This is a genomic window from Iodobacter violaceini (assembly GCF_011601265.1).
GTDB lineage: Bacteria > Pseudomonadota > Gammaproteobacteria > Burkholderiales > Chitinibacteraceae > Iodobacter > Iodobacter violaceini.
The window spans coordinates 461,372-502,872 of the sequence record NZ_JAAOLX010000003.1 but is presented as its reverse complement, the minus strand read 5'-3'; the positions used below and the strand labels follow the sequence as shown (position 1 = coordinate 502,872).

Sequence of the window (41,501 nt, the reverse complement as noted above, 5' to 3'; positions counted from 1 at the left end):
TTAAAGTCTGGCGACCATAGCGAGGTGGTCCCACTCCTTCCCATCCCGAACAGGACAGTGAAACACCTTAGCGCCGATGATAGTGCAGATTACCTGTGTGAAAGTAGGTCATTGCCAGACACCCTAAAGCAGTAAACAAGACCCCCGTACTCGAAAGAGGCGGGGGTTTTGCTTTGCGCGGAAGAAATGGAGCAGCAACTGGCAGTGGGGTTGCTTGTTGGGTTACGCGATAAAGCAGCTAACCCAACCTGCGTTTATCTTAAGCCGGCTTGTTTGGCTTTTTCCCAGTCTATAGCTTGCTCCAGGGCATCGCTCAGGCGGTCTATTTCTTGCTCCAGCAGCTGTTGGTGGTTGACGACTTCTGCGACCTGGTGGCCTGCCCACGCAAGTAATGATTTTAATGCTGCGCTGGAATCAAATAAGCCGTGCAGGTAGCAGCCAAGTACTTGATCTGTGATGATCCCGTCGTGTTTATGGGCGTATTTAATCAGCGGAATGGCGGCTGAATCGAGGATTTGGGTTTCGCCATGATGGATTTCGTAGCCTGTTACGGCTTCACTGCTCGCAATGAGTTGCCCGGATAAATTGCACAGCTGTTTGTCTTGTTCCAGTGATGTGGCAATAGGCAGCCAGCCTAGTCCTTTAGAATCTCCTGCCTCGCCTTCCAGCCCGAGTGGATCGGCGATGGTTTGGCCTAGCATTTGATAGCCACCACAAATACCGATGACTTTGCCGCCAAAGCGCAGGTGTTTTTCGATTTGCTTATCCCAACCTTGCTGGCGCAGCCATGCCAGATCGCCACGAGTGTTTTTGCTGCCGGGGATGATGAGCAGATCGGCCGCGGGCAAGGGCCGATTGGGCGTGGCGTAGCTGCAATCAACGCCCGAAATACGGCGCAGCGGGTCGAAATCGGTGTGATTGGAAATATGCGGCAGGGTGGCGATGACGATTTTGAATTCGCCGCCATTGCCTGGGCTGCGGGGCACTGCATCTTCAGCTGCGATATCGAGGCTATGCAAATAGGGTACGACTGCGATAACAGGCTTGCCGGTTTTTTCTTCCAGCCAGTCGATTCCGCCTTGTAACAGACTTAAGTCTCCGCGAAAACGGTTGATGATAAAGCCGGTAATTCTGGCTTGCTCTGATGCTGACAGACAAGCAAGTGTGCCAACAAAGTGAGCAAATACACCGCCCCGGTCGATATCGGCAACCAGCCATACCGGGCAATCGGCTTCTTCGGCAAAGCCCATATTGGCAATATCGCCTGCGCGTAAATTGACCTCGGCAGGGCTGCCCGCACCTTCAACAATCACCCATTCGTACTGCTCTTTTAAGCGCCCCCATGATTCAAACACGGCTTTTTTGGCTGTTTGCTTATAGGCGTGGTAATCCACCGCATCTAAGTTGCCGATGCTTTTACCTTGAATAATGACTTGGGCACGGCAATCGCTGGAAGGCTTGAGGAGTACGGGGTTGAAATCGGTATGCGGGGCGATGCCTGCGGCAACGGCTTGCATGGCTTGAGCACGGCCAATTTCGCCTGCATCGCTGGTGACTGCGCTATTGAGCGCCATATTTTGTGGTTTAAACGGTGCAACTTTAATGCCCCGGCGCAAGAGAATGCGGCAGAGCGCGGCAACGATGGTGGTCTTGCCTGCATCAGAGGTGCAGCCTTGAATCATAAGAGTGGGCATGGTTTTGCCTTGTGCAAGATTGGGAGTTAGAAATGCTCAAACCAAAGATCTGTAGACACAGAGAACAGGGAGATTAAAAGCTGAATACGGAGAAAACCTTGGAGGCCAATTGTTTTTCTCCGTGAAACTCCGTGTTTTCAGTGGTTCAATATTGGGGTTTAACGGGGCAGAGGGATAAACCACTCTTGCCCTTCGATGCTGGCGCTGCGTATTTCGGTGCGGTAGAGCGAGCTGAGGTTATGGCTATTCATGATCTCTGCAGTTGGCCCTGCCAGCCATAGCCCATCACCAAACATTAGCAGCACATGGCTGGCCCATTGCCGGGCGTGGTTTGGGTCGTGGCTGATCATCAGCAAGGTTCGGCCCATTTGGTTTTCTTCGCGCAGTACCGAAAGGGCTTGTTGCTGGTGGCGCAGGTCGAGCTGGGAGAGCGGCTCATCGAGTAAAATAAGCGGCGCTTGCTGGGCCAGCGTTGCTGCAAGGCTGGCCCGGCGGCGCTCGCCGCCTGATAGCGTGGCAAGATCCCGGTGTTTCAGATGACTCAGATCAAGCCTGGCTAATTGCTCATCGGCAAGGCGCAGATCATCCTGGCTTTCCCAATCCCATGGCCCTTGGTGCGGATGGCGGCCGCTGAGTACTTTTTCAATAACGGAGAGTGGAAAAGGGCAGTCATCCTGCTGGCTAAGCCAAGCGATCTCTTTGGCCCGCTCATGGCCCGCCCATTCTTTTAATGGCCGCTGATTGAGCAGGATCTTGCCTGCCGCAGGCTTGAGCCATGAGGCTAATGTGGCGAGTAAAGTGCTTTTGCCGCAGCCGTTTTCTCCCAGAATAAGCCAGCTCTCACCCTTGCTGATTTCAAGATTTAAGTCTTTGCAGAGCAGGCGCTCACCCTGTTGAACAGCTATGGAGCGAAGAGATAAATGGCTCATCGTGCGGCTCCCCGGTGTTGCAACAGCCATAAAAATACCGGCACACCGGCCAGCGCGGTAATTACCCCGATGGGGAGTTGTTGTGGGGCAAGGATAATGCGCGAAGCGATATCGGCGGCGAGCAAGACTGTGCCTCCAGTGAGCGCCACGGCGGGCAAGAGCAGGCGTTGATCGTGGCCTAAAACCAGCCGCAAGGCGTGCGGAACGATCAGGCCGATAAAACCGATCATCCCTGCTGTGGTCACCGCAATGGCGGTTGCAGCGGCAGCAACAAAGTAAAGCAGCCATTGCAATTTACGTGTATTGGCCCCCAGTGCATGGGCGGTTTGTGCGCCCTGGCTAAGCACATTCAGCTGCCGTGCCAGTGGCCAGACGAGTAAAAGCAGCACTACCAGCAGCGGCAAAGCGAGCTGCCAGCGTGCTCCGGCCAAATCACCCAACATCCAGAACACCATGCCGCGCAAGAGGCCATCGGGAGCAAGGCTGAGTAATAAGCTGGAAAGAGCCCCACAGAAAGAAGCAATCGCCACCCCGGTTAAGAGCAATCGTGCCTGGCTGCTGGATTGATCTTTGCGCGCTAAGATAAACACCAGCGTAATACTGAGCAGGGCTCCGCAGCAGGCTGAGAAGTTGACGGTGCCGGCTCCCGCGCCCAAGAGCAGCGCCAGCAAGGCCCCGACGCTGGCCCCACCTGAGGTGCCGAGGATATAAGGATCAGCAAGCGGGTTTCTGAGTAAAACCTGCTGCAATGCACCGGCCAGCGCAAGTAAACCACCCACGGCGATGGCCGCCAAAGTGCGTGGCAGGCGCAGCTCAAGCACCACATCGCGAGCCAGCGCAGCATCTGGCCCGTTGCCCAGTAATTGCCAAGGGCGATAGCTGGTACTGCCAAAGCAGAGGCTAAGGATAACGGTGGTCAATAACAGGCCGCTTAGCACAAGCAGCGTAAGGATGAGTCTGGCCGGGGTAAGGCGGGAATGCTTCATTATAAGTAACTCTGGCAGGGGGTTAGCCCTTTAAAAAAGGTTTGCAGACACAGAGATGAATTGAGATCACAGAGCATAAACCAGGGAAATAAATTAGGAACGGCGTTAGCCGCGAGTTCCCTGTAGATCAGTGCAATATTCGCGAGTTTACATTTAGGAATATTTCCAATATTAAGCGGTGTAATCCAACGTGCACTGGTGCAAAAAACGTTGGGTTACGCGATATCGCTGAGCGAGATAAATCTCGCACGCAGACCGGCTAACCCAATCTGCAAAAACGCGTAATTCGGGAAGTCATTTGTTATGTCTCTTAGCTTCTTCCCTGTGTGCTCTGTGTTCTTTCTGTTTTCTGTGTCTGCAGGCTTTGTTTCAATGTTTTAACGCGCTTTATCGATCGCTTCGCAGAGTTTCTCTGTGCCTTCTACTAGTCTTGGTCCCATGCGGCTGAGCAGGTCTTTGGGCAGTATGTAGAGGTGTTTATTGGCTTTCAGATTGGGCCAGCGTTTCCAGCGATTCAGCCCGCTGTCTTTTTTGCCCGGCTCGCCGCTGGTGATGATCACATCCGGATTGGCGGCGAGTACCGCTTCATCATCGATGGTGGGCACCAGTGCAGGCAGGCCGGCAAAGACATTGACGCCGCCACAAAGGCGCATGGCATCAGTAGTAATTTGCTCGCGGTTAATTGTCATCAAGGGCCTGTCCCATACCTGATAAAAAACTCGCACTGGCTTTCTGCCCGCGTATTTTTTCTCAAGTGCGGCAAGGCTGTTGCGGTATTTGCTGGCGGCTGCCTGAGCTTCGCCCTCTTTGGCGGTTAATACGCCTAAACGTTCCATCACCGTGGGTACGTCTTCCAGTTTTTTAGAAAAGGTATAAAAAACCGGCAAACCCAGCGTTTCGATTTGTGTCAGCTGCTTGGCGGGGTTGCCACTTTGCCATGCCACGATCAGATCCGGCTTTAAGGCGCGGATGCGTTCCAGATCAAAGCCGTTATAGCCGCCGATACGCTCGATTTTATTGGCTTCTGGCGGGTAGTCGCTGTAACTCACCGCGCCAACAATCAGCTTGCCTGCGCCGATGGCAAACAAGTCTTCGGTGGCGTGCGGGGCAAGGCTGATGATGCGTTGCGCGGGTTTGGCTAAGGTAATTTCCTGGCCTCGATCGTCTTTTACACTGACGCTGGCGATGGCGGCATGGGCCAGTAGTAAGCTTGCAAAGGCTGCATAGCGGATGTGTTTCATGCTGTAGTTCCAAAAAGAGCCGCGCTGGCAGCGGGGTTACTCATCATCCAGGCATGCACATAGCTGGCGGTGAGGCTGCCCTGGCGATAGATTGCTTCACCCTGACTGCCAAGGCGACAAGGCGTGGCATGGGCCAGCGGCTGCTGCGTGCTTTCTAATGTTGAGAAGTGAAAAGTATGGCCGCGTAATTCGCCCGCGCCTAAGTCGAAGGCTTGCATGCCAAGGGCCGAAAGGCGTTTTTGCATGGTCGCTGTGGCGTCTAAAATCCCCCACATTTTATGCGAGGTGCCATCGCTGAGTTTTAACGATGAGCAAAGCGCCAGCATGCCGCCGCATTCTGCAAAAACCGGTTTATCTGTGGCGAGCCAGTGGCGTAAATCGGCGGTGATGCTGGGATGAGCCGCGAGTGTGGCCGCGTGTAGTTCCGGATACCCGCCGGGTAAGTAGAGTGCGTCGGCATCCGGCAGGGCTTCATGGGCGAGCGGTGAGAAAAACACCAGCTCCGCGCCCATTTCGCTCAGGCAAGTTAAATTGGCCGGGTAAATAAAACAAAATGCCGAATCGCGGGCGATGGCGATGCGTTTGCCTGCAAGCAGCGGTGCTAATGCAGGGCGTGCAGAGCTGCTGTAATCGATGACTGGCGGCAAAGCTGCAACGGGCTGGCTGGCTAAGGCATCGGCCAGTGCGTCGAGTTTTTGCGCCAGATCGGGGATTTCATTGGGCAGCACCAGGCCCAAATGTCGCTCTGGCAGGGCTCCATGTTTACCCAGCCAGCCTTGCCAATGCTCAGTTTTAGCCGATTCTTGCAACATTTGTGCGTGGCGATCGCCTGCTACTTTATTCGCCAGCACGCCATAAAATGGCAGATCGCTTTTATAGTGCGCCAGCCCGAAAGCCAGTGCGCCAAAGGTTTGCGCCATAGCGCTGGCGTCGATAATGGCCAGTACCGGCAGACCTAAGCGGGTGGCCAGCCCGGCAGCGGAAGGCTCACCATCAAAGAGGCCCATCACCGCTTCGATCAGGATGACATCGGCGTCTTGTGCCGCATCGGCCAGCATCTGACGGCATAAATCCTCGCCTACCATCCATAAATCCAGATTATCTACTGGAGCGCCGCTGGCGTAGCTGAGTATGAGCGGGTCGAGAAAATCCGGCCCACATTTAAACACCCGCACCTTTCGGCCCAGGCGGCGATGATGCCAGGCAAGGGCTGCCGTGATAGTGGTTTTGCCGCTGCCCGAAGAAGGCGCTGCAATCAGCAGGGTGGCGGCGCTTACCATTCCAAACCCTTTTGCGCCCTGATGCCTGCTTTATATGCGTGTTTTTCGTCGGCCAGTACCGTTACGGTATCGGCGATCTCGTGTAATTCTTTGACAGCGGCGCGGCCGGTGACCACTACGTGCTGCATTTCCGGGCGGGATTCGATGTCTTTAATGATGATGTCTTTATCCAGATAGTTGTAGCTGAGGCAGTAGGTCAGCTCATCCAGGACTACCACGTCGTAGCTGGCGTCGTTCAGCATGCGCGCGGCGATGGCCCAGGCTTGTTCGGATTTAAGTTTATCGGCTTCAAAATTTTGCGTTTCCCAAGTAAAGCCATCGCCCATCACATGCCATTCGCAATGCTTGCCAAGCAGGGCTTCTTCGCCGGTATCGGTACGGTTTTTAATAAATTGCACCACGCCCACTTTTAGCCCGTGGCCGACGGCGCGCGCCACCATGCCAAAGGCAGAAGATGATTTACCTTTGCCATTGCCGGTGAGCAAAATCATGATGCCGGTGTCGATATTGGCTTCGGCGATATGCGCGTCGATGACGGCTTTTTTGCGTGCCATACGGGCGGCGTGGCGGGCATTGCGTTCGGTGTTGATAGTCATGTGAGGCTCCAGTTTTGGGGCTTGTTATGTTTATTTATGTGCCTGCGGCACGGTGTTTTGGTGCGGGATCCCCCGCGTGGGCCTTCCTTTCTTGCTTCGCCAAGAAACGAAGCCAAAGAAGGCGCCCCCTAAAACACGAAATCCCCTCGCTGTGGACAATCGAGGTGGCGTCAATTCAACTCGCTTCGCTCAAACACGAATTGACGACGGCCCCACCCCGCTTGTTCCTCGCTCGGCGTGTTTTCAGGAGGGGTAAAAGCCCCGTGCTAAGAGCGCAGAACTTACATCTTCTCTTGGTGTGCTACGCAAAAAGCAAATTACTTAGTACCGCTGAAGTCTTAAAGGATTACTTAATATCGGTTCTTTCCGTGAAACTCCGTGTTCTCCGTGTTTCAAGAAGTGGGTTTTATATGCAACTGCCAATCCGCAATCATTTTCTGAATTTGCCCTAAGCCATCCCGAATCGCGGCGATGCCGGGGACGAGGAGGTCGTGGCTGGCTATTTCGAATAGCTGCTTATTGGCAACAGCGGGGATGGACTGCCAGTTTGGTCTGGCCCGCACAGCATCGGCATCGAAAGCTTGGCCGCACCAGCTGCCGATGATGATATCCGGCTGTGCTGCAATGATTTGCTCAGGGCTAACGGTGCGATCTTTGGCGCGTGTTGCGTGAGATAGCGCGCTAAAAATATCGTCGCCACCGGCAATCTCGATGAGCTCAGAAACCCAGCGGATGCCGGTGTAGAGCGGGTCGTGCCATTCTTCAAAATAGACTTTAGGCCGCGATTTATAGCAGGCGGCTTGGGTGCGGGCGGTGTCGATCTGGGCTTGCAGATCCGCAATCAGCGCCGTGGCGGCGGGCTGGCAATCGAGCAGGCGGCCCAGCGTGTCTATCATATTGAAAATGCCAGCCAGGCTTTTTTGGTTAAAAAAGTGCACTTCCAAACCGGCCAAAACGCATTCTTTGACCATCTCGCCTTGCAGGCTGGAATACGCCAGCACCAGATCAGGCTCTACCGCGAGGATTTTCTCGACTTTGGCGCTGGAAAAGCCACAAATAATAGGGTGCTGTTTGGTTACGCCTTCCGGGTGACGCGAAAAAGCGCTGATGCCCGCGATGCGATGCTGCTGGCCGAGGGCGTATAAAACATCAACGGTTTCGCTGGAAAGACAGGCGATTTTTGTGGGGGTGTTCATGTTTAATCCTTGTTGCACAATGCCGTCATTAATCGGGTTTTAAATTGTGCTTGCTGATGCTCTGCCACCGGCCCAAAGCGCAGGCCCTGGTGATTGTATTGATCGAACAGGCGGCACCATATTTTTTGTTTAGCGAGTTGGCGATGCAATGCTTTGGCATCGGGCGCGGGGCACCAGAGCAGCAGCGGCAGGCTGCCGCCAGGCGTTAAACCTGCCTCGCTCAGCGTAGCGATCATCCACGCCTGATTGGCCAGCAAACGCTGTTGTTGCGCAGCTTGCCAGGCTGTATCGTTTAAGGCGATTTGTCCTGCCCATAGTGCCGGGCCGCTGATATGCCAGGGGCCGAGCGCTTGTTTTATTTCTTCTAAAAGCCGCTTTTCGCAGGCGATAAAGCCCAGACGAATGCCCGCAAGGCCAAAGAATTTACCTATGGAGCGCAGAATAATCAGCCCTGTTTTGCCTGCGTGTGGCAGCAGGCTCTTTGCCGGGGCGCAATCGGCAAAGGCTTCGTCTACAAGCAACCAGCCGCCGGGAGCAGTCAGTTTCTGATGCCAGGCGAGCAGGGTGGCGGCGCTGTGTTGCTGGCCGCTGGGGTTGTTTGGATTGACCACGATCAGCACATCAATGGAGCTGCTTTCTAAGTATTCATCCACTTGCTCGCTGCTGATTGCGATAACCTCATGCCCAGCCTGTTGCCATTGCCAATGATGCTCAGCATAGGTGGGGCTGATGATGGCAACGCGGCAAGCAGGGCGTAGTTTGGGTAGCAGGGCGATGCCAATCTGGCTGCCCGCCAGGGGCAGCAGGTGCTCGCAGCCGTAATACTTTTGCGCCGCAACCAGCAGGGCGTGATCTTGGTCAGGCAGACGTTGCCAGATGTGATCGGGCACGGCAGGCAAGGGATAGGCCCAAGGGGCAATGCCGCTGGAGCAGTCGATCCAGTCGGCTAAATCCCCTCCAAAGGCCGCCATTGCACGCTGGAGATCGCCGCCGTGCTGGGGCTGATTTACAGTATCCACAGCGCACCTCCTGATAAAAGAATGATCCACAGGGCAAGCGTTTTTTGCACCAGCACTATCCCGCGCTGCAAATCATGGGCGCTTGGTAAGGGGCCGCAGCCCAGTTGCGGACGGGTGTGGATTTCGCCGTGATACGTTGCCTTGCCGCCCAAAGAAACGTGCAAAGCGCCCGCGCCGCTTGCCATTACCGGGCCGGCATTGGGGCTGTCCCAGAGTGGTGCCTGGCTTTGCCAGCAGGAAAACGCGCTGCGGCTATGGCCAAGCAGAGCGTAGCTGAGTGCGGTAAGGCGGGCGGGGATAAAGTTGAGTACATCGTCGGCCCTTGCGGCGATGCGGCCAAAGTGAAATAAACGTGCGGTTTTATAGCCCCACATGGCGTCCAGCGTATTGGCAAGGCGGTGCAGTAAAGCGCCATAGCCACCAAACAGTGCAAAGAAAAACAGGCTGGCAAAAATGGCATCTGCGCCGTTTTCTAAGGTGGATTCAAGGCCCGCTTTGGCAATGCCGGTGTCGTCCAGGTCTGTGCAATTGCGGCTGACAATGCGGCTTACTGCAAGCCGGGCAGTGTTTAAGTCGCCAGCGCTTAATGGCCTGGCGATGGCCCGCACATGCTCAAACAGGCTGCGTGCGCCAAGGGCAAACCACAGCGCCAAAGCGTCGGCCCACCAGCCTGTCAAATGTTTTAGCAGGGTAAAGGCGGCTAGCGATGAGCCTGTGAGTAAGAGCCACGCCAGCGCACCGCGCAAGATATTGTGCTCATTGGATTGGCTTGCTATTTGCGAAAGATGAGCCAGATTAAAGCGCCGCTCCAGCCAGGACGCCAGCCAGCCAAAGCCCACCAGCGGATGAAAGCGCTTAGGCTCGCCTAAGCAAATCTCCAGCAGCAGGCCAAGGGCGAAGGCGGGCAGCCAGTGGGTTGGGCTAAGGATGAGCATCAGCTGCGCTTCACCGGCATAGGGATTCCGGCGACTACCAGCGTGACATTTGCGGCCTGTTTGGCGATATCCTGATGCAGACGGCCAGCCTCGTCGCGGAATAGTCTGGCCAGGGCATTATCCGGCACGATGCCAAAGCCCACTTCATTGCTCACCAATAACAGCGTGCCGCGATGTGCCGCTGCTGCAGCGATAAAGGCCTGCTTTTCTTGCGCCCAGCCTGCCAGATCATCCTTGCACAGCCAGTTGGAAACCCAGAGCGTCAGGCAGTCAATCACACAAAATTGATCCTGGCTTTGGGTGAGTGCCGCGGCCAGCTGCAAGGGGGCTTCCAGCGTTTGCCAGTGCGCGGGGCGTTCAGCCTTGTGCCGGATAATGCGCTCCTGCATTTCCTCGTCAAAAGCCTGAGCGGTGGCCAGCCAAAACACCGGCCCGTCATGGGTCAGCGCTTTGGCCAGCGCGTAGCTGCTTTTGCCGCTACGCGCTCCGCCTAAAATGAGCTCGGTGCTCATTGTTGCCAGCGCAGGTTCAGCATGGCATTACGGCCCAGCGTACCGTAATCCTTAACTTGCTCGTATTCCTGATCAAAGAGGTTATTAACACGCGCTTGCAAAGACCAGTCTTTATTGATTTTCCAGCTGGCAGAGAGGTTAGTCAGGGCATATCCCGCCAGCTCTTTTTGATTAGCAGGGTCATCAAAGCGATGCCCTTGGGCTTGAATTTCAGTGCGCAGCGTCCAGGTATCTAAGGCCATGCCTGCATAGATCAGGCCTGAGTGCCTGGCGCGGCGGGCCAGTCGGTTGCCGTGGTTGGCTCCTGCTGATTCATCACTTGCATCTAAATAATCGTAGCTAAAGCCTGCTAAGTAATCGCCTTGTTGCCAATCACTGGTGAGCGTGATGCCGCGAAGCTGCGCTTCTCCCACATTCATCGGCTGAGAAAAATAAGGGCGGCTTTCTGCCCATTGAATCAAGTTGGTGACTTTATTGTTGTAGGCGGTTAAAGAGGCATTGATCGCGCCCGCGCTATAGCGAATAAAGAGCTCTTTATTATTGGATTCTTCAGGGCGCAAATTGGCGTTGCCACTGCTGTATGGATCTTCCGGCCAATATAAATCATTGAAAGTGGGCGCTTTGAAGGCGGTGCCTGCAGTGCCGCCTAACTGCCAATCATCATTGAGTTGCCAAGTCAAACCAGCACTGCCGGTGTTGTGCCTGCCTAATTGGGAGTTATCGTCGCTACGTGCATTTATTTGTAGCGAAACGTCGCCAAAATGCGCTAAATACCCTGCTTGCAGGCTGTTTATCCGGCGTTGATTTGTGGCATAAGCCACATCACCACTCACCTTTTGCTCTAAGGTTTCTGCCCCCAATTGAAAGGTGCCCAAGCCAGTTTTTATATCATTTAGCCAGGATAGTTGCGTTTGTTCGGTTTGGATACGACTCGTTTTATCGCTGTAATCGGTGGCCGACTGAGGGGTGAATGAGGTGTTTTTATCGCTGCTGTGGCCTAGTTTGATCAGGCTGCTCCAGTTGCTCGTCAGGCGGTTTTTGCTCCAGATATTGGCGCTGCTATTGCGTGTTTCATCCCGATAGTCATAGCTTTGTGCGACCGCTGCGTAGTTGTCATCAAATACATAACCATCCAGCTGGTTTTTCCCCCAGGCAGAAATCAGGCTGGCGCCCAGCTCATTGCCCTCGTTGATTTTATGAGTAAGAGAAAAAGACAGGCTGTTGTTTTCGTAGCCATCATCATCAGGATAAAAGCCGGGATTGCTGCTGTTTTTAATGGCGCTGATGCCATCTGTTTTTGAGTGGGCCAAATTCAGCGCGTAGCGGGTGTTGTCATTGCCGCCTGCAATTCCCGCTTTAGCTTCTACGCTGTTTTGGCTGCCGTAGCCGATCTCGGCCGAAGGGTGAAAGCCTTTTTTCCCTGTTTTGCTAAAGATTTGAATCACGCCACCGATGGCATCAGAGCCATACAGGCTGGCGGCTGGCCCGCGCAGTATTTCAATACGATCAATCTGACTCAGCGGGAAATGCTGAAATGCCGCCGCACCCAGTGTGGCCGAGCCAACACGAATCCCGTCGATTAAGACCAAAGTGTGCTGGCTATTATTGCCGCGCAAAAACACGCTGCTTGGTTTGCCTGCTCCGCCGTTGCTGGAGATTTGCAGGCCAGGTTGGCGGGCCAGCAAATCGGGCAGGCTGATGGCCGCTGATTCTTGAATGCTGGCCTGATCAATCAGGGTTACGTCACCAATTACTTCACGAGGTGATTGGGGTTGGCGTGCGGCCGTCGTGATCACAGGGGGAAGCAGGATTGTTTCGGCTTGAGCACAAAGGCTGGCGGCAAGCGTGGTCAGCATAAAGAAGGATGTACTGCGGAACAACATGATTGATCTCCTGAGCGCCATCACCCAAGAGGGGTAATGATGACAAGGAGGAGGCAGAGAGGAAACAAGGCGCAAAAGCACGATGAATCAAGCTCGCTTCGGCTACCCTGCCGCGCGTGGTTGACCTTTGCCCGGAGGGCGAAGGTTGTAAGGCCGGTCTCCGGGCTTACAAGCAGATCTGTCAATGTGAGCGCGCTCAATTTACAGATCCAATACATCACCTTCCCATCTTGCTCAGACAGTGGTTTACCCGATGTATTTTTACTTGCTTACCGTTGCAGGGGCAGCACAGGATTTAAACCTGTTTCCCGTTTTACTCTTTCGAGCACCTTAGAATGGGCGGATTGTATACCTCCTCAGCACAAATTGCCTATGTACTCAATACATGGCTGGCTGAAGGGCTTCTGTTCTGCTTATGGTTTTTGAACATAAAAGATAACGGCGATGTCATGCGGCTCGTTCCTTGTAAGTTCAGACTGCATTCTTAAAAAATGATTGACATGAGGCAAGGATTTTTGTCGGCGTTGTGTTTTAACTTGCTCACTTTTTAGCCGCTTAATTCTTAGCTCATCACCGTTCCTCCTCCCTTCTGCTTTACACATTCTGCTGGCTAATCCATTGCCTTATGGCCTTATTGTTCCCCGCTTCAGCAAAAAATGCTTCCTTTTCTGTTGTGTAAATTTGCACGTAAATTGTTGCCGATTTTTGATAGTGGCTTATTTGAGTGGCGAATTAGTATGCGGTCTGAATCAGCAATTTATACGGCAGGCTGGCATGGACAAGGAAAGGATCATTCAGGAGTTTGTACCCGGCAAGCAAGTGACGCTGGCACATTTGATTTCACATCCAACTGAAGAGCTGGCCAAAAAGATTGGCGTGCCGACGGCTGAGGCGATTGGAATCATGACGCTCACACCGGGTGAAACCGCCATGATCGCCGGTGATTTTGCCAGCAAGGCTGCCAATATTCATATCGGTTTTTTAGACCGGTTTTCTGGGGCTCTGGTGATTTACGGATCAACCGGATCGGTAGAAGAAGCCTTAAATCAAACCATTCTTGGCCTGCAACGTGTGCTTGGCTACACCATTTGCGTACAGACGCGCAGCTAATGCAGAAGACGATTCATTACGCCATGGTGGGCTCCGTTGCCGCAGGTAAATCAACCTTATTTCACGCCTTGCAGGGCGATGGGCTGGTGGCACAAAAAACCCAGGCATTGGAATTCGATGGCAAGGGCGGGGTGGATACGCCGGGCGAATTTTTTAATCATCCTCGTCTCTATAGCGCCTTGATCAATACCGTGAATGATGTGGATGTACTGGTCTACGTGCATGCCGCTAATGATATGCAGTATCGGATGCCGCCGGGTTTGCTGAGTGTATATGGCGGTAAGCGGGTGCTGGGTGTGATTAGCCAAGTTGATTTAGAAGATGCTGATCCTGATGCCGTTGAAGCCATGCTGCGTGAACACGGGTTTGTGGGCGAAATTTTCCAGGTTTCCAGTTATTGGCCTGAAACGGTGGCCGTACTGAAATCCTCTCTCATGGGTAGTACGGATAAAGACTGCCTACCGCAAGGAGTTATTAGAGTATGAAGCAATTGATCACTGCCGACGCCCTTCGTGCAGCACACGCCGAAGGTAAAACCCGAATCGAAATTACCCTGCCCGATTGCATTTTGACGGCAGAGGCGCGCATGGTTGCTGAGCGCTTAGGGGTTGAGATTATTGAAGTGCTTGCGGGTAAAACACCTGCTTCGATGGCTGGCTCTGCACCGGTGACTTCAGCCGCCACGCCTGCAACTGAGCATGAAGCCTCACTCGCGGCGATTCGCCAGGCTGTATTGGCGCAGTTGCCCGCAGGCAGCGTGCCGGAAAACGTGATTGATCAATTGGTACGTAAAGTGGCGGCAGAGCAGGCCACTGCGGCCACGGCACCGACTGCTTCGGCAGTGGCTGGCTATGAATCAATTACCTTAAAAAGCGGCATTAAGCGTGTAACAGGCAGCTCGGTAAAAATGGGCTTACTTGAAGGGGCTGGAGCGAATCAGATCGGGATTGCCGATGTGATTACCGGTGCCGACGGCAGCACGATGGCGGCTGGTTTTATGCAATGGGAAAACAGCTTTTTCCCATGGACGCTGCGTTACGACGAGATTGATATCGTGCTGGATGGCGAGCTGCATATTCGCTGCGATGGCGAAACCGCCATCGCCAAGGCTGGCGACGTGATTTTTATTCCTAAAAATTCCAGCATCGAATTTGGCACGCCTGGCAAAGTGTCCTTTTTATACGTGGCTTATCCGGCGAATTGGCAAGATTGCTAAGGAGTTTGACGCATGATGACCTTCATTACTGAAGACTGGCTGCGTGAGCACTTTGGCCGCACTACAGGCACCGAGATTCAACTTCCCGCACATGCGCGGCTGACGCCTGCGGCGCGCTCTTTAATTGAAGACCGCCATTTAGTCGTGAAGTTTATCAATGCGGACGGCAGTGTGTTTGTAGAGCAGGCCGGTGCAGATGGAAAAGTTGTCCTCGCGCCGGTGCATGTATTGACGGGCGATGCAGAGCACCACGCCGCGCATTGCGCCCTTTGCCAGCAAGTTGTTGCACGTAAATCTGCCGCGATGACGCATTTGAATGCCAGCACGATGGTGGCCAAAAATGATGAGCGTATCCGTTTACGTGGCTTACTCGATAGCACCATCGCTCTGGCGATTTGGGCACAAACAGAGTTTGATCCACAGGGCAGGCGCAAGGCGCTGGCGCATATGCTGGCCGATATCCGTTCATGGCTGGGCAATGTTTTACGTGCCGAGGTAAGTGGTGAGCCAATGCCGGCTATTTCGATGGGTGATTTAGATGAAGCGCGCATTCACTCCCTGTCGCACCAGCCATTAAAAGAGCTGGGCCACGATCATATCGTTCCTGCGCTTGAGCATGGGGCAAGCATCGCCAGGCTTAATTTACTGCGTGCGCGGATTCGTGAATGCGAAGTTCAGGCCGCAGATCTTTATATTGATCGTGATTTTGAGCTGTCCCGGCCTGATATTTTGCAAGCCCTTAACCGGCTTTCCAGTGCAGTTTATGTGCTGATGATTTTGGTGCTGCTGCAAGAAGCAGGCAAACCTTTGCCTAATTTGGGAGGCCATTGATGACTTTGTTAGACCAATGCCGCACCGCAGCCTTAGCTTGTCCTGCGCGTTTGGTATTTCCAGACAGCCTTGACGCCAGAAGTGTGCGTGCAGCGTTTTATTTAGCCGAAGCGGGTTATGCGCAGCCGGTATTACTGGGTAACCCCTTTGAAATGCGGGCGTTTTGCCATCAGGAGCATCTGCCGCTTGGGCGGGTGCCAATGATTGATCCGCAAACATCGGCCAGATTACCCGCGTATATCGCAGCCCTTGCGGAGCGTATGCCAGGCAAGAGCGAAGAAGAGTTAGCAGCATTATTGAAAGACCCTTTGTGGTTTGCCGGAGCGATGCTCATGGCGGGGGATGTGGATTGCGTGGTGGGCGGGAACTCCTCCCCAACCAGCAATGTATTGCGTGCGGCTTTACGTGTAGTGGGTTTGGCTGAAGGCAATAAAACGGTGTCGTCGATCTTTTTTATGTTGCCGCCAGATGATGGCCAGCCTTTGGTCTTTACCGATTGTGGTGTGGTGCCGCATCCAACGCCAGCACAGCTCTCTGATATTGCCATTAGCGCCGCTGATAGCTATCGGCGTGTGACGGGCTTAGAGCCGCATATTGCCATGCTGTCATTTTCGACTTTGGGCAGTGCGCGCCATGCCTCGGTGGATGCGGTGCGGGAAGCCACCCGTTTGGTGCGTGAGCGCCGGCCTGATTTAAGCGTCGATGGTGAGCTGCAATTTGATGCCGCCATGGTGCCGGAAGTCGCTGCGCAAAAAGCCAAAGACAGCCCGGTGGCCGGGCGTGCCAATGTGCTGGTTTTTCCAAGCTTAGAAGCAGGCAATATTGGCTACAAAATTGCCCAGCGTATGGGCGCATATACGGCACTAGGCCCAATGATTCAGGGGCTGTGCCTGCCTTACCACGATTTGTCGCGTGGCTGTACCGCTGAAGATATGGTGCAAGTCAGCCTGCTGGCAATGAAGATGGCCCCATCGGGTGACGCACGATCACAGCCAGATTTGGCCGTGGCCGGGCTGACCCGAAGTTAATTTGTTTTAGATTTAACCACCCTTAAGGAGTTTGAAAATGGAAGCACTTGGCATGATTGAAACACGCGGTATGGTCGCTCTGATTGAAGCTTCCGATGCGATGGTAAAGGCGGCCCGTGTAAAGCTGGTCGGTGTGAAAAGCATCGGTGGCGGCTTAGTGACGGCCATGGTTCGTGGTGATGTTGCGGCATGTAAAGCGGCTACAGATGCAGGTGCAGCAGCGGCTCAGCGTATTGGTGAGTTAGTTTCTGTACACGTTATTCCACGTCCGCATTCTGATTTGGAAGATGTTTTTCCAATCAAGATGGATAGCAAGGATTTCGACTGATCTGGTAGTACCCCTGCCGGTGCGCTGAGGCGCGTCGGCTCACCTTGCTGTTGATTTCCCTCTGAATTCTGGAAATGCCGAAATAGCAGGCAGGGAATTGCTTTGCCTGAATTTTATGAATTGGAGCTCGTTATGAGGCTGGGTGTGGTTGTTGGACAGGTTGTTTCAACCGTTAAACATGCGGCTTTAACGCGTGAACGTTTGTTGTTAGTAAAGATGATTGATGCCAGTGGTGTGCCCAGTGGCGAGTTGCATGTTGCGGCAGACAGTATCGGCGGAGGCAATGGCGAATGGGTGCTGCTGGTTTCTGGTAGCTCGGCTCGTGAATCGACCAGCGAAGGTGCTCCGGTCGATCTGTGTGTCGTGGGCATTATTGATGAAGTCGTACTCGATGGTGCTGTGGCTTATCACAAGTAAGCCCGTGTTTGAGTACAGAACAGGAGACAGATTGTGGATTTGAAAGCGAAGGAAATAGAACAGGTTGTTCGGGCGGTGATTGCCTCGATGCAGCCAGCCTCTGCCGTAGCGGCGGCCCCTGTAGCAAAGCTGCCAGCTGGCGTGTTTGCTGAACTTGACGACGCTGTTGCCGCCGCAATCGAAGCCCAAAAAGCATTATCTTCCGTTTCGATGCGCCGCTTAGTTGTGGCTGCGATTCGCAGCGCTGGTGAAGCCTGTGCAAAAGAGCTGGCCGAAATGGCTGTGGCTGAAACCGGCATGGGCCGTGTCGATGACAAGATTACTAAGAATATTTCTCAAGCCCGCCTCACTCCAGGCGTGGAATGTTTAGAAGCCAAAGTGCTGACTGGTGATGACGGCCTCACCATTATCGAAAACGCCGCATGGGGGGTGATTGCTTCTGTAACGCCATCGACCAACCCCGCTGCCACCGTGATTAACAACGCGATCAGCATGATTTCTGCGGGCAATACCGTGGTGTTCGCACCTCATCCAGCAGCTAAGAAAACATCGCAACGTGCCATTACCGTTTTGAATGAAGCCATTGTGGCTGCGGGCGGCCCGGCCAATACGCTGGTGACGATCGCCAAGCCAACCCTCGAAGCCGCTCAGCGCTTATTTAAATATCCGGGCATTCATTTATTGGTGGTGACAGGTGGAGAGGCGGTGGTTGATGCCGCACGCTCGATTACCGATAAACGCTTGATTGCGGCAGGTGCTGGTAATCCACCCGTGGTGGTGGATGAAACGGCCGATCTTGCCCGTGCAGGCGAAAGCATTGTTTGGGGCGCTTCGTTTGATAACAACATGATCTGCGTGCTGGAAAAAGAAGTCATCGTGGTGGACAGCGTGTGCGACGCCCTAAAAAGCGAGATGAAGAAACACAAGGCCGTTGAATTAACGGCTGAGCAAGCAGAACGCTTGGAAAAAGTATTACTGACCAAGGTCGATGAAAGCGGCCATGGCACAGTGAGCCGTGATTGGGTTGGCCGTGATGCCACCAGGATTGCTGCGGCGATTGGCCTCGATGTACCCGCCGATACGCGCTTACTCTTTGTAGAAACACCCGCCAGTCATCCCTTTGCCGTGACCGAGCTGATGATGCCCGTGCTGCCGGTGATTCGCGCGCCAAATGTAAATGCTGCAATTGATCTGGCGGTGAAATTAGAAGGCGGCTGCCGACATACCGCAGGGATGCATTCACGCAATATCGACAATCTGGATCGCATGGCCAATGCCGTGAATACCAGCATCTTTGTTAAAAATGGCCCTCATCTGGCCGGCTTAGGATTTGGAGGAGAAGGCTGGACCACGATGACGATTTCCACCCCAACCGGTGAGGGTGTCACCTCTGCACGTAGCTTTGTTCGTCTGCGTCGATGTGTGATGGCCGGCAACTTCCGCATCGTGTGATGAGATGACCACTATGACTCCTCGTGATATTCAAAGCTGGTTGCAGCCTCGATTAGATCTTGCGCATGCCTTGTTGAATGATGCCACACCTGCCGGGGCAGAGCCCGTTATGGCCCTGGGCATTGATTTAGGCACCAGCGATGTGGTGTCGATGGTGGTCGATCAAAACGCCCAGCCTTTGGCCGTGTGCCTTGATTGGGCGGACGTGGTTCGGGATGGCATTGTTTGGGATTTCTTTGGCGCAGTGACAATCTTGCGCCGTCATCTGGATACCTTGGAAAGCATCTTTGGCCAGCGTTTCAGCCATGCAGCTACCTCGTTTCCACCGGGTACGGATCCGCGAATTTCGGTCAATGTGCTGGAAGCGGCGGGGCTGAATGTGACCGGAGTTTGTGATGAACCCTCAGCGGTGGCGCATCTGCTGCAGCTCGATCGTGCTGCGGTGGTGGACATTGGCGGCGGCACCACGGGGATTGCGGTGGTGGAAGGCGGGCGGGTGATTTACTCGGGCGACGAGCCAACTGGCGGCCATCATATTTCGCTGACGCTCGCAGGCAGTTTGCGTATGGCCTTAGAAGACGTCGATGTGATTAAAAAAACGCAGGGTAAAGATATCTGGCCGGTGGTAAAGCCGGTATTTGAAAAAATGAGCGACATCGTGCGAGATCATCTGGTGGGGCATGAGGTTGCAGATCTGTATCTGTCTGGTGGCTCTTGCACCATGCCGGGCGTGCAAGCGCTCTTTGCTCATGAGTTTCCCAATCACCGGGTTCATCTGCCCCGGCACCCTATTTATTTGACGCCACTGGCGATCGCTGCTTACGCCCTAAGCATCGTTGCAGAAGATGGAAATGCCCATGTTTAATCAAAATGAGATGAATAGTGCAATCTATCAAACGATAGATTTGCTCAATGCGCAAACGGTGAGTGCTTTTAATGTTCCGCCGGCCACCTTAATGGGGGCAGGAGCCGTTGCCAAAGCGGGGGCCGCTTTACGCCAGCGAGGCATCGTGCGCGCCTTCGTTTTGATTGATGAGTTCTTATTAAAAAATGGCCTGGCCGATGGCTTATTCCGCTCGCTGGAGCGGCAAGGCATTGCCTGGGAAGCAATGCCTTATCCACAGGGCGAGCCAGATAGCGCAAAAGTGGAAGTCGCATGCGCACAGCTGCGCGCCAGTGTTTGTGATGCGGTGATTGCATTTGGCGGCGGCTCGGTATTGGATACCGCCAAGGCGATTGCGGTGCTGGCTTTGCATCCCGGGCTGGCGGTGGCTCAGTTGGTTGATCCGGCCAATATCAGCCGTGGTCGTTTGCCGCTTGTTGCGATACCAACGACCGCAGGTACAGGGTCAGAAGCCAGCAATGTTTCGGTGGTTACGGATTCTGTTACCCACATCAAGCAGCTGATCCTGCATGAAACCATGTTGCCTGATTTGGCCATTATTGATGCCAGCTTAACGCTGGCCGTGCCTGCATCGCTAACGGCAGCAACTGGTGTAGATGCGCTGACGCATGCCATCGAAGCGTATGTGGCGCTTGGCGCTAATCCGCTAACACAGGCGCTGGCCTATCGGGCGATCGGCCTGATTGGTGATGCTTTGCCGGTTGCGGTTGGGCAGGGGAATAACGCCGCCGCGCGTGAAGCCATGATGCTGGGCTCTTATCTTGCGGGGATGGCGTTTTCCAATGCGGGCCTTGGTTTAACCCATGCGATGGCGCATCAAATTGGCGCTCGTTATGGCATTCCTCATGGCGTGGCTAATGCCTTACTGCTGCCTTCGGTTATGCACTTTAACCGCTTAGTTTGTAAAAAATCCTATGGCGAATTGGGCTTGGCCTTGCTTGGGCATGCGCTTTCAGACCGAGAGCTGATTGCTGCGGTTCAGGCGCTGATTATTGAAGTCGGCTTGCCGGGCAGTTTACAAATTGCCAGCGTAAACCCCGGGGACTTTGCAGAAATGGCCGATGCAGCGTTAGTTGATGTGTGCGCTGCCAGCAATCCAAGGAGCGCAACACGCGCGCAGATTATTGAGATTTATATGCATGCCTGGCAGCGTTAAGACATTGATAAATATTGAGATTAATATGCATGCCTTGCAGCACTAAGGCGTCAATAGATATTGAAATTTATATGGATGTTTGGCCGCGCTAAGGCATCGATAAAAGGGCATCGCAGCCATGGTGGCTGTTAGGGCTTTGATCAGGAGGGGAAGTAAGCATGGGTATCAACGACATAATCATGTGGTTCATGATGATCTTTATGATCATTGCCGCGTTTGACCGAATGCTGGCGCAGTTTGGTGGCTCGGAGGCCGTCTTGGGCAAGATTGGTCTTGGCTCTGTGGGGCGACAGATAGGCGGCTCGGGTGCTCAATTTGATGAAGGCTTTATGGCAATGGGCGCTTTGGGCCTGGCCATGATCGGGGTGATTGCTTTAGCGCCGGTGCTGGCTACTTTGCTTGGCCCCGTGGTGATTCCGCTTTATGAAGCGGTGGGCGCAAATCCCGCCATGTTTGCCGGAACTTTGCTGGCTAACGATATGGGTGGCTATTTCTTAGCTAAAGAATTAGCCAGTGGCGATACTGCGGCTTATCTGTACTCCGGCTTATTGCTGGGGGGAATGATGGGAGCAACCGTGGTGTTCCACATCCCGGTAGCACTGGGCATTATCGAAAAAGAAGATCGTCGTTTTCTGGCGCTGGGCATTATGGCCGGCATTATCACGATTCCCCTTGGCTGTATTGCGGGCGGTTTGGTGGCCATGGGAATGGGCGTTGCTGTGAATGGTCAGGTCGCTGATTTCAATGTGGTAATGCTGCTGAAAAATATGATTCCAGTGATTATTGTGGCGGCATTGCTGGCGCTGGGCCTGAAGTTTATGCAAGAGAAAATGGTTGCTGGTTTTCAAATTTTCGCTAAGTGCCTTGTGGTGGTGATTACTTTTGGCTTGGTTTTAGCCGTGCTGGAAGTGACTGTGGAGTGGACGATTATCCCAGGAATGTCGCCTATTTTCTCCAGCTCTGGCCAGGGTGGCGAGATGCTGGGTATTGAGAATATCGGCTTTATTGCCTGCGTATTACTGGGTGCATATCCCATGGTCTTTATGCTTACGCGCTGGTTTGATAAGCCTTTAATGCGCGTGGGTAGCTTGCTGGGTATGAACGATACCGCTGCGGCAGGTTTGGTGGCGACGCTGGCAAATTCAATCCCGATGTTTGGCATGCTGGCCAGGATGGATAACCGCGGCAAGGTGATTAACGTGGCCTTTGCAGTGTCTGCCGCCTTTACGCTTGGCGACCATCTGGGCTTTACCGCAGGCAATATGTCGGCAATGATTTTGCCGGTGATCGTGGGTAAATTATTTGGTGGTTTTACTGCCGTCGCCCTGGCAATGAAACTGGCTCCTAAAGATGATGTGACTCCAGCGGCTAAGCCAGTGAGTCAGTTGTCACACGCTTAAGGAGCCGCAGATGTCACGCCGGCAAATTCAAAGTGTGGGTATCGATATCGGGACCACCACCACCCAAGTGATTTTCTCGAGACTCGAGCTGATTAATCGGGCGGGGGTCTCGCAGGTTCCGTTATATGAATTTTCTAAACGTGACATCGTGTATGTCAGCCCCGTCGTGTTTACGCCCATCGATTTTGAAGGGCGGCTTCGGGAGGATGAGCTCGCAGCCTTTATTCGTGAGCAGTACGCTGCGGCGGGAATGGATCAGCAGCGTGTTGAGTCCGGCGCGATCATCATTACCGGTGAAACTTCAAAGGCCAAAAATGCCCGCCCTGCGGTACTGGCTTTGGCCGAAGAGCTGGGTAATTTTGTGGTGGCGAGTGCCGGGCCGCATCTTGAATCGGTGATTGCAGGCCACGGCTCAGGTGCGGGTGAGTTGTCCCGCCGGGAAACCAGCCGTGTCGTCAATATTGATATTGGCGGTGGTACATCGAACTATGTGGTGTTTGAAGCGGGCAGGGTGGTTGATAGCGCCTGCCTTAATGTGGGTGGCCGTCTTATCGAGCTGGATAAGCAGGGGCGTGTGCGGCAAGTGCACGCACCCGCACGCTTGATTTGCAGCGAGCTATTTGGTGCGGGCTTTGATCCTCTTCAATTGGATCGGGCGGGCATAGAGCGCGTGGTTCATCGCATGAGCGAGCTTTTATTTGAAGTGCTGATTGGCGAGCCTTCGCCCTTAGCCCGTGCGCTTTTAATGACTGATTGCCTGCACCCAGGCAAAGCTTACGACAGCGTGATGTTTTCGGGCGGCGTAGGCGAGTGCTATTACCACCCTGCTGCTGACGTACTTGCTTTTGGCGATGCTGGCCCCTTATTGGCGCTTGCGATGCATGGGCATTTGGCTTTATCCAAACAGCCGGTGCAGATGCCTGCACAAACGCTCCGGGCAACGGTGATTGGTGCTGGCGCTCATACTTTGTCTTTATCGGGCAGCACCATTTGGCTGAATCACCGGCATTTGCCGGTGCGCAATATTCCTGTTGTTCATCCTTTGATTGCATGGAGCGAAGTCACGCCGGGGGCCTTGGCTACCGAGTGGGCACACGTCGCCATGCTGATGGATATCGATCTGCAACACGATTTTTTTGCTTTATCCCTGCCGCGGGATTTGCCGGTGAGCTACTTGCAAATTGAGGCATGTGTGGATGAGTTAGCTTTATTTGGCCAGCGTTATCCTAATGCAAACCACCCCCTGCTGGTGACTGCCCGTCAGGATTTGGGCAAGGTTTTAGGCATGTTGTTACAGCCGCATTTAGTTGGCCGCGAATTGGCCGTGATTGATGAAGTGGAAACTCGTGATGGTGATTACATCGATATCGGTGAGCCTTTATTTGGCGGCGATATCGTGCCGGTCACCATTAAATCTCTGGCATTTCCTTCTTAGTTCAGGTGATAGATATGAAATTGAAGACCCAGTTGTTTGGTAAGACATACCAGTTTCGGGATGTCAAAGATGTGCTGGCGAAAGCCAATGATCCTCGCTCTGGCGATATTTTAGCGGGCGTAAGCGCGGCCAGCTCACAAGAGCGTGTAGCGGCTAAGCATGTGCTTTCTGAAATGTCGGTGGCGGATCTGCGCAACAATCCCGTGATTCCTTATGAAGAAGACTGTGTGACGCGGATTATTCAGGACGATATTAATGTCGCCGCTTACAACAGCATTCGCAGTAAAACTATTGCTGAATTGCGCGAATATATTTTGTCGGACACCACCAGCGTGGCAGACATTGATTTTATGCGTAAGGGCCTGAGCTCTGAAACGGTGGCTGCGGTTGCCAAGCTCTGCTCAAACGCAGATTTGATCTACGGCGCAAAGAAAATGCCGGTGATTAAACATGCCAATACCACGATAGGTTTGCCTGGCCATTTTAGTGCGCGTTTGCAGCCAAACGATACGCGTGACGATGTGCGCAGTATTGCGGCGCAGATGTATGAAGGTTTGTCTTATGGCTTAGGCGATGCCGTGATCGGGATTAACCCTGTAACCGATAATGTCGAAAACGTCACACGGATGCTCAATACCGTATACGAGGCGATTGATAAGTTTGCCATTCCTACCCAAGGCTGCGTGCTGGCGCATATGTCGACCCAGATCGAGGCGATTCGTAAGGGCGCGCCGGGTGGGCTGATTTTCCAAAGTATTTGCGGTAGCGAAAAAGGCCTAAAAGAATTTGGCGTAACTCTGGAGCTGATGGATGAGGCGCTGGAAGTGGGCCGCCAATACAACCGGCTGGCTGGGCCAAACTGCCTGTATTTTGAAACAGGGCAGGGCTCGGCACTATCAGCCAATGCACATAACGGCGCAGATCAGGTCACGATGGAAGCTCGTAATTACGGTCTTGCCCGTCATTACGATCCATTTTTGGTGAATACGGTGGTGGGCTTTATTGGGCCTGAGTATCTCTATAACGATCGCCAAATTATGCGTGCCGGCTTAGAAGACCATTTTATGGGCAAACTGAGCGGTATCTCGATGGGGGTGGATTGTTGTTACACCAACCATGCCGATTCTAATCAGAGCGCGAATGAATCTTTGGCTATTTTGCTGGCCACTGCAGGCTGCAATTTCATTATGGGGATGTCGATGGGCGACGACATTATGCTGAATTATCAAACCATGGCATTCCACGATACCGCCACAATTCGTCAGTTGCTTAATTTACGCCCAGCGCCAGAGTTTGAAGCATGGATGGAGAAAATGGGCCTGATGGAAAACGGCATATTGACGCCGCGTGCTGGTGACTCGTCAATCTTCTTTTAATTTCAGGGTGTAAAAATGGACAAGATGCAAATTGATGAGATTGTACGTGCCGTAATGAGCCAGCTTGCTGCAGAGCCTGCTGGCACAGAGGCTGAAGTGTGTCAGAGCAATATGGATCAGGCCAGCTTGCCTGATTTGGGTGGCGAAGCATTTCGTACCTATATGGGCGTAGAAAATGCGCATCGCCCTGAAGTGCTGCAAGAGTTTCGTAATTGCACTGCTGCCCGGGTGAATACAGGCCGTGCCGGGCCACGGCCTCGCACTACCGCTTTGCTGCGTTTTCTGGCGGATCACTCGCGCTCAAAAGACACGGTATTAAAAGAAGTGCCGCAAGAATGGGTGGAAAAACAAGGTTTATTGGCGCTGCAAAGCGAAATTAGCAGCAAAGATCAGTATTTAACACGCCCAGATTTAGGCCGCCGCCTTTGCGCTGAATCGCTGGCTCTTTTGAAAAGCAGCTGTAAGCAGCAGCCTGATGTACAGGTGGTGATTTCGGATGGTTTATCGACCGATGCCATTACCGTCAACCTGGATGAAATTTTGCCGCCGCTGTTAAAGGGCTTGGAAAGCGCAAACCTGAATGTGGGGACGCCGCTCTTTGTACGCTATGGCCGCGTTAAAGTACAAGACCAGGTGGGGGAAATTTTAGGCGCAAAAGTAGTGATTTTATTAGTCGGAGAGCGCCCGGGTCTTGGGCAATCTGAAAGCATGTCTTGTTATATGATCTACAGCCCGACGGCAGAAACGGTTGAAGCAGATAGAACTTGTTTTTCTAATATCCACCGGGGGGGCACTCCGCCCGTTGAGGCTGCCGCTGTTATCGTTGATTTAGCGAAGCAGATGCTGGCAAAAAAAGCGTCTGGCATGTCCCTCAGCCGTTCTGCATAAGGAGTACATCATGGCAATGCTTGATCTTATTAAACCCAGTGTGAAAGCGATGCGTTTGATTGCGTCGGTTCAGAGTGATTTTAAAAAAACACTCAAGTTGCCTGAGCATATTAATTGCCTGGGGCTGCTCACCGCTGATTCAGATGATGTGGCGTATATCGCTGCAGATGAAGCGACCAAACAGGCGCAGGTTGAAGTGGTATTTGGCCGCTCGCTGTATGCGGGTGCGGCGCATAGCTCTTCTCCAACTGCCGGTGAAGTCATGATTATGCTGGGCGGCAGCTCGCCTGCCGAAGTGCGTGCGGGTTTGGATTCGATGGTGGCAACCATTGAAGCCGGGCCTGCCTTTCGCTGGGCGAATGACGATGAAACCATCGCATTTTTAGCACATGTGGTGTCTCGTACCGGCTCGTATTTATCCGCACAAACCGGTATTCGCTTAGGTGACCCACTGGCGTATCTGATTGCTCCGCCGCTGGAAGCCACTTATGGCATTGATGCGGCGCTGAAGGCGGCTGATGTGGAGCTGGTGAGTTATGTGGCTCCGCCATCAGAAACTAACTATTCCGGCGCGTTTCTCACAGGTAGCCAAGCTGCGTGTGATGCGGCCTGCCAGGCATTTACCGCTGCGGTATTAGAAGTTGCACGCCAGCCTGTGGGCCGGATTTAACAGAGGTCGTGATGATTAATTCCTTGGGTTTACTTGAGGTCCGTGGATTTGTAACCGCTCTTGAGGCGGCGGATGCCATGCTGAAATCGGCGAGTGTGCGTTTGATTCGCCAATATGAGACAAACCCAGGTTGGATCTCGCTCGTGGTGGAAGGCGATATTGCTTCTTGCCGGGCGGCGGTTGATGCGGGTGTTGCTGCGGCGGCAAGGTTGGGTGAAGTGGTGAGCCGACAAGAAATTGGCCGCCCCGATCCTGATGTTGAGCGCATGATACTCAAAATGCTCGCACCTAAACCTAAAAAGCAGCGCGTTGCCAAGCCCGCTCCCGCCGGGATTCCGGCTGAAGTGGTGGCCGTTGCCAAGGCAGAGGCTGAGGTGGAAGCACCTGTGGTGCTGGCTTCTGCTGATGAGGAAAAAACCGTGGGGATGGGGTGTGATGAGCTTGCTATTTTAGCGGCAGTGGCCGCTTCTGAGAGTGGCCTCACGCTTGCAGAGTTGATTGTTGCATTACCCGAAGCGGGGGTAACTCGCCGCGCACTTGAAAATATGTGCAAAGCAAAACGGCTTGCCAAAGTTATGGGGCGCTATTGCAAGCTTGTCTGAAATGAACTGCTCTTTTTGTTTTACCCTAACCGGCACAGAGGCTAACGCTGTGCCGGTTTTTTGTTTTTCAGCATTTGACTGCAAGTCATAGTGATGAAATTTGCACGACCTATCCCTTATTTAATGTCGTGAAAATGCCTGTGGAATAATTTGGTAATAATAATTCTTGTGCTTGTAAGATTTAAATATCCGATTGATTTGTATCAATAATTTATCTCTGATAGCCGCTATTGTTGAGTTTGGATGTCATGTGTGTGGCGAGTAAATCAACGGCAAAGCGGATGCATGAGAAGAGATAATGAGAAAAGGAAAAAGTGGTTTTAGCGCCGTTTACATAAATGGCAGGAGGACGTTCTCGCAGGCAATGGCAGCACGTAATTTCCCGTACTTTGTACTGAGTATTTTACAATGACAGGGGTTTTGCCAGGCTTGGGGTGGTCTGTTGCAGAGCCAGCGGGCATGCATCATTTAGTGCGTTTAGCTCAAGGTCCTCAGCGTGATTCACTGGGGCGGGATGGACAGTTACACATAGAGAGAAGCAGCGATGTCTGCCAGCAGGCCCGCAGTATTACGGCGTGGCAGCAGCTTTATGATCAGCTTAAACCGGGGCAGTTTCAGGGATATTTGGCTGAAACCTGGCTGGATGGCGTGCAATGCTTTGAGGAGCATACCAGCCATGCTTTACGTCAATCCTGCATGGTATGGCCCGGCTCTGTATGGGTAGGCATTCCTACTTCAAGCGAGCATTTTGCGCGAATTGGCACTACAAGCATTGAGGCGGATACGGTTGCAATCCGCAGAGGGGGGCTAGAGTTTGAGCTGGGTACGCCTGATGATTTCCAAATCATGGGTTTGGTGCTCGCCCAAAGCGAGCTGGAAAGCTATACCACCATTTTACAAGGTGAGTCTTTGCCTTTAGATAATACGATGGTGCTGCACGTGGGCTCTGAGCGGATGCGTAAATTTACGCATTTTATGCGGGCCATGCTGCAGGTGGCGGGAAATGGATCGGGGCAACTGCTTGAGCAGGTTTGCCGAAAACAATTACGGCATGAGCTGCTCGATGGCTTTATCGGCTTGATTGATGACGCCAAACCCAATCGGCAAACCATACGCCGGGTCGATAGTGCCTGGCAGGCGGTCGCCAAAACCCGCGAGTTTGTATTGGATCGTGCTGGGGAGCCGATAAGCATTGTTGAGCTTTGCGAGTATTTGGGTATTAGCCGCCGCACTCTACAAAATATCTTTCATCAAACTTTAGATATTTGTCCCTTGGCCTATTTGAAAGCGATTCGCTTAAATGCAGTTCGCCGAGAGTTGCTGGCCCCTTATTCGCAATATGACTCGGTACAGCAAGCTGCAGCGGCTATGGGGTTTTGGCATATGAGCCAGTTTTCTCAGGATTTTAAAAAACTATTTGGTGAGCTGCCGTCTGCAGCTCTGGCCCGGCGCGCACCTTTAGCAAGGCGCAGCTCTGTAAGTTAATCGCATATTGAGTCGTTAATCATAAAAGCCCCACATCGATCATCTGATGCATGTGAGGCTTTTATTTGTTCATATGATCTTAATGTTGCCAGCGCAGGTTCAGCATGGCATTACGGCCCAGCGTGCCGTAATCTTTTGCCAGCTCGTATTCGGTATCGAATACATTGTTAACACGGGCTTGCATCGACCATTGCGGATTGATTTGCCAGTTAGCAGAGAGATTCGTCAGGGCGTAGCCTGCTAATTCTTTCTTATTGGCGGCATCGTCAAAGCGCTTGCTTTGGGCTTGTACTTCGGCGCGCAGGGTCCAGGTGTTCAGGGTGATGCCTGCATAGACCTGGCCTGAGTATTTGGCCCGGCGTGCTAATTCATTCCCTTTGTTTGCACCATTAGATTCATCGCTGCCATTGAGGTAATCGTAGCTCAGGCCTGCCAGCATGCCATTTGCTTTCCAATCTGCAGCCAGTGTTACGCCTTGCATTTCGGCCTGAGCTACATTGCTGGGAATCCATGCGCCTGAAGGTGTTGGGGCCCATTGAATTAAATTGGATACGCGGTTTTTATAAACAGTTAAAGAAGAGGTGATTTCTTTACCATTAAATCGGACAAACATTTCCTTATTGATAGACTCTTCAGGCAATAGATTTGGGTTGCCCGAGTTTGGCCAATACAGGTCATTAAAGGTGGGTGCTTTGAATGCCGTGCCAAATGTTGTACCTGCTTGCCATGTATCACTCAGCTCTAAAGAAAATGCGGCGCTGCCGGTGTTTTTACGCCCCAGCAGAGAGTTATCATCACTGCGAGCATTAAACTGCACAGAGAAAATATCAAAGTGGCCTAAATAGCCTGCTTGTACGCTGTTGATCCGGCGCTGATCCTGATCGTACTTCTGATCGCCACTTACTTTTTGCTCTAAAGTTTCTGCGCCAATTTGAAGGGTACCCGCACGGGTATCAAAATCATTCATCCATGACCATTGAGTTTGAGTGGTCTGAATTTTGGATGTGTTATCTGTGTAATCGTTAAAAGCTTTAGGCGTGATGTTTTTGCTTTCGTCCACGCTATAGCCCAATTTCAGCGTACTGTTCCAGTTGGGCGTCAGTTGATTTTGGGTCCAGATATTGGCGCTGCCATTTTTGCTTTCTTCCCGGTAGTCATAGCTTTGCGCCAAAGGCCTGTAATTGGCATCGCTGACTGAGCTGTCGTACTGATTTTTGCCCCATGCCTGCAGCAGGCTGGCGCCCAATTCATTCTCTTCATTGATTTTGTGTCTTACAGATAAAGCCACGCTATTGTTTTCGTAGCCATCTTTATCCGCGTAAAAACCGGCGCTTTTAGGATTACTTGAAAGATTAATGCCGTCTGTTTTGAAGCGCGCCACGCTCAAGTTATAGCTGGTTGCCTCGTTCCCGCCAGAAATCCCGGCATTGGCATCTACTGTATTATTGTTGCCATAGCCAATTTCAACGCTTGGGTGGAAGCCTTTATGGCCTTGCTTCGTGAAAATCTGAATTACACCGCCAATCGCATCCGAGCCATACAGGCTGGCCGCCGGGCCGCGCAGAATTTCAATGCGATCAACTTGTGCCAGTGGTAAGTGCTGCAGCGCTGCCGTGCCTAGTGTGGCTGAGCCAAAGCGAACGCCATCGATCAGCACCAAAGTATGCTGTGCGCTATTGCCGCGGATAAATATGCTGCTGCTTTTGCCAGCCCCGCCCGTGCTGGAGATTTGTACGCCTGGCTGGCGGGCCAGTAATTCTGGCAGATTGATTGTGCCAGCAGCCTGAATGGTTTTTTGATCCAGTACGGTGACATCACCGATGACTTCTTTGGCGGCTTGCGGCAGGCGGGCGGCCGTGGTGACGACGGCGGGCAGCTGAACAACTTCAGCCTGTGCACAGATACTGGCGATTAAAAGGCTTAATGGGGCGATACGAAATAGCATTACTCTCTCCTGAGTGCCACACCCGCTGTGTGGCGATGATAGCAGCAGGGGGAGCAGGAGATGATGCACGGCCAAAGCGCGATGAATCTCACCCGCTTCGTGCACCCTGCCGCGCGTTGGTTGCCTTGGCTGAGTGTCAGCAAAGGTCTAAGGCCGGTCTCCGGGCTTGCAAGAGTCGCTATCGGTTTGGAAAACCCGACAGATCAATACACCGCCTTCCCATCTTTGTCAGACAGTGGCTGTGGGTGTATTTACGCTTGTTTACCGTTGCAGGGGCAGCGCAGGATTTGAACCTGCTTCCCGTTTCACTCGTGTTGAGCACCTTATAAGGGGCGGATTGTATACTGCCTTGGTATTTCTTGCCTTTCGGGTTTAAGACATATTTATTTGTATTTAAGTAAGTATTTGGAATATAGCTGCGTGCCAGGCAAAAAAAACGCCACGCAAAGAGCGTGGCGTTTTTGGGAGCATATTGCGCTTAGTGCTGCAAAATCTTGGATAAGAATAGTTGCGCACGCTCGGAGCGGGTTTGGTTAAAGAACTCGTCCTTGCTTGCGTCTTCTACGATATGGCCCTGATCCATAAAGATCACGCGCGTGGCCACTTTACGGGCAAAGCCCATTTCGTGGGTAACGCACATCATGGTCATGCCTTCCTGAGCCAGCTCAACCATTACATCCAGTACTTCATTGACCATTTCAGGGTCGAGAGCGGAGGTGGGCTCGTCAAACAGCATGGCGATCGGGTCCATCGCCAGCGCACGGGCGATGGCTACGCGCTGCTGCTGGCCGCCTGACAGCTGGCCGGGGTATTTATTGGCATGGGCTTTCAGGCCAACACGGTCCAGCAGTTTCAGGCCTTTTTCCATCGCTTCATCAGTGCTGCGGCCAAGCACACGCTGCTGGGCGAGGCACAGATTATCTGTGATAGACAGGTGCGGAAACAGTTCAAAATTCTGGAAAACCATGCCGACTTTAGAGCGTAATTTTGGTAAATCAGTTTTTGGGTCGCCCACCGAAGTGTCGCCAATCAGAATGGTGCCTTTCTGAAAAGGCTCCAGGCCATTTACGCATTTGATTAAGGTGGATTTACCCGAGCCTGATGGCCCGCACACCACGATTACTTCGCCTTTTTTTACTTCGGTGCTGCAGTCGGTCAAAACTTGAAAGCTGCCATACCATTTATTGACATTCTGTATTGAAATCATACTGCTAACCTCTTTTGCAAACAGCGTTGAAGCAGTGCTTCTGCGCGATATTGTTTGGTTAAAGCTACCGTGTAAGCGTTCTTTACACAGCCAGTTTTTTTTGTAAGCGCTTCACCAGCATGGAAGCACTAAAGCTAATCAGGAAATATACAGCACCTGCCAGCAGCAGGAACTCATGAGGCTGGCCAACAATATCGCCTTTTGAGCGGGCTGTATTCAGAAAATCCATCAGGCCAACGGCATAAACCAAAGATGTATCCTGAAACAAGATAATGCTTTGCATTAAGAGCAGAGGCATCATTTTGCGAAAGGCTTGCGGCAAAATAATTAAGCGCATGGCTTGGCTGTAATTCATGCCCAATGCATAGGCGGCATTCACCTGGCCTTTAGAAATCGCCTGAATACCGGCACGCACAATTTCACAGTAATAAGCCGCTTCAAACATCATAAAAGCGATTAAGCAGGAGGTAAATGCGCCAATGGGTGTGGGGCGTCCCGTTACCCAGCCAATAATAAAGGGCACCATAAAGTAAAACCATGTGATGACCAGTAGTAATGGAATGGAGCGGAAGTAATTAACATAAAAACCGGCTAATTTGGATAACACCGGATTACTGGACATCCGTGCCAGTGCCAGTAAAGTGCCTAATGCTACGCCGCCAATGACTGCAAAAAAAAGCAGTTCAAGCGTAAGAATCATGCCTTCCAGAAGTCCGGGCAGGGCCGGGCCAATATTTGATAAATCCATCTTATTTTCCTCCCAGCGACATCAGGCCAGGCACACTGGTTTTCTTTTCTACCCAGCGCATAATCATCATCAGGCTCATATTCAGCGTGAAATAAATAAGGGTAGCCAGGGTAAACGCCTCAAACAAATTAGCGGTGAATTCTGCTGTTTGTTTGGTTTGTGCTAACAGCTCCATCAGACCAATTAAGGATGCGACGGATGAATTTTTAAATACATTTAAAAATTCAGAGGTGAGTGGCGGAATAATAATACGGAAAGCTTGTGGCAATAATACGTGGCGGTAAGTTTGGGCGATATTAAGGCCTAAAGCATAGCCTGCATTGATTTGCCCTTTGGGTAATGCCTGAATACCAGTGCGTACCTGTTCACAAACACGGGCAGAGGTAAATAAGCCTAAGCAAACCACCACACTGATAAAGGCAGAGGTTGAAGGTTTAATATCTTGTTTAAACCAGATTTCTAAAGGCTCGGGTAAAAAATCGGGTACCAGGAAATACCAGATAAACAATTGCACCAAGAGTGGAATATTGCGAAATAATTCTACATAAGCGCTGGCAAAACCGGAAACAAAACGATTTGGCAAAGTACGCGCCACACCCATAATGGTGCCTAAAATAAGCGCAATAATCCATGCAGATAAAGCCAGTGCAAGTGTCCAGCCCAGTCCGGAAATAAACCAGTCTAAATATACTTCACTGCCAATACCGGTGGACTTAAAAAAAACGCCCCAATCCCAGTTGTAATTCATATTTTCTCCCCGAAGGTAAAAGGGAGGCCTGATAGCCTGCTGGATTTAAGACGGGCCATTTTCAGAAGTGCCGGATTAGCATGGATTTCCCCTTTTTTAATTGGGGGAATCTATATAAACCGGCTTTTCTTGTTACGGGCCTTGCTTAAGTCCAACAGACTACCTGGCCTCCCTGATGATGTGTAAACCTGAAAAGGTTTTTTACATCTGTTCTGCAGATTTATCTGTCGGGCTGGCAATCAGCTTTTTCAGATCATCGCTCATAGGGAAATTCAGGTTTAAGCCTTTTGGTGGAATAGGCTGAGTAAACCAGCGTGCATATACGGCCTTGATGCGGCCGCTCTTGTAAAGATCAACAATGGAATCATCAACCAGTTTTTTAAACTGGGCGTCATCTTTACGCAGCATACAGCCGTAAATTTCATTCGATTGTGGTGTGCCAACAATGGCCCAGTCTGCTGGTGATTTGGCTTTTGCAATTTCACCGGCTAATAAAGCATCGTCCATCATAAATGCAGCGGCACGATTTGATTCCAGCATCAGGAAGGATTCACCGTGATCCTTGGCACTGATGATGTTCATATTCATTTTCTTTTCTTCGTTCATCTTTTTAATCAGACGTTCCGAAGTGGTGCCAGCCGTTGTCACGACGTTTTTGCCCGCTAAATCAGCAAAGTCTTTAATGCCGGATTTTTTATTGGCAAGAAGTCGTGTGCCAATTTCAAAAATACCGTTAGAAAAAGCAACTTGTTTCTGGCGTTCAACATTATTGGTAGTAGAGCCACATTCCAAATCTACGGTGCCGTTTTGTACCAGCGGAATACGTGTTTGCGATGTAACCAGGTTATAGCGAACCTGAATAAATGGCATATTCAGTTTTTTCTTAATGGCTTCAGCAATGTGATTAGCCACTTCTACAGAGTAACCAATTGGCCGCTGACCATTGTCTAAATAGGAGAAGGGAATAGAAGAATCCCGGTGGCCTAATACCAGGGTTTTTGTTTCTTGAATCTTTTTGAGCGTGCCGCTTAATTCTTCAGCTTGCACGTTTGCGGCAAAAAGAGAGGATACAGCCAAAACAAGTAACAATTTCTTCACGGGTGTTCTCCTAAAAAATCGGGGGATCTGTATTTGTTTCAGTATAGACTGACTGAAAAAATAAGACTTTGGGGATAATCCTTAGTGTTTCAAACAAAAACGGCCCATAAGGGCCGTTTTTGATGTTAGCTTACAAATATTACTGCTGCATGGGGGCTAGAATCTGACGTAAGAATTGCTTAGCCCTATCGTGCTGTGGATTGGTAAAGAAGTCTTCCGGATGGGCATCTTCTAAAATAACGCCCTGATCCAGAAATAACACCCGGTCTGCCACTTCGCGGGCAAAGCCCATTTCGTGGGTGACGACCATCATGGTCATGCCTGATTCAGCCAGTGTTTTCATCACTTGCAATACTTCACCAATCATTTCCGGATCGAGTGCGGAAGTCGGCTCGTCAAACAGCATTACGCCCGGGTTCATGGCAAGGCCGCGGGCGATGGCCACGCGCTGCTGCTGGCCACCGGATAAGTTTGACGGATAAGCATTTTTTTTGTCAGCAAGGCCAACGCGCTCGAGCAGTTTTAAGCCAAGCGCATCCGCTTCTTCCTGTTTCATGCCTTTTACACGGATCGGGGCGAGCGTGATGTTTTCCAGTACCGATAAATGCGGGTAAAGGTTGAAGTGCTGGAAAACAAAGCCTACTTCAGCACGCAGTTTGTTGATGTCTGTTTTGGGGCTGTTGACCTGCACATCACCAATCCAGATTTCACCATCGTTGACGGGTTCCAGCTGATTGATGGTGCGGATCATGGTGGATTTACCCGAGCCAGAAGGCCCGCAAACCACGACCACTTCACCTTGTTTTACTTCAAGACAAATGTCTTTCAGTACATGATGGTCTGGGCCATACCATTTATTGACGTGATTAAATTTGATCATTGGCTTGGATTGGGGCATGACAGGAGACCTGATTCTGTTAAATATTGTGCAATGTTGGCAAGGCGGGGAAACCCTGGGGCAAATGCCAGGCTGCGGGCAGGAGCAAGTGCTCCGCCTGCCTGAGTGAATGTCCGGGATACCGGGCCGCGGGCCGCCTTATAAGGTGTTTATCGTCCGGCTGCAACAAGGTAGTTGCTGAGCGCTACATATTGCTCCAGCGCTACGTTTTCCGGGCGGCAGCCTGGGGAAATGGCCAGGGCTTCCAGCTCGGCATCGCTTACCAGGCTTTTTACATTGTTACGCAGGGTTTTGCGGCGCTGGCCAAAGCTTTGGGCGACTAGCTTTTGCAGGTGATTGTAATCGCTGGCAGGTGCGGGCAGCTCTGGCCACGGCACCATACGTACGATGGATGAATCAACTTTGGGCGGTGGGAAAAAGGCCTCTGGCGGTACGTCAAACACGCGTTCCATATTGAAGCGATATTGCAGCATGATGCTGAGGCGGCCGTAATCCGATGTCGATGGCTCGGCCACCATGCGGTCAACCACTTCTTTTTGCAGCATAAAATGCATATCAAAAATCGAGTCGCCAAAGCTTGCCAGGTGGAATAACAGCGGCGTGGAAATATTGTATGGCAAATTGCCGATCAGGCGAATTTTGCTGCCTGGTGCAATCTCTGCAGCTAAGGCGCCAAAATCAAAATTCAGCGCGTCCACATTGTGGATAACCAGTTTTTCCGGAGAAAACTTTTCGGATAAATGCGCCACGATATCGCGGTCGATCTCTACGACGTGCAGCGTTTCTGTGCGATCCATCAGTGGCATGGTCAGGGCAGCAAGGCCCGGCCCAATCTCAACCAGTACATCGCCTTTGCGCGGGCTGACGGAGTTGATAATGTCGGAAATCACACTTTGGTCTTGTAAAAAGTTTTGCCCGAAGCGTTTACGAGGGATATGCGAAGTCATTTTTTTTCCAACGAGTTCTGTCGCGGCGTGTGCCACGGTCATTATGTGTGCGCTGTGCCGGGATGCCCGGCACAGCGCTTTAAAATGGTTTTCATGCAGCTTGGGTTAGCAGTCTGCGTGCGAGGAGTACCTCGCTCAGTGATCATTGCGTAACCCAATACTCATCACTACCGATGTTTTATTAACCGACGATTTACCGGTTCAAATCGTATTGTTAGCCAACTCGATTGCAAGTTGTGTGGCTGCAAGCAGGCTGCCAGCGTCTGCTGTGCCCGTACCTGCCAGATCAAGTGCCGTGCCATGATCAACCGAGGTGCGAATAATCGGCAGGCCCAGCGTGATATTGATGCCGTGGCCAAAGCTGGCATATTTGAGTACGGGCAGTCCCTGATCATGATACATGGCAAGTACCGCATCGCCAGAGGCGAGGATATTACGATTAAACAGGGTATCTGCAGGCAATGGCCCGATCAGCGTCATGCCTGTTTGGCGTAATGTATCCAGCACGGGGCTGATAATTTCTATTTCTTCACGTCCCAAATGGCCTGATTCCCCCGCGTGAGGGTTTAGCCCCGCCACAATAATTCGGGGTTTGGCAATGCCGAATTTAGTTTGCAAATCATGGTGCAAAATATTGAGAGTGGTGGTGAGTGATTCGGCCGTAATGGCGGCTGCCACGTCTTTTAGCGGCAGATGAGTGGTCGCCAGCGCCACGCGCATTTCGCTGCAAGCCAGCATCATGACAACTTGCCGGGTCTGCGTTCGTTCAGCTAAATACTCGGTATGCCCGTAGAAAAACCGTCCTAAATCTGCGCCTTCGTTAATCACGCCCTTATGAATCGGTGCAGTTACGATGGCAGCAAACTCGCCACTCTGGCAGCCGTCTGTGGCTCTGTCCAGCAAATCCAGCACATAGCGTGCATTGCCGGTATTAAGCTGGCCGGCGGTGCAGGATGAGGTGAGCGGGATATGCAAAATGGAAACCGGGGCCGTTTGCTCTGGCGAGTAATCGGGCCAGCTGGCATCAATCTGGCAGGCGTTTGCCCGTTCTGCAAGCAGGGTTTTATCGCAGAGAATAACCAGCTGGCAATCTTGCGGGCCGGTGGCTGCCAGCATGGCGCTGATTTCAGGGCCTATGCCTGCAGGCTCGCCGCTGGTGAGGGCGATGCGGGGCAGTGTGGGTTTGTTCATTGATTTTCACACGGCTTGAGAGGTTATGGCTGCAGGTCTGCAAAGTGACAGCGCGGGCATGGTGCCCGCGCTGTCAGAATTGCTTTACTCGTCTTTTAAACGTAATTCAACAAAAGCGCGGTCTCTTTGCTGGCGCAGCCAGTCTTCAAACTGCTCTTCGCTCTTACGTTGTTTTAGTTCATTTCTTACGCGGAAGCGCTCACGCTCTTTGGTCATATCTTTTGAACGGCGTTCCAGTACCTGAATAATATGCAGGCCAAACGGCGATTGAATGACCTGGCTGGTTTCGCCAGGCTTGAGTGCGTTCATCGCGGTCTCAAACTCTGGCACGGTTTCGCCGGGGGTGAGCCAGCCTAAATCACCGCCTTTGCTGGCGCTGCCATCGTCGGAATAGAGGCGGGCCAGCTCTTCAAATTTGCTGCCATTTTTCAGCCGGTCGGCCAGCTGATTCAGGCGCTGGCGTGCATCACCTTCTGAAACCAGCTCGTTCGTGCGGATCAGAATATGGCGGGCATGGGTTTGTTCAACGACGGTTTTTTGTTCCTGGCTGCGTTTTTCAAGCAGCTTCACAATATGAAAACCACCAGGGCTGCGCACTAAATCGGTGATTTCACCGGGGTTTAGTTTTTCCAGCAGCTGGGTAAACGCAGGGGGAAGTGAGCCTGCTGCACGCCAGCCTAAGCTGCCGCCGCTGGTGGCATCCGGTGCGCTGGAATACACCGCAGCAATCGAAGCAAAGTCTTTACCGGATTTAATTTCTTCAATGGCTGCAAGTGCACGGGTGCGTTTGGCGGTGATTTGTTCCGGGCTGGCGTTTTCCGGCAGTGGAATCAAAATATGCGCAAGGCGGAATTCTTGCTGTTCTTTACCGGTGTTCAGCTTGATGTATTCGTCGATTTCGCTGTCGCTGATCACAATACGGTTGTCGATTTCACGCTCTTTCAGACGGGTAAGGGTAATTTCGCGGCGGATATCTTCGCGAAATGACTTCCAGCTCATACCTTGTTTGGCAAGGGTTTCACGAAACTGTGGCAAGGACATTTTATTTTGCTCTGCCATACGGCCAATCGCGCGCTCCAGCTGGCTGTCATCAACCCGGATCCCTATCTGATCGGCGTACTGCACCTGTACCAGCTCCAGAATCATCCGGTCCAGCACCTGCTGCTTAAGCACGGCAGCGGGTGGCAGGGTGATGCGCTGGCTTTCCATGTTTTTCTGGACGCTGCTGATCCGTGCATCAAGCTCTTGCTGGGTGACAACACTTTTATTCACTACGGCAACAATGCGATCAATCGTTTCAACCGATGCGCTTGCAAATTGGGATGTGCCGATCAGGGCAACGAGCGCTAAGGCGCGGGAAATGTGGCGCAGCTTCATATAATCAGTGGACCTTGCTGTAGGTATCGGTATAACCAGGAATAGTTTGGCGCAGCACATCGATTGGATTGCTGCCTAAACCGCCTAAACCGCCCAGTTCAAGAAGGGCGAAGAAGTTGGTGTTGAATGTGCCGTCATTGGTAATGTAGCGTTGGGCGGCAAAGCGCAGTGCCCAGCAGCCGGCATTATATTCAACGCCACTCAGCGTTTCTAAAGCTTTATTGTCACGCAGCGAATAGTTGGCGCGCCCAATTGCGTACCAGCCTCCGCCAAGTGGCCACTGGCCAGAGAAATCAAGCTGTTCGATATTATTGTTGCGGCTTTGTACATAACGCATATTCAGCGCACGGTAAGCACCCGGGCTCCAGCCCAGATTAATATCGGAGCGGATGGTGCTGTCGTCCCGTGCATTGTATTGCAGGCTGTAACCTACCATAAAATCACGCCAGACCTGCCCGCTTACTGATAGTAATAAATCGGATGACGTTGCTTCTTCGGGCCTGCCCGGAGCATCCAGGGTGACTTTTTGATCGGTAAAGTAAAAGCGCTGGCCTATCGTGGCACGGACACGCTCAATTCCGGTTGATGATTCGTACAGACGGGAAGAGAGTGCCAGGGTCAGCTGATTGGCATCGTTAATACGGTCGTTTCCTGAAAACTGGTTTTCAGAAAACATTTGAGCAAAAGAGAAATCAGTAATGGCTGAATCAAAATTGGGCAGCTTGGATTGATCGCTGTAGGGCACATAGGCGTAATAAGCCCTAGGCTCTAAAGTTTGCGTGTATTCCATTCCACCCAGTGTGGTTTCTTTTTCAAAATACAGGCCACTATCAAGGCTGAAAATAGGCAAAACACGATTTTCGGAGCTACTGATTTGATCAGGGCCATTGGCGCGCAGCTGATAGCTGGAGGCGTGTACGCTGATTTTGGGTTTAATAAAACCATAAGAGCCAATAAAAGGCATACTGATCTCAGGCTTTACCCAGACGCGCGTGCCGTTGATTTTGGTCGAGTGATCAAACTCGGTGGCTTCTGCTGAAACGCTCAGTTGTACGCCTTTAATCCAGTCTGGCGTGGCAGAAAAACCAACTTGCGGTACACGGGCATAGGGCTCGTCAACCGGGCTGGTTGTGCTTTGAATGGTTTGAAAGCGCTGCCAGCGGCCAAAAGTCTGCCAGTTATCACCGCGATAACTCAGCACGGCTTCACGTGGCAAATTGGTTTGCGAGGCCACACTTAAGCGATCGCCAAAGTCGTTAAAGTAATCGTCATCTGAAACTTTTTGCACATTCAGGCTGAGTGACAGGCGATCGGTCAGCGCTTGCTGGTGCTGAAATACAATACTGCTGCGGCTGTTGTCTGAAACCGTATCGTTGCTTAAGCCTTCAACTTTCAGCGTGCCCGCGTAATCAGGCTGCATATAGCGAAACTCACCGCCCAGCATCACACCCCGGCGCGACATATAGCGCGGTGTTAAGGTGAAATCATAATTGGGCGCGATATTCCAATAGAAAGGCGTGCTGAATTCAAAACCATTACGGTTGTTGGTGCTGAAAGAGGGCGCTAAAAAGCCGGTTTGCCGATTGCTGTTGAGCGGGAAATTCATCCACGGCATATACATAATCGGCGCGCCTTTGAACTCCAGCCAGGCATTGTGGGCTACGCCTTTATTGGTGACGTAATCCAGCTCCAGCTCATTGGCGTGCAAAAACCATGCATTGTCGCCAAGCTTGCAGGTGGTAAAGCGGCCATCTTCCAGACGATATTTATCATCCCCTTCAAAGAGCAGCTTTACCGCATCACCGCGGCCTAAACCCTGGGCAATGGCATAGTCCGGGTTGGTGAGCGTGCCATATTTGGTATCGAGCAAATAATCGAGCTGATTGCCTTTTAAGACATCCCCCTGGCGTGTCATCTCGACCTGATCACCGGCGGTCACCTTATTCGACTTCTGATCGAAGGTGGCCCACTCGGCATTGACGTCAAGATCGCCTCTGTGGAGTTGAACATCGCCTCTGGCCTCAGTGGTCCCGGTTGTGGTGCCAACAACGTTGTCGGCTTCCACATTGATGGGAAGAGGCTCGGCCGAATGCGCCATCGCACAGAGGAGTGCAGCGGCAATTGCGGTGAGACGGAAATGAAATGGTGTGTGGGTCGCGGACATGCGGCCATCAGGAGCTGATAGAATTTGCAGATTCTACTGCATTGCTGGCACCTAAGACCATGACTAGAACAGATTCACTGAATTCCTGGCTGACCGAAACACTGGGTCAAGCCCCAAAAACACTGGAAATTGCGGCTGCTGACGCCAGCGTTCGTTCGTATTGGCGCGCTGTTTTTAGTGACCGAAGCCTGATTATTATGGATGCAAATCCGGCTGATTTTGATTGTCAGCCTTTCTTACAACAGCAGCAACGCCTTGCCACTGCGGGCTTACCGGTGCCTGCTGTACTGGCACAAAACCTTGAGCAGGGCTGGGTTGTGCTTGAAGATCTGGGCACCCAAACGCTTGCCAGCCTGATTGACGCGGACAACGCCGCCAATTATTACCGTCAGGCCATTTCTTTGTTGGTGAAAATGCAGGTGAGCGCGCCCATCGATGGCTTAGCGCCTTTTGATGGTGCATTTATGCAACGCGAAATGGATATTTGCCGCGAATGGTATTTTGGCAAAGCCTATGGCGTGACGCTGGAAGGCAAAGATTTAGGCGTATGGGAGCGCAGCTGTGCGCTGATCGTTGCACATAATCTGGCTCAACCAACCCTCTATATGC

Annotated in this window: 39 protein-coding genes, 1 rRNA gene and 2 riboswitches (1 of these 42 cut by a window edge); of the genes, 19 read left to right on the top strand and 21 right to left on the bottom strand. The window is 52.2% G+C overall.

Annotation, left to right across the window (positions count from 1 at the left end; translation table 11 throughout):
- The first annotated feature begins 6 nt into the window (after positions 1 to 6).
- Positions 7 to 120, top strand: a 5S ribosomal RNA gene (gene rrf, locus HA050_RS08355).
- Positions 121 to 254: 134 nt separating this feature from the next.
- On the opposite strand, the gene HA050_RS08350 is transcribed toward rrf, so the two are convergent.
- The 11 genes from HA050_RS08350 to HA050_RS08300 all read right to left on the bottom strand — a co-directional run bounded on the left by HA050_RS08350 (position 255) and on the right by HA050_RS08300 (position 12,271).
- A complete protein-coding gene (locus HA050_RS08350; protein ID WP_205836347.1) occupies positions 255 to 1,694 on the bottom strand; it encodes a cobyric acid synthase in 1,440 nt (479 codons plus the stop codon).
- Between the two features lie 158 nt (positions 1,695 to 1,852).
- Positions 1,853 to 2,623 carry an ABC transporter ATP-binding protein gene (locus HA050_RS08345; protein ID WP_166824487.1) on the bottom strand — a complete coding sequence of 257 codons (771 nt, stop codon included), beginning with the start codon at positions 2,621 to 2,623 and terminating at the stop codon, positions 1,853 to 1,855.
- Complete coding sequence (locus tag HA050_RS08340; RefSeq protein WP_166824484.1) at positions 2,620 to 3,609, bottom strand: FecCD family ABC transporter permease; 990 nt, start codon at positions 3,607 to 3,609, stop codon at positions 2,620 to 2,622. Before HA050_RS08340 ends, HA050_RS08345 begins: the two co-directional genes overlap by 4 nt.
- A gap of 377 nt (positions 3,610 to 3,986) precedes the next feature.
- The gene (locus HA050_RS08335) at positions 3,987 to 4,850 is read right to left on the bottom strand and encodes a cobalamin-binding protein (RefSeq protein WP_166824481.1); all 864 of its coding nucleotides are present in this window, start codon (positions 4,848 to 4,850) and stop codon (positions 3,987 to 3,989) included.
- A complete protein-coding gene (locus HA050_RS08330; protein WP_166824478.1) occupies positions 4,847 to 6,130 on the bottom strand; it encodes a cobyrinic acid a,c-diamide synthase CobB in 1,284 nt (427 codons plus the stop codon). The genes HA050_RS08335 and HA050_RS08330 overlap by 4 nt, the downstream gene beginning before the upstream one ends.
- Entirely contained in the window at positions 6,124 to 6,726 is a 603-nt protein-coding gene (cobO, locus tag HA050_RS08325) for a cob(I)yrinic acid a,c-diamide adenosyltransferase (protein ID WP_166824475.1), read from the bottom strand. The genes HA050_RS08330 and cobO overlap by 7 nt, the downstream gene beginning before the upstream one ends.
- A 392-nt stretch (positions 6,727 to 7,118) precedes the next feature.
- Positions 7,119 to 7,922 carry an ABC transporter substrate-binding protein gene (locus HA050_RS08320; RefSeq protein WP_166824472.1) on the bottom strand — a complete coding sequence of 268 codons (804 nt, stop codon included), beginning with the start codon at positions 7,920 to 7,922 and terminating at the stop codon, positions 7,119 to 7,121.
- A 2-nt stretch (positions 7,923 to 7,924) separates the two neighbouring features.
- Entirely contained in the window at positions 7,925 to 8,941 is a 1,017-nt protein-coding gene (gene cobD, locus HA050_RS08315) for a threonine-phosphate decarboxylase CobD (protein ID WP_166824469.1), read from the bottom strand.
- Positions 8,929 to 9,876, bottom strand: coding sequence for an adenosylcobinamide-phosphate synthase CbiB (gene cbiB / locus HA050_RS08310; RefSeq protein ID WP_166824466.1), 948 nt, complete (start codon positions 9,874 to 9,876; stop codon positions 8,929 to 8,931). The genes cobD and cbiB overlap by 13 nt, the downstream gene beginning before the upstream one ends.
- Positions 9,876 to 10,388: a bifunctional adenosylcobinamide kinase/adenosylcobinamide-phosphate guanylyltransferase gene (cobU, locus tag HA050_RS08305; protein WP_166824463.1), complete on the bottom strand. Its 513-nt coding sequence runs from the start codon at positions 10,386 to 10,388 to the stop codon at positions 9,876 to 9,878. Before cobU ends, cbiB begins: the two co-directional genes overlap by 1 nt.
- Entirely contained in the window at positions 10,385 to 12,271 is a 1,887-nt protein-coding gene (locus tag HA050_RS08300; protein WP_166824460.1) for a TonB-dependent receptor domain-containing protein, read from the bottom strand. Before HA050_RS08300 ends, cobU begins: the two co-directional genes overlap by 4 nt.
- A gap of 134 nt (positions 12,272 to 12,405) precedes the next feature.
- Positions 12,406 to 12,619, bottom strand: a riboswitch (cobalamin riboswitch).
- 426 nt (positions 12,620 to 13,045) lie between these two features.
- Between HA050_RS08300 and eutS the strand changes: the two genes are divergently transcribed.
- The 17 genes from eutS to HA050_RS08215 all read left to right on the top strand — a co-directional run bounded on the left by eutS (position 13,046) and on the right by HA050_RS08215 (position 28,569).
- Positions 13,046 to 13,381 carry an ethanolamine utilization microcompartment protein EutS gene (eutS, locus tag HA050_RS08295; protein ID WP_166824457.1) on the top strand — a complete coding sequence of 112 codons (336 nt, stop codon included), beginning with the start codon at positions 13,046 to 13,048 and terminating at the stop codon, positions 13,379 to 13,381.
- A complete protein-coding gene (locus HA050_RS08290) occupies positions 13,381 to 13,866 on the top strand; it encodes a EutP/PduV family microcompartment system protein (protein ID WP_166824454.1) in 486 nt (161 codons plus the stop codon). Before eutS ends, HA050_RS08290 begins: the two co-directional genes overlap by 1 nt.
- A complete protein-coding gene (eutQ, locus tag HA050_RS08285) occupies positions 13,863 to 14,597 on the top strand; it encodes an ethanolamine utilization acetate kinase EutQ (RefSeq protein WP_166824451.1) in 735 nt (244 codons plus the stop codon). Before HA050_RS08290 ends, eutQ begins: the two co-directional genes overlap by 4 nt.
- A 12-nt stretch (positions 14,598 to 14,609) precedes the next feature.
- Complete coding sequence (eutT, locus tag HA050_RS08280) at positions 14,610 to 15,428, top strand: ethanolamine utilization cob(I)yrinic acid a,c-diamide adenosyltransferase EutT (RefSeq protein WP_166824449.1); 819 nt, start codon at positions 14,610 to 14,612, stop codon at positions 15,426 to 15,428.
- Positions 15,428 to 16,456 carry a phosphate acetyltransferase gene (gene pta, locus HA050_RS08275; protein WP_166824447.1) on the top strand — a complete coding sequence of 343 codons (1,029 nt, stop codon included), beginning with the start codon at positions 15,428 to 15,430 and terminating at the stop codon, positions 16,454 to 16,456. The genes eutT and pta overlap by 1 nt, the downstream gene beginning before the upstream one ends.
- Positions 16,457 to 16,493: 37 nt before the next feature.
- Positions 16,494 to 16,784 carry an ethanolamine utilization microcompartment protein EutM gene (gene eutM / locus HA050_RS08270; RefSeq protein ID WP_099397816.1) on the top strand — a complete coding sequence of 97 codons (291 nt, stop codon included), beginning with the start codon at positions 16,494 to 16,496 and terminating at the stop codon, positions 16,782 to 16,784.
- A gap of 132 nt (positions 16,785 to 16,916) precedes the next feature.
- On the top strand, positions 16,917 to 17,201 hold the full coding sequence (eutN, locus tag HA050_RS08265) for an ethanolamine utilization microcompartment protein EutN (RefSeq protein ID WP_166824544.1): 285 nt from the start codon (positions 16,917 to 16,919) through the stop codon (positions 17,199 to 17,201).
- A 33-nt stretch (positions 17,202 to 17,234) separates the two neighbouring features.
- A complete protein-coding gene (locus HA050_RS08260; protein ID WP_205836346.1) occupies positions 17,235 to 18,653 on the top strand; it encodes an aldehyde dehydrogenase family protein in 1,419 nt (472 codons plus the stop codon).
- Between the two features lie 13 nt (positions 18,654 to 18,666).
- Positions 18,667 to 19,518 (top strand): ethanolamine utilization protein EutJ, encoded by an 852-nt coding sequence (gene eutJ, locus HA050_RS08255; protein ID WP_166824445.1) that lies wholly within the window; start codon positions 18,667 to 18,669, stop codon positions 19,516 to 19,518.
- Positions 19,511 to 20,713, top strand: coding sequence for an iron-containing alcohol dehydrogenase family protein (locus HA050_RS08250; RefSeq protein WP_166824443.1), 1,203 nt, complete (start codon positions 19,511 to 19,513; stop codon positions 20,711 to 20,713). The genes eutJ and HA050_RS08250 overlap by 8 nt, the downstream gene beginning before the upstream one ends.
- A gap of 158 nt (positions 20,714 to 20,871) precedes the next feature.
- Complete coding sequence (gene eutH / locus HA050_RS08245) at positions 20,872 to 22,113, top strand: ethanolamine utilization protein EutH (RefSeq protein ID WP_166824441.1); 1,242 nt, start codon at positions 20,872 to 20,874, stop codon at positions 22,111 to 22,113.
- A gap of 10 nt (positions 22,114 to 22,123) precedes the next feature.
- Positions 22,124 to 23,548: an ethanolamine ammonia-lyase reactivating factor EutA gene (locus tag HA050_RS08240; protein ID WP_166824439.1), complete on the top strand. Its 1,425-nt coding sequence runs from the start codon at positions 22,124 to 22,126 to the stop codon at positions 23,546 to 23,548.
- A gap of 14 nt (positions 23,549 to 23,562) precedes the next feature.
- The gene (locus HA050_RS08235; RefSeq protein ID WP_166824437.1) at positions 23,563 to 24,924 is read left to right on the top strand and encodes an ethanolamine ammonia-lyase subunit EutB; all 1,362 of its coding nucleotides are present in this window, start codon (positions 23,563 to 23,565) and stop codon (positions 24,922 to 24,924) included.
- A gap of 15 nt (positions 24,925 to 24,939) precedes the next feature.
- Positions 24,940 to 25,812, top strand: coding sequence for an ethanolamine ammonia-lyase subunit EutC (eutC, locus tag HA050_RS08230; RefSeq protein WP_166824435.1), 873 nt, complete (start codon positions 24,940 to 24,942; stop codon positions 25,810 to 25,812).
- A 10-nt stretch (positions 25,813 to 25,822) separates the two neighbouring features.
- Positions 25,823 to 26,482: an ethanolamine utilization microcompartment protein EutL gene (gene eutL, locus HA050_RS08225; RefSeq protein ID WP_166824432.1), complete on the top strand. Its 660-nt coding sequence runs from the start codon at positions 25,823 to 25,825 to the stop codon at positions 26,480 to 26,482.
- Positions 26,483 to 26,493: 11 nt separating this feature from the next.
- Positions 26,494 to 27,084 carry a BMC domain-containing protein gene (locus HA050_RS08220; RefSeq protein WP_166824429.1) on the top strand — a complete coding sequence of 197 codons (591 nt, stop codon included), beginning with the start codon at positions 26,494 to 26,496 and terminating at the stop codon, positions 27,082 to 27,084.
- Positions 27,085 to 27,492: 408 nt separating this feature from the next.
- Positions 27,493 to 28,569, top strand: coding sequence for a helix-turn-helix domain-containing protein (locus tag HA050_RS08215; protein ID WP_166824426.1), 1,077 nt, complete (start codon positions 27,493 to 27,495; stop codon positions 28,567 to 28,569).
- Positions 28,570 to 28,648: 79 nt separating this feature from the next.
- Here HA050_RS08215 and HA050_RS08210 read toward each other — a convergent pair whose 3' ends face one another.
- The 10 genes from HA050_RS08210 to HA050_RS08165 form a co-directional block, all read right to left on the bottom strand.
- A complete protein-coding gene (locus HA050_RS08210) occupies positions 28,649 to 30,514 on the bottom strand; it encodes a TonB-dependent receptor domain-containing protein (RefSeq protein WP_166824423.1) in 1,866 nt (621 codons plus the stop codon).
- Positions 30,515 to 30,648: 134 nt separating this feature from the next.
- A riboswitch (cobalamin riboswitch) is annotated at positions 30,649 to 30,855 on the bottom strand.
- 137 nt (positions 30,856 to 30,992) lie between these two features.
- Entirely contained in the window at positions 30,993 to 31,721 is a 729-nt protein-coding gene (locus tag HA050_RS08205) for an amino acid ABC transporter ATP-binding protein (RefSeq protein WP_099397827.1), read from the bottom strand.
- Positions 31,722 to 31,803: 82 nt separating this feature from the next.
- Positions 31,804 to 32,469, bottom strand: a complete 666-nt coding sequence (locus HA050_RS08200) for an amino acid ABC transporter permease (RefSeq protein ID WP_166824420.1) — start codon at positions 32,467 to 32,469, stop codon at positions 31,804 to 31,806.
- Position 32,470: 1 nt separating this feature from the next.
- Positions 32,471 to 33,217 carry an amino acid ABC transporter permease gene (locus HA050_RS08195; RefSeq protein WP_166824417.1) on the bottom strand — a complete coding sequence of 249 codons (747 nt, stop codon included), beginning with the start codon at positions 33,215 to 33,217 and terminating at the stop codon, positions 32,471 to 32,473.
- A gap of 201 nt (positions 33,218 to 33,418) precedes the next feature.
- Positions 33,419 to 34,315, bottom strand: a complete 897-nt coding sequence (locus HA050_RS08190; protein WP_166824414.1) for a glutamate/aspartate ABC transporter substrate-binding protein — start codon at positions 34,313 to 34,315, stop codon at positions 33,419 to 33,421.
- A gap of 139 nt (positions 34,316 to 34,454) precedes the next feature.
- Positions 34,455 to 35,195 (bottom strand): amino acid ABC transporter ATP-binding protein, encoded by a 741-nt coding sequence (locus HA050_RS08185; protein WP_166824540.1) that lies wholly within the window; start codon positions 35,193 to 35,195, stop codon positions 34,455 to 34,457.
- Positions 35,196 to 35,362: 167 nt separating this feature from the next.
- Complete coding sequence (gene rsmA / locus HA050_RS08180) at positions 35,363 to 36,160, bottom strand: 16S rRNA (adenine(1518)-N(6)/adenine(1519)-N(6))-dimethyltransferase RsmA (RefSeq protein WP_166824411.1); 798 nt, start codon at positions 36,158 to 36,160, stop codon at positions 35,363 to 35,365.
- A gap of 201 nt (positions 36,161 to 36,361) precedes the next feature.
- Positions 36,362 to 37,351 (bottom strand): 4-hydroxythreonine-4-phosphate dehydrogenase PdxA, encoded by a 990-nt coding sequence (gene pdxA, locus HA050_RS08175; protein WP_166824408.1) that lies wholly within the window; start codon positions 37,349 to 37,351, stop codon positions 36,362 to 36,364.
- An 84-nt stretch (positions 37,352 to 37,435) separates the two neighbouring features.
- The gene (locus HA050_RS08170) at positions 37,436 to 38,728 is read right to left on the bottom strand and encodes a peptidylprolyl isomerase (protein WP_166824405.1); all 1,293 of its coding nucleotides are present in this window, start codon (positions 38,726 to 38,728) and stop codon (positions 37,436 to 37,438) included.
- Between the two features lie 4 nt (positions 38,729 to 38,732).
- Positions 38,733 to 40,892 carry an LPS-assembly protein LptD gene (locus HA050_RS08165; protein WP_166824402.1) on the bottom strand — a complete coding sequence of 720 codons (2,160 nt, stop codon included), beginning with the start codon at positions 40,890 to 40,892 and terminating at the stop codon, positions 38,733 to 38,735.
- Between the two features lie 59 nt (positions 40,893 to 40,951).
- Here HA050_RS08165 and HA050_RS08160 point away from each other — a divergent pair, with 59 nt between their 5' ends.
- Positions 40,952 to 41,501 carry the 5' portion of an aminoglycoside phosphotransferase family protein gene (locus HA050_RS08160; protein ID WP_166824400.1) on the top strand. It continues 443 nt past the right edge of the window, so 550 of the gene's 993 nt are visible here — the first part of the coding sequence; it begins with the start codon at positions 40,952 to 40,954; its stop codon lies beyond the right edge, outside the window.

Bases quoted from the DNA above. Each gene is read 5' to 3' on its own strand.
- pta (WP_166824447.1), top strand. From the start codon at position 15,428: ATGACTTTGTTAGACCAATGCCGCACCGCAGCCTTAGCTTGTCCTGCG.
- HA050_RS08165 (WP_166824402.1), bottom strand. From the start codon at position 40,892: ATGTCCGCGACCCACACACCATTTCATTTCCGTCTCACCGCAATTGCC.
- HA050_RS08210 (WP_166824423.1), bottom strand. From the start codon at position 30,514: ATGCTATTTCGTATCGCCCCATTAAGCCTTTTAATCGCCAGTATCTGT.
- HA050_RS08200 (WP_166824420.1), bottom strand. From the start codon at position 32,469: ATGGATTTATCAAATATTGGCCCGGCCCTGCCCGGACTTCTGGAAGGC.
- eutQ (WP_166824451.1), top strand. From the start codon at position 13,863: ATGAAGCAATTGATCACTGCCGACGCCCTTCGTGCAGCACACGCCGAA.
- HA050_RS08350 (WP_205836347.1), bottom strand. From the start codon at position 1,694: ATGCCCACTCTTATGATTCAAGGCTGCACCTCTGATGCAGGCAAGACC.
- HA050_RS08220 (WP_166824429.1), top strand. From the start codon at position 26,494: ATGATTAATTCCTTGGGTTTACTTGAGGTCCGTGGATTTGTAACCGCT.
- HA050_RS08250 (WP_166824443.1), top strand. From the start codon at position 19,511: ATGTTTAATCAAAATGAGATGAATAGTGCAATCTATCAAACGATAGAT.
- eutL (WP_166824432.1), top strand. From the start codon at position 25,823: ATGGCAATGCTTGATCTTATTAAACCCAGTGTGAAAGCGATGCGTTTG.
- eutC (WP_166824435.1), top strand. From the start codon at position 24,940: ATGGACAAGATGCAAATTGATGAGATTGTACGTGCCGTAATGAGCCAG.
- HA050_RS08240 (WP_166824439.1), top strand. From the start codon at position 22,124: ATGTCACGCCGGCAAATTCAAAGTGTGGGTATCGATATCGGGACCACC.
- cbiB (WP_166824466.1), bottom strand. From the start codon at position 9,876: ATGCTCATCCTTAGCCCAACCCACTGGCTGCCCGCCTTCGCCCTTGGC.
- HA050_RS08185 (WP_166824540.1), bottom strand. From the start codon at position 35,195: ATGATCAAATTTAATCACGTCAATAAATGGTATGGCCCAGACCATCAT.
- cobU (WP_166824463.1), bottom strand. From the start codon at position 10,388: ATGAGCACCGAGCTCATTTTAGGCGGAGCGCGTAGCGGCAAAAGCAGC.
- HA050_RS08345 (WP_166824487.1), bottom strand. From the start codon at position 2,623: ATGAGCCATTTATCTCTTCGCTCCATAGCTGTTCAACAGGGTGAGCGC.
- HA050_RS08320 (WP_166824472.1), bottom strand. From the start codon at position 7,922: ATGAACACCCCCACAAAAATCGCCTGTCTTTCCAGCGAAACCGTTGAT.
- cobO (WP_166824475.1), bottom strand. From the start codon at position 6,726: ATGACTATCAACACCGAACGCAATGCCCGCCACGCCGCCCGTATGGCA.
- eutS (WP_166824457.1), top strand. From the start codon at position 13,046: ATGGACAAGGAAAGGATCATTCAGGAGTTTGTACCCGGCAAGCAAGTG.
- HA050_RS08170 (WP_166824405.1), bottom strand. From the start codon at position 38,728: ATGAAGCTGCGCCACATTTCCCGCGCCTTAGCGCTCGTTGCCCTGATC.
- HA050_RS08215 (WP_166824426.1), top strand. From the start codon at position 27,493: ATGACAGGGGTTTTGCCAGGCTTGGGGTGGTCTGTTGCAGAGCCAGCG.
- eutM (WP_099397816.1), top strand. From the start codon at position 16,494: ATGGAAGCACTTGGCATGATTGAAACACGCGGTATGGTCGCTCTGATT.
- eutT (WP_166824449.1), top strand. From the start codon at position 14,610: ATGATGACCTTCATTACTGAAGACTGGCTGCGTGAGCACTTTGGCCGC.
- HA050_RS08300 (WP_166824460.1), bottom strand. From the start codon at position 12,271: ATGTTGTTCCGCAGTACATCCTTCTTTATGCTGACCACGCTTGCCGCC.
- HA050_RS08335 (WP_166824481.1), bottom strand. From the start codon at position 4,850: ATGAAACACATCCGCTATGCAGCCTTTGCAAGCTTACTACTGGCCCAT.
- eutH (WP_166824441.1), top strand. From the start codon at position 20,872: ATGGGTATCAACGACATAATCATGTGGTTCATGATGATCTTTATGATC.
- HA050_RS08340 (WP_166824484.1), bottom strand. From the start codon at position 3,609: ATGAAGCATTCCCGCCTTACCCCGGCCAGACTCATCCTTACGCTGCTT.
- HA050_RS08330 (WP_166824478.1), bottom strand. From the start codon at position 6,130: ATGGTAAGCGCCGCCACCCTGCTGATTGCAGCGCCTTCTTCGGGCAGC.
- rsmA (WP_166824411.1), bottom strand. From the start codon at position 36,160: ATGACTTCGCATATCCCTCGTAAACGCTTCGGGCAAAACTTTTTACAA.
- HA050_RS08235 (WP_166824437.1), top strand. From the start codon at position 23,563: ATGAAATTGAAGACCCAGTTGTTTGGTAAGACATACCAGTTTCGGGAT.
- HA050_RS08290 (WP_166824454.1), top strand. From the start codon at position 13,381: ATGCAGAAGACGATTCATTACGCCATGGTGGGCTCCGTTGCCGCAGGT.
- HA050_RS08195 (WP_166824417.1), bottom strand. From the start codon at position 33,217: ATGAATTACAACTGGGATTGGGGCGTTTTTTTTAAGTCCACCGGTATT.
- HA050_RS08205 (WP_099397827.1), bottom strand. From the start codon at position 31,721: ATGATTTCAATACAGAATGTCAATAAATGGTATGGCAGCTTTCAAGTT.
- pdxA (WP_166824408.1), bottom strand. From the start codon at position 37,351: ATGAACAAACCCACACTGCCCCGCATCGCCCTCACCAGCGGCGAGCCT.
- eutN (WP_166824544.1), top strand. From the start codon at position 16,917: ATGAGGCTGGGTGTGGTTGTTGGACAGGTTGTTTCAACCGTTAAACAT.
- eutJ (WP_166824445.1), top strand. From the start codon at position 18,667: ATGACTCCTCGTGATATTCAAAGCTGGTTGCAGCCTCGATTAGATCTT.